Here is a 55,857-nt window from a genome sequence, read left to right as displayed (position 1 = left end):
CCGAGTTCATGGTCGCCTATCCCCGTGTGGAAATCCACCTGGAGGAGACCAACAGGCGGGTGGACGTGGTGGGGGAAAGCATCGACGTCGCCCTGCGCGTGCGTCCGCCGCCGCTGGAGGACAGCGGCCTGGTCATGCGGGTGCTGGCGAACCGTGCGCAGTACCTTGTAGCCTGCCCGGAACTGCTCAGGCACGGCATGCCCCGCGTGCCCGCCGATCTGGCCGGCCTGCCCAGCATGGCGCTGGGCGTGCCTCAGCAGGAGTATGTCTGGAATCTGTTCGGGCCCGACGGCGCGCACGCCGCCGTGCGCCACCATCCGCGGCTGATCACGCGCGGCATGCCGGCGCTGCGAGCGGCCGCCGTGGCAGGGGCGGGCGTGGTCCAGCTTCCCGCCATGATGGTGCGCGACGAGCTCGTCAGCGGCGAACTGGTCCATGTCATTCCGGGGTGGGCACCTCCGCGCGAGATCATCCATGCCGTGTTCGCATCGCGGCGCGGCCTGCTGCCCGCCGTGCGGGCGCTGGTGGACCATCTGGCCGACCGGTTCGCGTCGCTGGACGAAGACTGAGGAGCCGCCCGGCCATGGACGACGATCGCAAGGGCGCGGACGCCAGGAGTTTTCCCGACTATCGCCAGATCAGCATATTCACCGCGCTATACGAGGTCGCGAGCATCGCGCGCGTGGCCGCGCGCCTGGGGATGAATCCTTCCACGGTCAGCATGGCGCTGGCCCGGCTGCGCGAGATCTACCGGGACGATCTGTTCGTGCGCAGCGCCGTCGGCATGATTCCGACCATTAAGGCCGAAGCGATCTATCCGGGCCTCAAGCAGGCCCAGCAGCTTTTGCAGGCCAGCGCGCTGGAAGGCGATGCCTTCGATCCCGCGGTGGCGACACGCCATTTCCGGGTGGCGATGAGCGAGATCGGCGTCTATGTGCTGATGCCCGGCCTGCGTTCGTTGCTGGCGGGCGAGGCGCCCGGCGTCAGCCTGGAACAGATCGAGATCACGGCCGACACGCCCTGGCACCTGGAGTCCGGCACGCTGGATCTGGTGCTGGGGCATGTGCCCACCATGGGCAAGTCGGTCATCCGGCAGCGGCTGTACCGCGAGCACTATGTCTGCCTGGGCCGGGCGAACCATCCCGCGCTGCGGGCCGGTATGCCGGTCGAGGATTTCCTGCGGCTGCCGCACCTGTCGGTGGCCAGCCGGGGTCGCAACCGCCAGCGCTGGGAGGACCATGCGGCCGAGAGTCTGGGCGCGCGGCCCAACATCCGCCTGGAGCAGTCGAGTTTCGCCGGCATCGAGCATCTGCTTGCCGACAGCGATCTGGTGGCCGTCGTGCCGGCCCGGCTGAGCCGCGCGCTGATGCGCTTCGCGCCCCTGATGACGGTCGATCTGCCGTTCGAGTCGCCCAGCTACGTGGTCCACCAGCATTGGCACCCCCGGCACAGGAAGGATGCCGGCGCGACCTGGCTCAGGAAGGCGCTCGCCCGCATCGCGCAGGGCTGAGCGCCCGGCCGTTCATTCGACCGTGATGTGGTTGCGCTCGATCAGGGCCTTCCACATCGCGCGTTCCGCCTGCAATTGCTGGCTGAACCTGGCGGGCGTGTCCGAGACCGGGATGTAGCCTTGCTCGATCAGGCGCTGCTTGACCGAAGGTTCCTGCATGGCCTGGACCACGGTCTGGTTCATTTTCTGGACGATGGCATCGGGCGTGCCCGCGGGCGCCATGACGCTGAAGGATTGCGGCACGTCGGGCAGGCCCTTGTCGGTCCAGACCGGCAGCTTGGGAAACAGCGGCGACTTGCTGCTGATGGCGAGCGGGACGGCCTTGCCGGACTTGATGTGCGGAAGCACCGAGGCGACGTCCGATTGCAGGAAGTCCAGGCGTCCGCCCAGGAAGTCCTGCATGGTCGGGGCCATGCCCTTGTACGGGACGTGGGTGAAGGCGGCGCCGGTCTTTTCTTCCATGACCTTCACGCCCAGGAAGGTCGGCGAACCATGGCCGGCCGACCCGAACGCCAGTTTGCCGGGTTCGTTCTTGCCGGCGGCCAGCAGGTCGTCCAGCGTCTTGAAGCGCGAGCCGGGCGGCACGACGTAGACCAGGGGCGCGTCCACGCCGCGGGCCACGGGCACGAGATCCTTTTCCGCGTCGTAGGGCAGGTTCTTGTACAGGTAGGGATTGACGGCGATCGCCGGCGTGGCCGAGACCAGGAAGGTGTAGCCGTCGGCCGCGGCGCGTGCCACCGCCGCCGCGCCGATGTTGCCGCTGGCGCCGGGTTTGTTCTCGACCACGACGGTCTGCTTGAGCCCCTTGCCCACGCCTTCGGCCAGCAGCCGGGCATAGATGTCGGTGCCGCCGCCGGGCGAGGAGGGCACGACGAAGGTGATGGGCTTGGCGGGCCAGTTGTCGGCCGCGGAAGCGGCCAGGGCGAGCGACAGCGCGCCGGCGCCGCCGACCAGGGCCAGGCCGCGTGCAAGGGGGGTGGGGATCATGGGTGTTTCCTCCGGATGTTCTCTTCTTGGTCCGAGTATTTCACAGGCCGGCCCGCAAGTCGGTCATGGAATCTGATGTCAAAGATCAAATGAATTGATGATGCCTTCGGGTGCACAATACGCGCTCGACATACAAAGCGGAAAACGGGGGAGCATGCTCATGAACGCAATCGTGCTGGAGGCGCGCCGTAACCTGGCGAGGGCCAACCGCATCCTTTACCTGAAAGGCATCGTCGACGGGTTCGGGCACGTCAGTTGCCGGCATCCCGAGATCGCGGGCCACTATCTGATTTCGTGCAACCGGGCGCCCAACCTCGTCAGGGAAGCGGACATCGTCGAACTGGACGCGGACTCGGACCCGGTGGGTGGCGACACCCGGCGCCTGTACCTCGAACGCTTCATCCATGGCGAGATCTACCGCACCCGCCCCGATGTCCAGGCCGTGGTCCACAGCCATTCGGCGGCCATGATCACCATCGCCGCCACCGACGTGGCGGTCAAGCCCATGTTCCACATGGCGGGGTTCCTGACGCGGACCGCGAAGTTCGACATCCGCGAGGCCACCGGCCGCGAGACCGACATGCTGATAGGCGACCCCGACCTGGGCCGCCACCTGGCCGACACCCTGGGGCCCGCCAGCGCGGTGCTGATGGTCGGCCATGGATCGACCATGGTGGGGACCAGCCTGGAGGAGGCCATCTACCGGGCGGTCTATGCCGAGGTCAATGCGGGCATGCAGCTGGGAGCGATGCGGGTGTCGGACCGTGTGCGCTACCTGTCCGAGACCGAGTCAGACCTTGCCACCGAGACCAACCGCGGCCAGCTCAAGCGGTGCTGGGACTTGTGGTGCGAGGAAGTGGACATCGATGCCTGATCCGTGCGCGGCGCTACGCGGGCGCCGCCGTCGGTGGTATCGTGCGATCCGGGCGGCCCACGGGCCGCCACACAATAAATAAACAAGGCAAGGGGACATCGCCATGAAACGGATCGTGGGAGGACTGGCCGCGCTGGTATTGGCGCTGGCCGGAGGGGCAGGCATGGCGGCGGAATCGCCCGGCGTGCAGGTCGAGAAACTGATGGAGAGCGGCGCTTCGTGGGATGGCCGTCCCTATGTGGCCTATCCGTCGGGCGCGCCGATGCTGACCGTGCTCAGGATCTCCATACCCGCGCACAGCGCGCTGCCCTGGCATACCCATCCCATCCCGAATGCGGCCTACGTGCTGTCGGGCGAACTCACGGTCGAGAAAAAGGAAACCGGCGAGACGCGCCTGCTCAAGCAGGGCGACGTCCTGCCGGAAATGGTGGGCGAATATCACCGCGGCGTGACCGGCGACCAGGGGGTGGTGCTGATCGTGTTCTATGCCGGCAGCCGCGGCCTGCCGCTGTCGCAGCAGTAAGGGGCGTCAGCCTGCCTGCACCGGATTGCTGAGCGTGCCTATCCCCGCCACGGTGACGCTGACGGGGCCGCCGATCTTGCTGAGGTCGGCGTTCTGGACGGCCCGGCCGGGCTTGCCGCCCGAGGCCAGTGCCGTGCCCATCGACACCACGTCGCCCGGCACCAGCGTCATGTAGCTGGAGACGAAGGCCAGGACCTCGGGCAGCTTGTGGAAGAGGTTCGCCGTGTTGTCGCTGGCGTACTGTTCTTCGCGGACGTGGCACGAGATGTCCAGCGCGTGCGGATTCGGGATCTCGTCGCGGGTGACGATCCACGGGCCCAGCGGGGAGAACGTGTCCGAGCCCTTGTAGCGGCCGCTGTACGAGACGTGGCTTTCGACATAGCGGATGCCTTCGCCTTCCAGCGCCGGATGGATGGCGCGGTAGTGGAAGCTGTCCTCGTCGCGCATGGTGGGCGAGGTCAGGTCGTTGTGGATGGTGTAGCCGAAGACGTGGTCATAGGCGTCGGCCGCGTCGATGTCGCGCGCCAGCTTGCCGATCACGACCGCCAGTTCGGGCTCCGGATGCACGCGGCCGTAGTGGGGCTTCAGGCGCACCGGTTCGCCGTGGCCGACCAGCGCCGACCAGGGCTTGGTGAAGATCGCCGGATGTTTGGGGCCCTTGACGATGCGGTCGGTGTTGGCGCTGTTGTTCAGGGCCAGGCAGCACAGCTTCGAGGGCCGCGGCACGGCGGGAAGGAAACGGACCGTGTCCATGGGCAGGCGCGGCAGGTTGGACTGGCCGAGCGCGGCATGCACCTGCCGGAGCTGTTCCCAGAAATCGGGGCCGGCTTCGATCAGCCGGTGCATGTCGAGCGGGCCCGAGAAGCCGGGCGCGAATTGGCGGCAGGCGGTTTCGGCGTCGACCAGTTCGGAGTCGGAGATCACGAATCCGACGCGCGCGGTGTCGGGCCGGTCGAAAGTGGCGTAGCTGGCGAGTTTCAAGCGAGGCTCCAGTCCTGATGGAAAGTGGGAGCGAGGCGGCGCATGGGCCGCCTCGCGGCACGACAGCTTAAGTCCGCTTGGCGGCGGTGCAGAACCGCGTCGCCGTGTCTTTCCGTGTGGCGGAACGCGTCAGCCTTGCGCCAGCCGCGCGCCGACGGCGGCGCAGATTTCCTGGCGGGTCCGGTCGAGTTGCTCCACGCACTCGCGCAGGCGCTCCGGGGTCAGCAGCGCGCCGAAGGTGGTCAGCGACAGCACGCCCAGCACGCGTTCGCCGTGGGCCAGCGGCACCGCCAGCGTGGTGCTCGAACCGCGGCCCTGGCCCTTGCGCAGGCCGTAGCCGCGCCGTCGCGTGATGGCCAGTTGGTGCTGGATGTCCTGTTCCACCGCCGGCCACAGGCCCGGTTCGGGCAGCGAGGCTTGCATCCATTGCAGCAGGCGGTCGCGTTCGGCCTGGCCGCAATAGGCCAGATAGGCCTGCCCCATGCCGGAATGCACGAGGCCGTGGACATGGCCGACCGTGGTGTGCTCGGACCCGATGGGGCTGTAGGGCATGGAGCTGTAGCGCACGACGATATGGCCACGGTCCAGGGTGCCCAGGGCCAGCGGCAGGCCGGTGGCGCGCGTGCTCTTGAGCACGATGGGGGCGCCGACCTCCACCACCAGCTCGGGTTCGGAAAAACCCTCGCTCAGGCACAGGACCTTCTCGGTCAGCGTATACGTGCCCTTGACCACGTCCGCACGCACGTATCCCTCGCTCTTGAGCGTCGCCAGCAGGCGGTGGATGGTGGACTTGGGCAGCCCGGTGGCCTGGTGCAGGGACTGGAGCGAGCTCTGCGGCTGATGATTCAGCGCCCGCAGGATGTTCAGCGCCCGGACTACCGGCCCGATAGCGTTCGTTTCGGACATGCCTGCCGTTTCCTCCGTGAGCCTGGCCGCTTCGATCATAGCGCCGGGCCGGCCATTGCCGAGACCAGCCCGTTCCGTACTACGGAATGCCCGCGCGCGGAGTGGCGTCCGTGGCCGGGGGGCGCTCCTATACTGCGCCCCGGCGACCCCACAGAGGGAAGCGACCCTGAAGACTGAAGGAGACCCGATGGGGACTTGCACCTTATCCCGACGCGCCATGCTGGCGCTTGCCGCCGGCTCGATGCTGCGTCCGGTTGCCGCCGCCACCGGCGCGGCCTCCGGCTATCCGGGCCGTCCGGTGCGGCTGATCTCGTCGTTCGCTGCGGGCGGTACCACCGACATCCTCGCGCGCCTGGTGGGCAAGCAGTTGTTTCCGGCGGCGGGGCAGGCCGTCGTGGTCGAGAATCTTCCCGGGGCGGGCGGAACGATAGGCGCGGCGGCCGTCGCGCGCGCGCCGGCCGATGGCTACACGCTCGAGATGGGCGGCGTGTCCACCCACGCGATGGCCGGCGCGCTGTACAAGCAGTTGCCGTTCGATCCGGTGGGGTCTTTCGAACCGGTGTCCATGCTGGTCTACGCGACCACCGCGATCGCCGTGCCCGCCTCGTCGCCGTTCCGGGACCTGTCGTCCCTGATCGCGCATGCCCGCGCGAATCCCGGCAAGATCACCTATGGCTCGGGCGGGATCGGCAGCATCAATCATCTGGCCCTGGCCTCGCTGGCGAGCACGGTAGGCATCGACCTGCTGCACGTGCCGTACAAGGGCGGCGGGCCGGCGGTGACCTCGCTCCTGCAGGGCGAGACCCAGTTGTTCGCGGGCGGCAGTTCGCTGCTGCTGCCGCATGTGCGGGCCGGCAAGCTGCGGATATTGGCCGTGACCGAAGACAAGCGAGCCCGCGTCCTGCCCGACGTCCCCACGGTGGGCGAGACGGTGCGCGGGTTCCGCGTGGTCAATTGGTACGGCGTGCTCGCGCCCCGGGGCCTCGCTCCCGAGATCCGGGAGACGTTGTGGCGCGAACTCGACCGCGTCATGCGCCTGCCCGAAGTCGAGCGCCAGCTCGATTCGATGGGCCTGGAGTATCCGGGCATGTCGTCGGCCGCGTTCAAGACCGCCCTGGCCGAAGACAAGGACCGCTGGGGGCGCACCATCCGGGAACTGGGCATCCTGCCCGAATAGGAGATCGATATGCGGACCATTCTGCTCGCCGTCCTGGGGACGGCCATGTTGTCCACGTCGCCCGCGTTGCGGGCGCAGGAGCCGGCCTATCCGGCGCGGCCGATCCGGCTCATCGTGGCGTTCGGGCCCGGCAGCGTGAACGACGCGATGGCCAGGGAACTGGCCAAGACCCTGTACGCCGAACTGGGCCAGCCGGTGATCGTCGAGAACAAGCCCGGCGCGGGCGGCGTGGTCGGCACCGACTATGTCGCCAAGGCGGCCCCCGACGGCTATACCCTGGGCTTCGGCACCAGCTCGCAGCTTGTCATGAACGTCGGGCTGCAGAAATCGCTGCCGTTCGACGTGGAGCGAGACCTGGCGCCCATTGGCCTGGTCTCGCGCACGCCGCTGGCGCTGGCGGTGCCGACGGGCGGGGCGGGTTCGCTGGCCGATCTGGTCAAGCAGGCCAAGGGGCGTTCGCAGTCGATGACGTATTCGTCCAGCGGCGTGGGCTCGATCAATCACATCGCCGGCGCCGCGTTCGCGCGCGCCGCCGGCATCGACCTGATGCACGTGCCGTACAAGGGCGCGGCCGTGGCCGCCGCCGACCTGGCCGCGGGCCGGGTCGACATGATGCTGGTGACGCTGCCCAGCATGGCGGGACTGGTGGAGCAGGGGAAGGTCAAGGTGCTGGCCAACGGCATCGACCGGCGCGGCGCCTCGACGCCCAATGTTCCGACGTTCGCCCAGGCCGGCTTGCCGGCCTTCAAGGGCTACACGTGGAACAACGTATTCGCCCCCGCGGGCACGCCCGCCGCGATCATCGCCAGGCTCAACGCCGCGCTGAACCGTGTCCTGGCCGACCCGCAGGTCGTCCAGTTCGCCCAGCGCCAGACGGCCGAGATCATGGCGCCTTCCACGCCGGCGCAGGCCCTGGCGTTCGAGCAGGGCGAGCGCGCGACCTGGGTGCCGTTCATCCGCAGCCTGGGCATCGAGCCCTGATGACTCAGCGCGGCGGAACCCGCGAGGACAGCGGCGGCGGCTGGTAGCCGACCTGGATGCGGCAGGTCTGCTTGCCGCCGTCGCCGTAGTCCCGTTCATAGCCCTTGCACAGCTGGGCAACTTTCGCGGGCGTCGGCTTTTCCCCTTTGTCCACCCAATCCATCAACGCGGTGAACACGGCGGGATACTGGGGCTCGCTCAGGTAGCTGTGTTCGGCGTCGTCCGAGAATGTCTGTACCAGCCGGTCGCCGCTGCCCGCGCGGTCGACGATCTCGCGGTAGGCCGATTCGAGTTCGACGAAGGCGGTCGGGTCGTGGATGGCGTGCAGGGTCAGCACGGGCATCGCGAGCCTGCCCGTGGGCGTGCTGTCCACCATGAGGCGGCCGACGGCCAAAGGATCCGCGCGATAGCGGGCCACGCCGGCGTTCAGCGCGGCGTCGTCGGAGGAGCCGCCGTAGACCACCTTCTCGTTGCCGAAGGGGTTGCGGCCGTCCAGCCGTTCCTGCGTCAGATCGCGGAACAGCCAGGTGGCCCAGTTCATGTTGGACACGAAGGTGCGTTCGGGAATCTTCACGACCGACAGGATGGTCTTGAGCCTGGCCGCCTGTTCGGCGCTGCGCTGCGCCGCCGGCAGGCCGACTCCCGTGCACGTCTTGATGCGCGCCGCCAGCTCCGCGCGGGTCAGCGGAGAGTCCTTGGGCAGGCCCATCCACAGCGGATACTGGGGTTCGTCGGGACGTGGATGGTTGCGGCAGACGTACTGGTAGACCACACGCAGGTCCAGGCGGAAATCGTAGGCGGTATCGCCCCCGCCCAGTACGCCGCTGGTCAGCAGCACGGCATCGTAGGGGCCGGGGCGGCCTTCGACGATGCCATACAGATCGGCCGCCTTGGACGCCACGCCGCCGCCGTAGCTCTGGCCGTGCAGCAGGGTTCGGCGGGGCTGGCCGAATTGCCGTACGAACAGGCGGCGCAGGCGCTCGGTGTCCTCGGCCGCCATGGTGACGCCATAGCCGCCGCGGCGGTAGGACGAGCCGGCCCAGGCATAGCCCGCCTTCACGGTCACCGCCCAGCGGCTCAGGTCTTCCTGGCTGCGCTTCAGGGTCGACGGGCCCAGGTCGGGGCCGCCGTGGGCGTGCATGACCAGCACCCGGTTCCAGTCGCGGGGAATCGCGATCCAGTAGTAGGCGCCTTCGCTGTCCTGTCCGTTATAGCAGCGCGCGTCGGCGGGGACGTCCTTGGGGCAGGGGGCCGGCCGGGCACGATCGGTCGCGGCATGGGCCGTGGCGGCGGCCAGCGCCAGCGCGGCCAACAAAGAGAGTCGGGTCAGGGTTTTCAATGGCGGACTCCGGTGGCGAAGATGGCGGTCGATCCCGTGCTCGAAGCGTAGCCCAGGATACCGTGGGTGAAGAGGAAATGGTTGGCGCCCGAGGCGCCTGCCTGGGCGACGCCCGGCACCGGCGTGTCATAGGCCACGGCCACCGTGCCGCCGTCCAGGTCCAGCGTGGCGCCTGACAGGGTGGCTTCGAGACTGCGCCCGCCGGTGCCCGCGACCGCGTAGACCCCGTCGGCCGCGCCGGAGGCCAGCGATTGCTGTGGCGCATAGAGGCGCAGGCCATAGCTGGATGCCGATTCGCGTACCAGTTGCAGCGGGACCGCGTTGCCGTTGACCAGGCCGATCACCATGGAGCCGGCGGGCGTGCCGCCGGTGGTGGTGGCCGGATTGGCGGACGGGGTCGTCAGCAGGTCGAAGGCCCCGCGTCCGGCGTTGTAGACGATGTATCCCTTGGCGGTGGACGTGCACGCGGCGTCGTAGGTCATGAAACCGCCGGTGACGGGGTCGAGGCACAGCTGGAAGGTGCCGGCATTGCGCAGCCGGCCCGAGGCCTTGTAGGCCGAGGGTGTTCCGCCCGCGCCATGGTGGACGCCGATCAGGTTGTAGATGTCGGCGACCGGGTTGAAGACCGTGGGCGAACCCGTGTTCTCGAACGTGGTGGCGAAGGCCAGCAGCGGCACGAAGCCACCGCCCGAGGCCGGCAGGACGCCGCCCTGCAGGACGCCGCCGGCGGCGAATGCGTAGGCCGCGCCGCCCTCGTCGCTGGCGTAGGTGCAGGTCGATTGCGCGCGCAGGCTGCCCTCGCGCACGGTCCCGGCCGCGCGCTGCATGCTCGCGTCGATCGTGACGGTGTAGCGCATCGAACCGGGGTCCACGGTCACGGTCAGTTCCTCTCCCTGTGTGTTGCCGCCCTTGTAGCGGGTGGCCACGGCGGGCAGATTGGGGCAGGCCAGCGGGTCGCCGGTTTCCTGTACGCAGCTGTAGTTGACGGCGGCGTCCAGGCTGCCGCTGCCGCGGTACTTCGGCCAGGCGGGGTGCTGGCACAGGGGCCGGGTGCGGCCATACGTTCCCGCCACCGCGTCGGCCGCCACGGGCGTGCCGGGAGGCAGTCCCTGTTCTACCCAGCCTTCCAGCGCGGCCAGCGAATCCCAGTTGGGAATGAATACGCCGGTGCCATGGCCCATGCCGGGCACGGTGTAGAAACGCACGCCCTTGTCCACCGCTTCCCGGCCCACGGTGGCCACCACGCGTTCGTAGTAATCGATGGTGGAGTTCGGACTGATCACCTCGTCGGCCAGGCCGTGCAGCATGATGAGCTTGCCGCCGCGGGACAGGAAGGGGCGCAGGTCGGGGTCGGTGGCGTCGGTGATCGCGGACACGGCCTGCACGCGCGCGGTGTACGAACCGGGGTTCTGCGGGTCGAAGCCCAGCGTGTCGAAAGTGGCCGAGCGGGTGACGAAATATTTCACCCACTGGTCGCCCGTGACGTACATGTTGGCATCGGCCGAGGTCGCCGGATTGCCGGGCGCGCGGCGCGAGCCCAGGTCGCGCGACGTGTAGGGGCCGGCTACCAGCGCGCCTTCCAGTATGTTGTAGCCCCCCGCGCGCGCGACGTCGTTGGCCAGCCGATAGGCGGAGAACTCCAGCGGCGCCTCGAGTGTCCGGATCGTGGCCAGTTGCGCCGCGGACAGGCAGTGATCGCCCTCGTCGGTGCCCGAGGGGCAGCGCATGGCGGCGAGGTTGGCGGCGTTCAGCAGCCGGCAGCTTTCCACGTTGCTGATGATGCCGTCGACCGCGCCGTCCAGCTTGTCGCAGGCCTGCTTGACCGTGTTCTGCACCATCAGCGTCTTGGCGACGTTGAGCCAGCCGGCCCCGCCGTTGGCGTACAGGGCGCGGCCGAGCGCGACGTTGGACAGGCGTGTGCCGGAGTAATTGAGCGCGGGTTCGTTGGCGATGACGCCGTCGTAGTCCATCGGCCAGCGCTGGATGTGCGCCAGCGCGTCGCGGCCGCCGGTGGAGGTGCCCAGGAAGTAGGCATGCCTGGGCGCCATATCGTAGTAGGCTTGTACCAGTTGCGCCGCGATGTCGCGGGTCTTTTTCAGCGACTGGCCGCCGTAGTTGGCCAGGGCCTCGTCGTCGGCGGCGAATTTGCCGTCGGTGATGCTGCCGCTCTGGTGGCCGGAGTCGTCGCCGTAGGTGGCGTAGCCGAGCGCCAGCGGGGCGGGTTTGTCGGCGGGGCCGAAACGTATGGTTTCGGTACCGTCGATGAGCCGGCCGTTGAATCCGCCGCCGCCGAAGTGGATGGTCTTGCCGTTCCAGCGCAGCGGCAGGTTCAGCGCGAAATTGATGTCGGGCGAGCTGGCGTTTACCGGCTTGATGACGCCGCGGATGCGGCAGTAGGCTCCCAGGTTGTTGCCTTCGGCATCGGCGGCGACGTCCACCGCCTCCGAGACCGACGCGCCGCCCGAGGGAAGCGTCAACTGGCCTGGGGAGAAGCCGCGCGCGGCAAGCGAGGCGCAGGCCAGCGCGGGGGCATAGGGCGGACCCGAGGCGGCCGGAGGCTCACCGGGCGGGTTGCCGGCGGGCGAATCGCCATCGCCGCCGCCGCAACCGGCAAGGGCCGCGAGGGCAAGCAGCAGGGGCAATGGCCGGGCGGGAAAGGGGCGGGGTGCGGTCATCGTATCGTCTCCATGGCCGGCCCTCTCGAGGCGGGGCACGTGCACGGCGGGATGATGCGAGCGTGCCGATCGGTACGTCAAATACAATAAAAGCGGAGACTCGATACATAAAAAATATGGACTTGCGCCACCTGCGTTACTTCGTCACGGTTGCCGAGACCGGCCACATGACGCGCGCCGCCGAGCGGCTGGGCATCCAGCAGCCTCCACTGAGCCAGCAGATCAAGGCGCTGGAGCGGGAGCTGGGGGTGGACCTGCTGCGCCGCCATCCGCGGGGCGTGGCCCTGACCGACGCCGGCCGGCACTTCCTGCGCGAGGCCGAGAACCTGCTGGAAGGCTACGCGCAGATGCGGCAGCGGATGGCGCGCGTGGCCAACGGCCAGGAAGGGTTGCTGGCGGTGGGCTTTACCAGTTCGGCCGCGGCCCACGCGTTCACGCCCGAGGCCCTGCGCCTGTACCGGCGGGACTATCCGGGCGTGGAACTGGACATCCACGAGGACAATGCCGCGGGGCTGACCGCGGCCATCGCCGCCGGGCGCCTGCATTGCGGCCTGTTGCGCGTGCCGGTGTCGTGGCCCGACGGGCTGGTGTTCGAAACCCTGCTGACCGAACCCGCGGTGGCTGCCGTGCCGTGCGACCATCCGCTGGCGCGCGGCCGGCCGGGAGGCCGCCCCCGCGCGATCTCGCTGGCCGAGCTGTGCCAGGAGAAGATCATCCTCGTGCGCCAGCCGGGCGCGCCAGGACTGTATGGCAACCTGCTCGCGCTGTGCGAAAGCCAGGGGCTGCGGCCGCGCATCGCCGCCGAGGTCGACCGCATGATGACCAACCTGAACCTGGTGGCGGCGGGCGCGGGCGTGTCGGTCGTGCCCAAGTCCATCAGCGGCGCGCATGCGCATGCCGTGACCTATCTGCCGCTGGCGCGGGCCGAGAAGCTGGATGCGCCGCTGACGCTGGTGTCCCGCCGCGGCGAGGACAACCTGCCGGCGCAGCACTTCGCCGCCCTGGCGCGGCGCCTGGCGGCGGCGCGATGACGGCCGGGGACATCCCGGCGGCCCGCCGCCGTCTCCTGCGGGCCGCGGCGGTGCTGCCGCTGGCCGGGGGCGTGCCGCGCGCCGCCGCGATGGCCGGCCGGACCTGGCCGGCGCGGGGCATACGGGTGGTGGTCGTCTATCCGCCCGGCGGCGTGAGCGACACCATCGCGCGCCTCCTGGCCGAGGCGTTGTCGCGGGACCTGGGCGTGCCGGCATGGGTCGAGAACAAGGGCGGCGCCGGCGGCAGCGTGGGCATGGAAACCGTGGCGCGCGCGGCGCCCGACGGCCATACCCTGGCTTTTTCCGCGTTGACGCCGCTCACGCTCAATCCGTTGTTGAGCCGCCCGTCCGGGGAATACGATCCCCTGCGGGAGATCGCGCCCGTCGCCGCCGTCATGCGCACGCCGGTGCTGGTGGCGGGCACGCCGGCCTTCACCGGCCGCGATTTCGCCGATCTGGTGGACGAGGCGCGACGTCATCCGGGGGCGATCCGCTGGGCCAGTTCGGGGGTCGCCACGACCGGTCACATGGTGATGGCGCAGGTGGCCGCGGCCAGCGGCGCGCGCATCACCCACATTCCCTATCACGGCGGCGGTCCGCAGTTGAACGATGCGCTCGGCGGGCGCTTCGAGGTGCTGTCGACCAACGTCGCGGCCCTGCAACTGGACTATGTGCGGACCGGGCGGCTGAAGGCGCTGGCGGTGGGCGCGCCCGCCAGGCTGGGGGCGCTGCCGGACGCGCCGACGCTGGAGGAACTGGGCTATCCCCAGGCCAACCTGATGTCGCTGTTCGGCCTGTTCGCGCCCGCCGGTACGCCCCGGCCGGTGCAGGAAAGCATCAATGCCGCGGTCCACCGCGCGCTGGTGGGCGGGCAACTGGCCGAACGGCTCGAAAGCGCCTACAACCTGCCCGCCGCGGGCAGCGTGGCGGACTTCCGCGTGGCGGTGCGGGACGACTACGAGGCGAACCGCAGGCTGGTCAAGGCGGGTGCGCTGCGGAGCGACCGCACACCAGCAGCGCCATGAGCAGCCAATAGGGAAGCGCCAGGCCATGGCAGGCGGCCGCCGCGCGAGGCGCAACCGGACCGTAATCCGGTACGACCGCGCGTGCGGGCCGTGGCCGATGCCATCATCGCCGCGTCCAAGGGCGAGGACTGATGCCTACATGCCCAGCTGGAAGCGGGGTTCCATCAGCGGGTCGGGACCCGGGTGGTAGCGCGTGACCACGCCCTTGTCGGTCACGTAGACGTACATCAGGGAATTCCAGACGCCGTCCTCGCGGAATCGGTAGCCCCAGACGATCTGCTCGCCCCTCAGGCCGACGCGGGTGATCTCGGCCGGCGGCCCGAACTCGAACAGCAGCCGATCGGTATCCCAATGTCCGGAGTCCAGCATGCGGAAGCGCTCGCTGGTCAGCGCCTGGGTGGTGCCGATGACCTTGCCGTCGGGGCCGACGTCGGTGATCCAGGCATATTGCCCCATGGGCTGGCTGGAATAGATCAGGCGCTGGCCACCGCCCGGCAGGGGGCGTTCGAGCGTGGGGCGGCCCAGGCGGGCCGTGACGGCCGAGCCGGATTCGCCCGGCTGGATGCCGGCCGGGCTCGCGCAGGCCGCGAGCAGCGCCGCCATGCCCAGCAGGCTGGCGCCGCGGCGCAGGATGATGGCGATACTCATACAATTCACCTTGTTCTTGGATTGACGACCGGAGATGACCGTGTTGCTGTCACGCAGGCGTGGCTATGGTTCGCTGATTGTAGGACTTGTGCTGGGTTGCGCGGGTTCCATGCCCGCCCGGGCGCAAGGGGAGGCGGGCGCGCCGGTGCGCATCGCCGTGATCGAGGCCATGTCGGGGCCGTTCGCCAATACCGGCGAGGCCATCATGCGCAACCTGCGCTTCGCGGTCGAGCGCATCAACGCCCGGGGCGGCGTGAAGCTGGCCGATGGCGCCCACAAGCTGGAACTCGTTCCCTTCGACAGCAAGAACCAGATCGACGAAGCCCTGTTGCTGCTGCGCGGGGCCGCCGACCAGTCCATACGCGTCGTCATGCAGGGCAATAGCTCGGCCGTGGCGGCCGGGCTGATCGAAGGCGTGAATCGCCACAACCAGCGCAATCCCGCCCAGCGCATGGTGTTCCTGAATTACTCGGCGGTCGATCCCGCGCTGACCAACGAAAAGTGCAGCCCCTGGCACTTCCGCTTCGACGCCAATTCCGACATGCGGATGGCGGCCTTGACCGAGGTCATGCGGCGCGATCGCGAGGTGCGCAGGGTCTATCTCATCAACCAGGACTACAGCTTCGGCCAGGAAGTGGCGCGCAGCGCCCGGGCGATGCTGGCCGGGAAGCGGCCCGACGTCGACATCGTGGCCGACGAGTTCCACGCCATCGGCAAGGTCAAGGACTTCTCGCCCTATGCGGCCAAGATCCTGTCCAGCGGCGCCGACACGGTGATCACCGGCAACTGGGGCAACGACCTGACGCTGCTGGTGAAGGCGGCGCGGGAAGCGGGATTCAAAGGCAGCTTCTACACGTTCTACGGCAATGCGCTGGGCGCGCCGGCCGCGCTGGGGGAGGCGGGCGTGGGCAAGGTGCGCGCGGTGGCCGAATGGCACTACAACGCCGGCGAGCCCGGCATGGACCAGGCCTACGACGCGTATCGGCGCATGTTCCCGCGTCCGGCGGACGACTACCTGAACGCGCGGATGCTGCACATGACCGACATGCTGGCCGCGGCCCTGGAGCGGGCCGGCAAGGTCGACGCCGCCGCCATCGCCCGCCAGTTGTCGGGCATGCGGTGGACCACGGAAGGGGCGGACCTGTGGATGCGCCCCGACGACCATCAGGCGATCAAGCCCCTGTATGTCTTTACCATGCAGAAGCTGGGTGTCGGCACGGTCAGGCGCGACGTGGAGGGAAGCGGCTATGGCTTCGAGACCACGCTGAAGGTGTCCGCGGCCGATCTGACGCTGCCCACACGTTGCAAAATGGCAAAACTCCCCGAATAAGGCTATACTCCCCGGCTAACTTTCAGCTTTTGCCTATTTTGAGGCGCGCTGATCGTTAACCCGCCGGCCGCCGCCAGATTGAAAGCAAGCGTGTGAAAGCACAGCGTGAAACAGCGGCCGGATCGTCAACTTTCACGGCAGGGCGCCTCGGCCTTGCCGCCAGTCCGAGAGGAAAAAAATGTCCGTCGCCGACATCAACAAGGCCAATATCGTTACCGAATTCCAACGCGCCCAGGGTGATACCGGATCCCCCGAAGTGCAGGTCGCTCTCCTGACCGCCCGGATCAACGAATTGACCAGCCATTTCAAAGAGCACACCAAAGACCACCATTCCCGTCGCGGGCTGCTGCGCATGGTCAGCCGTCGCCGCAAGCTGCTCGACTACCTGAAGGGCCGCAACGCCGACGCGTACCGCGCCCTGATCGAGAAGCTCGGTCTGCGTAAGTGAATTTCCAGGGGATCGGGAACCCGGCGGACGCTGCCGTCGCAGCGCCGCTCCGCGTTCCTGGTGGTTGCCGGTTTCGTCGCTTCCTGTTCGGGCGCGACGCAGCCGGCACTCTAGCAACTCCCTGCTGAAATATGAGAGTGCCTGTGTCAGGGACCGCCTGTCACAGGCATTTTCGTTTCAGTAGGGCAATCGCAAAGGATGCCTGTCATGTTCAATAAAGTCACAAAAACCTTCCAATATGGCCAGCATACCGTCACGCTCGAAACCGGCGAGGTTGCTCGCCAGGCTTCGGGCGCGGTAATGGTGTCCATCGAGGACACCGTCGTGCTGGCAACGGTGGTCGCGGCCAAGAAGGCCAAGCCGGGCCAGGATTTCTTCCCGCTCACCGTCGACTACATCGAGAAGACCTACGCCGCCGGCCGTATCCCGGGCGGCTTCTTCAAGCGCGAGGGCAAGCCCTCCGAGAAGGAAACGCTGACCTCGCGCCTGATCGACCGGCCGCTGCGTCCGCTGTTCCCCGAAGGTTTCTACAACGACGTGCATGTGGTCATCCACACGCTGTCGGTCAATCCCGAGATCGATCCCGACATCGCCGCGATGATCGGCTCGTCGGCCGCCCTGGCCATCTCCGGCATTCCGTTCAACGGCCCGATCGGCGCCGCGCGCGTGGGCTGGATCGATGACCAGTACGTGCTGAACCCCACCGCCTCGCAGCTCAAGACGTCCAAGCTGGACCTGGTGGTGGCCGGCACCGACGCCGCCGTGCTGATGGTCGAATCCGAAGCCCAGCAACTGTCCGAAGAAGTCATGCTGGGCGGCGTGGTCTACGGCCACGAGCAGATGCAGACCGTCATCAACGTCATCAACGACCTGGTGCGCGAAGCCGGCAAGCCCGAGTGGGACTGGAAGCCCGCCGCCAAGAACGAGGCCCTGATCGCCTCGGTGCGTGCCGTGGCCGAAGACGGTCTGAAGGCCGCCTACCAGATCCGCTCCAAGCAGGATCGCACCACCAAGCTGCGCGAAGTCTATGCCGACGTGCACGCCAAGCTGGCCGCGCAGGCCGAAGCTTCGGGCAACGCCGTCGACAACGTCGAAGTGGACAATGTGCTGTTCGACTTCGAAGCGCAGATCGTGCGCGGCCAGATCCTGAACGGCGAGCCCCGCATCGACGGCCGCGACACCCGCACGGTGCGCCCGATCAGCATCCGCCTGGGCGTGCTGCCCCGCGCGCACGGCAGCGCGCTGTTCACCCGCGGCGAAACGCAGGCCCTGGTGATCGCCACGCTGGGCACCAAGCAGGACGAGCAGATCATCGACGCGCTGATGGGCGAGTACCGTGATCGCTTCATGCTCCACTACAACATGCCGCCGTTCGCCACCGGCGAAACCGGCCGCATCGGCGTGCCCAAGCGCCGCGAAGTCGGCCACGGCCGCCTGGCCAAGCGCGCCCTGGTGTCGCTCTTGCCCGCGCCGCAGGACTTCCAGTACACCATCCGCGTGGTGTCTGAAATCACCGAGTCGAACGGTTCGTCGTCGATGGCGTCTGTGTGCGGCGGTTCGCTGGCCATGATGGACGCCGGCGTGCCGGTCAAGGATCACGTGGCCGGCGTGGCCATGGGCCTGATCAAGGACGGCGGCAAGTTCGCCGTGCTGACCGACATCCTGGGCGACGAAGATCACCTGGGCGACATGGACTTCAAGGTGGCCGGTACTGTCGGCGGCGTGACCGCGCTGCAGATGGACATCAAGATCCAGGGCATCACCAAGGAAATCATGCAGGTGGCGCTGGCCCAGGCCCGCGAAGGCCGTCTGCACATCCTGGAAAAGATGCACGAAGCCCTGGAAGGTTCGCGCGGCGAGCTGTCGGCCTTCGCGCCGCGCATGCTGTCCATGAAGATCAACCCCGAGAAGATCCGCGACGTGATCGGCAAGGGCGGCGCCACCATCCGTGCGCTGACCGAGGAAACCGGCACGCAGATCGACATCTCGGACGACGGCACCATCGTCATCTCCAGCGCCGACCTGGACCGCGCCAAGGAAGCGCAGCGTCGCATCGCCGACCTGACCGCCGACGTGGAAGTGGGCCAGATCTACGAAGGCGCCGTGCTGCGCCTGCTGGATTTCGGCGCCATCGTCCAGGTGCTGCCGGGCCGCGACGGCCTGCTGCACATCTCGGAAATCGCCAACCATCGCATCGCCAACATCAACGATGTGCTGAAGGTCGGCCAGCAGGTCCGCGTCAAGGTCATCGAGGCTGATGACAAGGGCCGCCTGCGTCTGTCGATGAAGGCTATCGCTGAAGGGTAGGCCCCCCCGTACGCGCTGACGCGCGCCCCCCAGGGGCGGCACCGGCGGACCGGCAAAGCCGGATCCGCTGTGCCCTGGGTTTTGGGGGGAAGGGGTAGTGCTGACGGCGTCCTGTGGGGCGCCGTTTTTTATTTGGTGGGATGTTTCCGTTCAGTGGGGAAGCGACTGCGATTTTCTTCGCAAGCCACTGGGGTCCTGCCAGGTGATCAGGAGTTCGGCGGGGGTTTGATCAGGCTTTCGGCGGGGATGCCAAGCCCTTTGTGCAGATTCCAGATCATTTGCAGCGTCAGGCCGCGCTTGCGATTCAGGATTTCGTAGACGCGGTTGCGGCGGCCGATCATGGGCTCCAGGTCTTTGGCGGTCAGGCCGGCTTGTTCCATGCGGAATTTGATCGCTTCGACAGGGTCGGGCAGGTCGATGGGAAAGTGTCTGGCTTCGTAGGCTTGTACCAGCGTAGCCAGGATGTCCAGGCGATCGCCATCCGGCGTTCCGGGTTCAGGATCGCTTTCCATGAGGCGCGAGATGTCCTTCAGGGCCATCTTGTAGTCCGCTTCGCTACGGATGGGGCGAATCTCCATGTCTTACTCCATTTCTATGGTCTCGGCATCGATCGCGTCATATTCCCAGTGCGTCCCCACGAACTTCACATAGACGATGCGCAAGCGGTAGGCAACCGCGACGATCAATCGATAGTCATTGCCTTTGATGTTGAAAACCACGCGACGATTCTTGAGTATGCTGGCGCTGCGGTAATAAGCCTTGATATCCGAAGGTTGCGTCCACGTGGCTTGGCTTGCTTCATCCACCCAAGCCTTGAGGGGTTGCTCTGCGTCCGGATGGGTTTTCCAGAACTGGAGCAATGTGCTGACGGCAATGACCCGCATGAGTTCAGACTAGTCCCAAATTGGGACTTTCGCAAGTGGTTGTTCGAAGCACCGCCGGGAGCTTCATCTATCTCTCGTGGAGGCGGGCCGTTGCGCCGACGAATGTATCAACATCCTCGCGATACGGCCGAGTGCTCTCGGACACGAATATCGCGGCGGCACCCTACGGCAGCGGCGGCACGCCGACGTCGCCGGCCAGGTGGGTCAGCAGGTCCCGGACCGGGGCCGACAGGCTGGTCCAGTCGCGCAGGCACAGGCACAGGCGGCGGTGGGCCCAGCCGTCCGCCAGGGCGATGCGCTGGTAGGGATGGCGGCGGCGATGGCTCAGGGCGATGCTGTCGGGAATGACGGCCACGCCCACGCCGTGCGAGACCATTTCGCACAGCCCGCCGAAGGTGTTCATCCTGATGCGCAGGGCCAGTGAGTGGCCGGCGCGCCGTGCGTGTTCTTCGATGTGATCCTGAAGCGCGCTGCCGGGGGCCAGCCCCACGAAGGGCTCGCGCACGATCTCGGCGAACGGGACCACGCGCCGTTGCGCCAGGGGGTGGCCGCTGGCGGTGATCAGGACGAGGTGGTCGGTGGCCACGGGGTGGAGTTGCAGCCCGGCGGCGTCGACCTGGTCCGAGGTGATGCCGGCCTCGACCAGCCCGGCGGCGACCGCCTTGACGATTTCATTGCTGGTGCGCTCGCGGATGTCCACGTTCAGGTGCGGACGGGTGGCCATCCACGGGGCCAGCTTGCGCGGCAGGAAGGCCGTCAGGGCCGCGGTGTTGGCGTGGATGCGGATGGTGCCGCGGGCGCCCGACGCGAAGTCCATCAACTCGCCCTGCATCAGTTCCCGCTGGCGCAGGATCAGGCGGGCATGGTGGGCCAGCGCCTCGCCGGCCTCGGTGGCCACCACGCCGCGATGGCGGCGCTCCAGCAGCCGCACGCCGGCATCGTCCTCGATGTTGCGCAGGCGTTCGCTGGCCGAGGCCAGCGCCAGGCTGGCGCGCGCGGCGCCCTGGGTGATGCTGCCGGCATCGACGATGGCGAGGAACAGTCGCAGGTCCGCGAGATCGAGGCGCATGGAGGTTCTCCGTGGCGGTTTGCCTTCGGGGCAGCCGAAGGCATGAGGCATAGAACCGCATTGTGCCAAAGCGCGGCGACGGGCCCAATAGGCACGTTACAGGAGACGGCAGTGAAACGTTCGCGCATCTTTCCCCGTATTGGTTGTTCCCTCGGCCAGGCCTGTTCGCGCCTGGCGCCGTGGCTGGTTGCCGCGGCGGTCCTGGCGCCCGCCGCGTCGGCCGCGCCGCCGCTTTCGGAGATCGCCACGTCCGAGCAGTTCTATCAACTGGCGCTGGAGGCCCGGTCCGAGGGCAATTATGGCGTGATGCTGATGCGGCTGCGGCAGGCCGCGACGCGGGGCGAACTGGAGGCCCAGGAAATGCTGGCCTCGGTCCTGCTGGCTGGGCCGGCATTGTATGGAGCCGGCGTGAAGGCCGATCCCTGCGAGGCGATGCACTGGGCCCATCTGGCGTCGGAGCGCGGCAGCGCGACCGGGCGGCATCAATGGATGGTCCTGAACGGCTTGCGCGACGTGCCGCGAATCAGGAAGGACTGCCGGCCCCCGCCCATTTATCGATAGCCCCGGGGGCCGGAGCGCCGGAGGGGGCGGTCTACAATGGGCGCCTCCTGTCCACCCGCTCCGTCCCCATGGCCGTTCCTCGACTCGAACTGCGCGGGATCACCAAACGGTATCCCGGCATCCTCGCGAACGACGAGGTCTCGCTGGCCATCGCGCCGGGCGAGATCCATGCCGTGCTGGGCGAGAACGGGGCGGGCAAGTCGACCCTGATGAAGATCGCCTACGGCGCGCTGGCGCCGGACGCGGGGCGGATCCTGTGGGACGGCCGGCCCGTGGCGTTGCGCGCGCCGGACGATGCGCGCGCGCTGGGCATGGGCATGGTGTTCCAGCACTTCATGTTGTTCGACACGCTGACCGTGGCGCAGAACGTGCTGCTGGGATTGCCGGCCGCGCTCGCGCGCGAGGTCTCCCGGGGGCGGCCGGCAGGTGCCTGGCTGGCGCCGCTGATCGAGCGCTATCGCCTGGACCTGGATCCCGACGCCTATGTGGGCGATCTGTCGATGGGCGAGCACCAGCGCGTCGAATTGCTGCGCGCATTGGCCGCGCGGCCGCGTCTGCTGATCCTGGATGAACCCACGTCGGTGCTGTCGCCCGAGGCCAGGACCGCGTTGTTCTCCACCTTGCGGCACCTGGCGGCCGAGGGATGCAGCGTGGCCTATATCAGCCACAAGCTGGCGGAGATCCGCGAACTGTGCGAGCGCTGCACGGTGCTGCGGGCGGGTCGTTCGGTGGCCGTGGTCGATCCGCGTGAAATGGCGCAGGACGAACTGGCCACCCTGATGCTGGGAACCGCGGTGGATGAAGTCCGGAGCACCTCGCCGCGGCCGGCGGGTGATCCGGTATTGAGCGTGAGGAATCTGTCGATGTCCGCGCCGGCCGGCCAGCGGGTGGGCTTGCACGGGATCTCGTTCGAGCTGCGGGCCGGCGAGATACTGGGCGTGGCGGGCGTGTCGGGCAACGGCCAGTCGTTGTTGTTGTCGGCGCTGTCGGGCGAGGAGGTCCGCATGCCGCACGATGCCGTGCGCCTGATGGGCCAGCCTATCGGCCAGCTTCGGCCGGCCGCGCGGCGCGAACTGGGGCTGCGCGCGATTCCCGAGGAACGCCTGGGACGGGGATGCGTGCCCGAAATGGGGCTGGACGAGAACATGCTGCTGACCATGGCGCCCGGGCAGGCGGCATCCGGGGGCTGGATACGGCGGCGCGGACTGGCCGAGGCCGCCGCCCGCGTGATCGCGCGCCATGGCGTGCGGGCGGTGTCGCCGCGCGCCCCGGCGCGCAGTCTGTCCGGTGGCAATCTGCAGAAGTTCATGGTGGGCCGCGAACTCGACGGCGCGCCGCGTGTGCTGTTGGCGGCCCAGCCGACCTGGGGCGTGGACATCGGCGCGGCCGCGCGCATCCACCAGGCGCTGATCGACCTGCGCGAGGCCGGCGGCGCGGCCGTGATCGTGTCCGAGGACCTGGACGAACTGCTGGGCCTGTGCGACCGACTGGCCGTGATGGCGGGGGGGCGGCTGTCGCCGGCGGTGGCGCGGGCCGAGGTCACGGCCGACATGCTGGGCCGGTGGATGGAAGGACGGTGGGGCCATGATCCAGCTTGAGCCGCGCGCCTGCGCTTCGCTGCCGGCGGCCTGGCTGTCGCCGCTGGCCGCGCTGGCACTGACCATGCTGGGGGGCGCGGCGCTGTTCGCGATGCTGGGCATCGATCCCTGGCAGGGGCTGCGGCTGTTCCTGGTCGAGCCTTTCAATGGCCTCTACGCCTGGGGCGAACTCGCGGTCAAGGCAGTGCCGCTGGTCCTGTGCGCGGTGGGACTGTCGCTATGTTTCCGGGCCAATGTCTGGAACATCGGCGCCGAAGGGCAATTGATCGCCGGCGCCATCGCGGGCGGCGGCGTGGCCTTGCTGGCCGGGCCCGACACATGGCGGGGCTATGTGCTGCTGGTTATGGTCGCGGGCATGCTGGGCGGCATGCTGTGGGCCGCGCTGACGGCCTGGCTCAAGGACCGCTGCGGCGCCAATGAAATGCTGGTCAGCCTGATGCTGACCTACGTCGCGCAGCTCCTGCTCGGCTATCTGGTCTTCGGGCCCTGGCGCGACCCCTATGGCTACAACTTTCCTCAATCCCGCGCGTTCGACGAGGCGGCCGTGCTGCCTGTGCTCTGGGCGGGGACGCGCGCCCACGCCGGGCTGTGGCTGGCGCTCGTGGCCACCGGGGCGGCCTGGCTGTTCCTGGCGCGTTCCCATCCTGGCTTCCGCCTGCGCGTGACGGGCGCCGCGCCCGCCGCGGCCCGCTATGCGGGGTACTCGCCGCGCCAGGCCTTGTGGACCTCCATGCTGGCGTGCGGCGCGCTGGCGGGCCTGGCCGGCATCGGCGAGGTCGCCGGACCGATGCAGCGGCTCACGACCTCGGTGTCGCCCGGCTATGGCTTCGCGGCGGTGATCGCGGCTTTCCTCGGGCGCCTGCATCCGGCCGGCGCGATGCTGGCGGGCGTGGCCATGGCCGCTCTCTACATCGGCGGAGAATTGGCGCAATCGCGCCTGGGGCTGCCGGCTTCCATCGTCGGCGTCTTCCTGGGGCTGGCGCTGGCGCTGTTGCTGCTGGGCGATACGCTGGTGCGCTATCGCATCCGCTGGCGCCGGCCCGCGGCCCTGGCCAGGTGACCGGCATGGACAGTCTGCTGCCGCTCCTTGCCGCGACCCTGAACGCCGGCACGCCGCTGGCCCTGGCGGCGCTCGGGCTGGCCATCCACGAGCGCGCGGGCGTGATCAATCTCGGGGCCGAGGGCATGATGCTCCTGGCCGCCGCCGCCGGCTTCGCCGCGGCCTTTCACACCGGCAGCGCCGCATGGGGACTGGCGGCGGGAGCCGGGGCAGGTGCCGCGCTGGCCGCCGGGTTCGCGCTGCTGGTCGTGGTGTTCAATGCCAGCCAGTACGGCAGCGGCCTCGCGATCATGCTGCTGGGGTCGGGGCTGTCGGCCTTCGCCGGCGTGTCCTATGCGGGCCGTTCGCTCGGGCCGGGCCAGGCCGGGCTGCCCTGGCTGCGTGACATCCCAGGGCTGGGCAGCACGGTGTTCGCGCTGCATCCGCTGGTGTACGCGACGATAGCGCTGGCCTTCCTGCTGACGGGGTTCCTGTATCGCACGCGGGCCGGCATGCTGCTGCGCGCGGTGGGCGAATCGCCCGAGTCCGCGCATGCGCTCGGCTATCCGGTGGGCGGTATCCGCGCGCTGGCGATCCTGGCGGGCGGCCTGTGCTGCGGACTGGCTGGCGCGTATCTGTCGGTGGTCTACACGCAGTTGTGGAGCGAAGGCATGGTGGCCGGCCGGGGCTGGATGGCCCTGGCGCTGATCGCCTTCGGCATGTGGCATCCGCTGCGCATCCTGCTGGGCGCGTATCTTTTCGGCGGCCTGAGCATGTTGCAGTTCCAGTTGCAAGGCATGGGCGTGCAGGTACCTTCGCAGTTCCTGGCGATGCTGCCCTATGTCTGCACCATTGCCGTGCTGGCCCTGCGGGGGGGCAACTCCGGCTGGATGCGCCGGAACATGCCGCGCTCGCTGGGCCGGCCGTTCCTGCCCGAGCGGTAGCGAACCGCCCGGGGCGGGCTCGTCAGCCGCCGGACCCCGCCGGGACCAGCGTCAGCCGATGGACGTCGGGACCGGGCAGGAAGGGGGTGGCCTGGCCATCGGTCCATGCCGGATGTCCGGCCAGGAAGAAGGGCGACAGGGGATGGCCCGAGGCGCCGCCCGGCATTTCCATCAGCCCGTGTTCTTCATGTCCCGGCGACACCACGAAGCGCTCGGACGCGCCGAACGAGGTCCCCTGGATGCGGGGCATGTGGATGTCCCCCGGCATGGGGCGCGCGGGCGCCGACAGCCAGGGCCTGACGGGAGCGGGGAGTACCTGGGCCAGGGGATGGGCCATGGCGAGGCGGTTGCGGTCGCCCCAGTGGATGTCGTCCAGGGGGCGGCCGTTGGCGGCCACGGAGACGATGGCCGCGTCGATGCGTTCGAGCATGAAGGCGCGCCAGTCCGTTGCATAGGCAGGCTTCCAGGCCCGGGCGCGTACCAGGCTTTCCATGGTGGCCAGCACGCGCGACGAGGCGCGGCGCATCGACAGTGCGCCGTCGATGGCGGCCAGCCTTTCGTCCAGCGCGCCGAACCACGCGTCGTACAACGCGTCGTGATAGGCGCGCAGCAGCGCGTAGCCGGCGCTGCCGGTGCCGGCGCGTCCGTCCCAGGATTGCAGGATGCGCCGGAAGGCAGCCCGCCGTGGATGGCCGGCGATGGCCGCCTCGTCCAGTGCGTCCAGGGCCTGCGCGCGCAGGAAGGCGACCCAGGATGCCCGGTCGTCCAATTGGATGGCGAGCAGGTCCCGTTCGCTGAAGCGTTCGCTGGCGAACAGCGCATCGCGTATCTGCGTCCCGCGGGCACCGACGTCGGCGCCACCGTCCCCGATCCTGCGCTGCGCGCCTTCGTCCGCAAGCTGCGTGCTGTTGGCCGTCCAGAGCCGTCCATAGGCCGGCGCGACGATCGCGGGATAGTCCGCGGGCGCCAGACGGGCGAGTGCCGTCGCGGGATGGTCCGCCCCGACCGGAAAGCTCAGGGGATCGAGCGTGGCGGTGGGCAATGGACCGGCCAGCGTCCAGCCTATGTCGCCGCGGCGATCCGCCACCACCAGATTCTGCGTGGGAATCCCAGCCGTCTGGGCGACGTGCATCGCCTGCCGGACGTCGCGCGCCTCTTCCATGTCGGCCAGCCTCACGTTGGCGGCGTCCGGCAGGTAGGCGATCCAGCGTATCGCGTAGACCTTGCCGTTGGTCTGCCGCAGCGGACCCCACGGGGTCTCGCGCACGGGCAGCATGACGGGCTCGGCCCCTTTCACGTCGATGCGCTGCATCGTTTCCGGCGGGGTTTCCCATGTGCCCGCCGGGCCCCGGTAGCGCGACGGATCGGCCGCATCGGGCTCCAGCCGCACCAGGTCGATGAAATGGCCGTAGCTGTTGGTGAAGCCCCAGGCGACGTCGCCGTTGCTGCCCGCCACCACGATGGGGGCGCCGGGCAGGCTGACGCCGCTGATGCGCCGTGGGCCCGAGGCCGAGGGAAACTCCAGCGTCAGCCGGTACCAGACGTTGGGCAGGCGCAGGCCCAGGTGCATGTCGTTGGCCACCAGCGCGCGGCCGTCGGCGCCATGGCGCGCGTCCACGGCCCAGCCGTTGCTGCCCAGCGCCGACGAGGTGGCGCCGGCATCCACCATCAGCTCGGCGGGGATGGCGCCGCGCGTGCTCGGGGGGCGGGGAGTGTCGATCCAGTCAGGGTGGGCTTCGACCAGCGCGGCGTCGGGGGCCGACGGTTGCGCGGGGAAGGGAGGGCGGTCCAGCGGCGCTTCCCAGTGGCTTCGCTCCGGCAGCAGCGCCGCCAGCAGCGGGCCGGGCAGCAGGTCGCGCAGCGCGTCGCGCGAGCGCACCCGGACCAGTTCGCCGCCCTGCAAGTCCAGGTACATCGCATAGATCGCCAGCAGCGTGTCCACCGGCCGCCAGGGTTGCGGTGGCGCGCCCAGCAGGAGATATTCGAAGGGCCGTGCCCCCAGCGCCGCCAGACCCGCATTGACGCCATCGGCATAGCGCTCCAGCAGGGCGCGGTGGGCGGGCGGCAGCGCGGCGTAGGCCAGCTCCGCGCGTGCGCGGAATCGGTGCACCCGCACGCGCCGGTCCAGCGGCACCGCCGCCTCGCCCACCAGCGCGGCCAGTTCGCCGGCGGCCGAGCGCCGTACCAGGTCCATCTGGAAATAGCGGTCCTGCGCATGGGCGAAACCGGTGGCGTAGGCGGCGTCGGCGCGGTTGGCCGCGCGTATGGTGACGTTGCCCTGGGCGTCGCGGGCGATCGTCGCGGGCTGGGCCATGCCGGATGCGACGCGCTCGCCATCCAGCAAGGGCAGGCTGGCGCGCAGGGTGAGCCAGGCGCCCAGGCCGGCGGCCAAGCCCAGGACGAGCACGCCCGCCACCGCGAGCACGGCGAGGCGGGCGGGGCGTTGGGGTCTACGGAGTTTCATGGTGGGTCGATCGCCGTCCAGAGAGTTTGCCCGGCACATTGTGCCCGTTCTGTCCGGGATGCTCGCGGGATCTGCTTCCAGGTCGCCGGATTCCAACACCATGCGATCGGCCTCGGGCAGCGTGGCTTGCCGTGCCAGGATGCCCTCGTCCACATTCTTGCCGTCGATCACCTTCAGCTTCGCGATGCCCGCGGATCATCGTTGCGCTACGCAGCCAGCCCCAGCCCCTTCGCCACGCCTTCCCCATACCGCGGATCCGCCTTGGCGAAATGCGCGATCTGGCGTTCCTGGATCTCGCGCGGCACCGTCTTCATCGCGTTGACGATGTTCTCGATCAACAGGGCCTGCTGGTCGGCGCTCATGAGGCGGAACAGGTCGCCGGCCTGGGTGGTGTCGTCATTGCCGACTCGATGGTCGTAGTGGTCGGCATCGCCCGCCAGCGGCAACGGCGGTTCGCGGTGCGCCGCGTCCTGGCGGGGCGCGCCGGCCACGCTGTTGGGCTCGTAGTTGGCCGCGCCGCCGAAGTTGCCGTCCGAGCGCATGGCGCCGTCCCGCTGGTAGGTCCGCACCGGCGCGTGGGGGCGGTTGACCGGCAGCGCCTGGTAGTTGGTGCCGATACGGTACAGGTGCGCGTCATGGTAGGCGAACAAGCGGGCCTGCAGCATCCTGTCGGGGCTGAAACCCAATCCGGGCACGATGGAGGAGGGCGAGAACGCGGCCTGCTCGACTTCGGCGAAATAGTTCTCCGGGTTGCGGTTCAGCGTGATGACGCCGACTTCGATCAGCGGGAAGTCCGCGTGGGGCCAGACCTTGGTCAGGTCGAACGGGTCGTAGGGCGTGGCGCGCGCCTGCTCCTCGGTCATGACCTGGATGCAGAAGCGCCACCTGGGGTAGTCGCCCCGGGCGATGGCCTCGAACAGGTCGCGCTGCGCGTAGTCCGGGTCCTCGCCGGCCAGCCGGGCGGCGTCGCGCGGATGCAGGTTGCGGATGCCCTGCAGGCTGAGCACGTGGTATTTGACCCAGACGCGCCCGCCCTGGGCGTCGATCATGCTGAACGTGTGGCTGCCGAATCCATGCATGGCGCGATAGCCGTCGGGCGTGCCGCGGTCGGAGAACAGCGTGGTGACCTGGTGCAGCGATTCGGGCGACAGCGACCAGAAGTCCCACATCGCGGTGGGGTTCTTCAGGTTGGTGCGCGGGTCGCGCTTCTGGGTATGGATGAAGTCCGGGAACTTGATGCCGTCGCGGATGAAGAAGACCGGTGTGTTGTTGCCCACCAGGTCCCAATTGCCTTCGTCAGTGTAGAACTTGATGGCGAAGCCGCGCGGGTCGCGCTCGGTGTCGGCCGAGCCTTTTTCGCCACCCACGGTGGAGAAGCGGATGAAGACATCGGTCTTCCTGCCCACTTGCGCGAACAGATCGGCGCGGGTGTAGCGGGTGATGTCGCTGGTCACTTCGAAGATGCCGTAGGCGCCCGAACCCTTGGCATGCACCACGCGCTCGGGAATGCGCTCGCGGTTGAAGTGCTGCAGCTTTTCGACGAGGTGGAAATCTTCGATCAGCACGGGGCCGCGCGGGCCGGCGGTTTTCGAGTTCTGGTTGTCGGCGACAGGCGCGCCCGTGGCGGTGGTGAGAGTCGTCATTCCTGGCTCCGAATTGTCGAGGCCTCACGATAGGCCGCTTTCTTTCATTGGTAAATTGAATTGAATGAATCGCTGCAATAGTTCATTTCAATGAATGATAAAATGCCGCGTTCGTTCGTATCCGTCCCGGCGCAGCTTCCCGCCGGCCGGATCTTTTTCCCGGAAGCCGTGTTCGAGGAGAACCAGCGTGAAAAACCTCGTTTCGGTGCCGCTTGCGCACCGTGAACAACCTTGTCCCCACGAAACGGATGCCATCACCGGCGCCGGCCCCGCCAGCACGGGGCGCCGCCGCGTCCTGGGCTGGCTGGCGGCGGGCGCGCCCATCGCCGGCGCGTCGCTGGGCGCGCCGCGCATGGCCTGGGCGGCCGATCCGCTGTCCGTGGGGTTCGTCTACATGTCGCCCATCACCGACGCGGGCTGGACGCGCCAGCACGAGGACGGCCGGCTGGCCATGGTCGCCGCGCTGGGGCCGCGGGTGGCCACCCGCGTGGTCGAGAACGTGCCCGAGAATGCCGACGCCGAGCGGGTGATACGCGATCTCGCGCGCCAGGGCTGCAAGCTCATCTTCACCACGTCCTTCGGCTACATGGACGCCGTGATGCGGGTGGCGCGCGAGTTCCCGGGCGTGGTGTTCGACCAGGCCTCGGGCTACCGCCTCGCGCGCAACCTGGGCGCCTACAACATCCGCTTCTACGAAGGCCGCTACCTGGCCGGGCTGGTGGCGGGCGCGATGACGCGCAGCCATGTCCTGGGCTATGTCGCGGCCCTGCCCATCCCGGAGGTGATCCAGGGCATCAATGCCTTCACGCTGGCCGCGCGCAGCGTCAATCCCAAGGTCCAGGTGCGCGTGGTGTGGACGCAGAACTGGTTCGACCCCCCGCGCGAACGCGACGCGGCCCAGGCCGTCTTGCGCCAGGGGGCCGATGTGTTGACCAACCACTCGGGGTCGTCGGCGGTGGCGCAGGCCGCCGAGGCGGCTGGCGCGTGGATGCTGGGCTACACGTCCGACATGCGCAAATATGCGCCGACCCGCCAGCTCGGCGCCGTCGTGCACCGCTGGGGCGACCACTACATCCAGGCCGCGCGCGAAGTGCTGGATGGCAACTGGACCTCGCGCGCCATCATGGGCGGCCTGAAGGACGGCATGATCGCGCTCGAGGCCTTGTCGCCGCAGGTACCCCAGGCGGTGCGCGCGTCGGTGGACGAGGCGCGCCGGAAGATCGCGGCGGGCGAACTCCATCCCTTTGGCGGGCGGCTGGTCGACAACCAGGGCAAGGTGCGCCAGCCGTCCGGCGCGCCCAGCCAGAAGGACATCGACCACATGGACTGGTTCGTCGAGGGCGTGGTGGGCAAGGCCGTGGCCTGAAGGCGCCGCGCGCTCCGGTAAAGTAGCGGGACCGCGTGAACCGCGGGCGGTCCGGGCGGTCCTATCCGGGGCGGGTCCGGCGCGCCGCGCGTTCCGCCGGCCCGCATCGCGTGGGCGCTCGCCTTCGATCCACCTCTTTTCCCGCCGGCCATGACCACCGACATCCGTTCGCTCTCACCGCTGTCCCTCCTGGCCCAGGCCTGGCGCATGACCGTGCGCGACTGGCGCGCGGGAGAACTCAGGCTGCTGGCGATGGCGCTGGTCATCGCCGTTGCCTCGGTGTCCAGCGTGGGCTTCCTGGCCGATCGCATCCGCCAGGCGCTGGAACGGGATGCCGCCCAACTGCTGGGCGGCGACGTCGTGCTGATTTCCGACAACCGGGTCGACCCGGGACCGCTCGAAGAGGCGCGCCGGCTCGGGTTGTCGGTGACCGAGAACCTGCAGTTTCCGTCCATGGCCAGCGTCGGGACCGGCGACGCGGCGCGTTCGCAACTGGCGGCCCTGAAGGCCGTGCGGCCGGGCTATCCCCTGCGTGGCAGCCTGCGCGTGGCCGACGGCCCCACCGCGCCCGACGAGCCGACGCGCGAGATTCCCGCGCCCGGAACCGCCTGGGTGGACCCGCAGCTGCTGTCGCTGCTGGACGTGCGCGTGGGCGACGATCTGCAACTGGGGGACCGGCATTTCCGCATCGCCCGGGTGATCACGGTGGAACCCGATCGCGGCATGAATTTCATCAATGTGGCGCCGCGGGTCATGATCCGGGAGGACGACCTGGCGGCGACCGGGCTGGTGACCTTCGGCAGCCGCATCACCTATCGCCTGCTCGCGGCCGGGCAGCCGGCGGCGGCGCGCGAGTATGCCGCCTGGCTGCAGGCCCACCCGCAGCGTGGCCAACGCGTCGAAACGCTGGATTCCGGCCGGCCCGAGATGCGCCGGACCATCGACCGGGCACAGCAGTTCCTGTCGCTGGTGGCGCTGCTGGCGGCGTTGATCGCGGCGGTGGCTGTCGCGCTGGCGGCGCGGCGCTTTACGCTGCGGCATTTCGACAGCGTGGCGGTCATGCGCTGCCTGGGGGCGACGCAGACCACGCTGACCTGGCTGTTCGCCGCCGAGTTCCTGATCATCGCCCTGGGGGCGGCGGCCGTCGGCAGCGCGCTCGGCTATGCCGCGCACGAAGGCCTGATCGCCGCGCTGGGCGGCCTGATCACGACCGATCTGCCGCGTGCCGGGCCGCTGCCCGCGATACAGGGGTTTCTGGCCGGCGTCTGGCTGCTGATGGGCTTCGCGCTGCCGCCGCTGGCCCAGTTGCGCCACGTCGCGCCCGCCCGGATGCTGCGCCGCGAGACCGGCACCGCCCCGGCGCAGACCGCGCTCGGCTATGGCGTGGGTGCGGCGGGCTTCGCGCTGCTGCTGCTCTGGTTCGCGCGCGACCTGAAGCTGGGCCTGATGGTCGCCGGCGGCTTCCTGGGCGGCTTCCTGCTGTTCTCCGGGATCTCCTGGCTGGGGCTGCGCTGGCTGGAGCCGTTGCGGCAATGGCAGCGCGGGCCCGTGGCCCTGCGTTTCGCGCTGGCCGGGGTGGTCCGCCGCCGCGGCGCCACGGTGGCGCAGATATGCGCGCTGGCGGTGGGGCTGATGGCGATCCTACTGCTGTCCATCACCCGCGGCGATCTCGTCGAGGGATGGCGCGGCGCGGCGCCGCCCGATGCGCCCAACCGCTTCCTGATCAACATCCAGCCAGACCAGCGCGAGGCGGTCGCGCAACGCCTGGCGCAGGCGGGGCTGGGCCACGTGCAGTTGTACCCCATGATCCGCGGACGCCTGGTCGAGATCAACGGCCGCGAGGTCGGTCCGGCCGACTACCAGGACGATCGCGCGCAGCGGCTGGTGGACCGGGAATTCAATCTTTCCTATACGGACCGGTTGCCCGACCACAATCGCGACGTGGCCGGCCGCTGGCTGGATCCCGCCGCCGCCGAGGTCTCGATGGAGCAGGGCATCGCGAAGACCCTGGGCGTGAACCTGGGCGACACGCTCAAGTTCGACATCGCCGGCAATCCGGTCGATGTGAAGGTGACCGGGCTGCGCGCGGTGGACTGGGATTCCATGCAGGTCAACTTCTTCGCCATCCTGTCCCCGGCGGTGCTGCGAGACATGCCGCAAAGCTGGATCACCGCGCTGCACCTGCCGCCCGACAAGGCGGATCTGTCCAACGCCCTGATCCGCGAATTCCCCAACCTCACCATCTTCGACACCAGCGCCATCCTGAAGCAGGTTCAGGATGTCCTGGAGCAGGTGGTGGCGGCGGTGCAGTTCCTGTTCCTGTTCACGCTGGCCGCCGGCTGCCTGGTGCTGTATGCGGCCCTGGCCTCCACCCGCGACGAGCGGGTGCGCGAAGCCGGGCTGCTGCGCGCGCTGGGGGCCACGCGCCGGCAACTGGCGCTGGCGCAGTGGCTGGAGCTGGCCGCGATAGGCGGCGCGGCGGGTGTGCTGGCCGCGGCCGGCGCGTCGGCGATCGCATGGCTGCTGGCCCGCTACGTGTTCAATTTCGCGCTGACGCCCAACCCCTGGGTGTGGGCGACCGGGCTGCTGGTGGGCGTGGCATGCGCCTGGGTGGGGGGATGGATGGGGCTGCGCGGCGTGCTGCGCCAACCGCCGCTCGCGACCTTGCGGGAAGCGTAGTTCAAGCCGGCCTCCCGCGGGCGTCGCGCGGCGTTTTTTCCGCTTTTGACAGAAACCGAGATGAACGACAAGACGATACTGATACGCGAGCCGGAGGAACCGGCCCCGGCCGGCCAGACCGTGTTCGACCTGATAGGCGGCGAAGCGCGTGTGCGAGAACTGGTCGACCGGTTCTACGACCTGATGGACCTGGACGCGGACCTGGCGGATTTGCGCGCCGCGCACGGGCCGTCGCTGGACCAGGCCAGGGAGAAGCTGTTCTGGTTCCTGTGCGGCTGGATGGGCGGCCCCGATCACTACATCAGCCGCTTCGGCCATCCCCGCCTGCGGGCGCGCCATCTGCCGTTCTCGATCGGCAACAAGGAGCGCGACCAGTGGGTGGTCTGCATGGGGCGGGCGATGCAGCAGGTCGGCGTCGAGCCGGCGCTGGCCGACAAGCTGCTGGCCTCGTTCTACAACACGGCGGACTGGATGCGGAACCGGCCGGAATAGGGCCGGCTCAGCCGCCGCCGTCCGGCCTTTCCCAGGGCGGCGTACCTCCCAGGTGTTCGCGCAGCCAGGCCAGCAGCAGTTCCATGCGCGGCAACGTGCGCTTGCGGACCGGAATCAAGGCCTTGAGCCAGACGTCCTGCAAGGGATGCTCTTCCAGCAGCGCCACCAGGCCGCCGTCCGCGAGCGCCCGCCGCGCGACGTAGGTGGGCAGCACGGCGATGCCGTTGCCGGCGCGGGCGGAGGCGTACAGCGCGTAGTTGTCGTTGGCGCCCAGGCGCGCGGGCACATCGATGCTGACGGGGCCGCTCGCGCTGTTGAAGTGCCAACTGTGGCCCGTGGGGTTGAACACCAGGCAGTCGTGGTCGGCGAGGTCCCGCGGATGGCGCGGCGCCGCCCGGCGTTCGAGATAGGCGGGCGCGGCGCAGACGACCTGGCGCAGCGGGCACAGCGGTTCGTCCACCACGCCCTCGTAGCTGTCGGCGCGGCCGCTGACCGAGATGTCGAAGCCTTCCTCGGCGGGATTGGCCGACCGGTCCAGCAGCATGATCTCCAGGGTCAGTCGTTCATGGCGCCGCTGGAAGGCCGCCAGGATATCGGCCAGGTACAGCACCGTGAGCGAGGTCGGCGCCCGCAGGCGGATGTGGCCGTCCACGGCATCCTGGTCGCGCTTGAGTTCCGAGGCGATGTCGTCGAAATCGCCGACCAGCGTGCGCGCCCGGGGGTGGAACTTGTGGCCGGCCTCGGTCAAGGCCACGCGGCGGCTGGAACGTTCGAACAGGCGCGTGCCCAAGGTCCATTCGAGGTGGGCGATGCGCTTGGCGACGACCGATGGCACCGTATCGAGCTGGCGCGCGGCTTCGGAGAAATTGCCGCCGCGTACCGTGGCTAGGAAGGCGCGCAGATTGGCCAGGGTATCCATCGTCTATTCCAGATTGCAAAAGCTGGTGCTTCGAATTAGACCAGATAATCCATTTTGAAATAGATAACATGTCCGCTTCCCTGAATGACGAGGTGCAGCGATGACATCGGCACATCCGGCCAGCGTGACCGAACCCGCGCGGCAGACCCCCATCGTGGGTGAATTCGACGTGGTGGTGCTGGGAGGCGGGCCCGCCGGCATGATGGCCGCCGCCTCGGCGGCGCGCCATGGCTGCCGTACCTTGCTGATCGAGCGCTACGGATTCCTGGGCGGCATGGGCACGGCCGCGGGCGTGACCAATTTCTGCGGCCTGCACGCCAATGTCTTCGGCGACAACCGGCGGGTGGTGCACGGCCTGGCCGGCGAGCTGCTGGCCACGCTGGAGAAGCTGGGCGGCCTGTGCGAGCCGCACCGCATGTTCCAGGACAAGATCATGGCGCAGGCCTACGACAACGCGGCCTACAAGCTGGCGGCCGACGACCTGGTCGTTTCCAGCGGCAGCCAGGTCCTGTTCCATGCCCAGGCGGCCGGCGTGCTGATGCGTTCGCCGGGCGAGATCGCCGCGCTGCTGGTCGAGACCAAGTCCGGCCGCGGCGCCGTGGTCGGCAGGATCTACATCGATTGCTCGGGCGACGGCGACATGGCGGCCTCGGCGGGCGTGCCCTACGAGAAGGGCGACGGCCACGGCGGCATGCTGTATCCGTCGACCATGTTCCGCGTGAACAATGTCGATCCGGCCCGCGCCGGCAAGGCCTGGGAACACTTCGGCGGCCTGATGGAGGAAGCCGCCCGGCATGGCCGCCGCTTCGCGCGCAAGACGCCCATCGTCCGGCCGCAGAAGAACCCGGTCGAATGGCGCGCCAACGTGACCCAGCTCAGCAACCCGGACGGCAGCGCGATCGACGGCACCGATGCCTGGCAACTGAGCGAGGGCGAATTGCAGGGCCGGCGGCAGGCACGCGACTTCTTCGAGTTCCTGCGCGAGTACGCGCCGGGCTTCGATGCCTCGTACATCCTGGAGATCGCGCCGCAGGTCGGCATACGCGAGACGCGCCGCGTCGTCGGCGAATACCTGTTGACCGAGGAGGACGTGCTGGGCTGCGCGAGCTTCGAGGACACCATAGGCGTGAACGGCTGGCCGGTGGAGGCCCACGTCGCCGGCGACATCGTGTTCAAGTTCGTCGATGTGCCCAACGTCCGGGGTTTCAACCACCTGCCGTACCGCATGCTGCTGCCGCTGGGCGTGGACAACCTGCTGGTGGCGGGACGCTGCGCCTCGATGACCCACATGGGCCAGTCCGCCGCGCGCGTGACCGGCCCGTGCTTCGCCATGGGCCAGGCGGCCGGCACCGCGGCGGCCCTGTCGCTGCGCGCAGGCGTGGCGCCGCGCAGGCTGGACGTGCCCGCGTTGCAGCGCGTCCTGCAACAGGACGGGGCCTACCTGGGCCGCGACATGTAGCGGCGGCGCCGGGCCGGGATCAGGCGCGGCCGCCGATGAAGCCGGTGGCGTTGATCTCGACCCTCAGGGCGGGGGTGGCGAGTCCGGTCACCTCGACCAGGGTGCAGCAGGGAAAGTCGCCAGTGAAGAATTCCTTGCGCGCCCGCCAGACCTCCTGTCTTTCCTCGATCCGGGTCACGAACACGTTGAGCTGGATGATGTCGTCCATGACGGCGCCGCAGGCTTCGACCAGGTGCCGGATTTTCTGGAAGGTCCGCCGCGACTGGTCGTACATGCTGCCATCGCCTTCCACGCCGCCGGAAAGGTCGTGGGCGGTCATGCCCGAGATGAAGAACTGGCCGTTGTGGACCTTGCAATTGGTCCAGGTCTGGGGCGGCGCGGGCTTGACTTCGGGCGCATGGATGCTTTTCATGGTGGGTGAGTCTCCTGGGGTGGACGCGGGGGTTCAGGGCACCGCGTCGGCTTGCGTGGAAGGATGCGCCGCGGCGAAGGGCAGCAGCGATTCGCAGCGTTGCGCGATGGCGACGAGGCGGGGGTAGGGGCGCAGATCGCAGCCGAACCGGCGTGCGTTGTAGAGCTGGGGCACCAGGCAGACGTCGGCGATGCCCGGTTCGTCGCCGCAGCAGTAGTCGCCATCCCAGCCCCAGTGTTCCAGCGAGGCTTCGAAGGCCTGCAGTCCGGCGGCGATCCAGGTGGCGTACCAGTCGCTGCGGGCGGTCTCGTCCAGGCCGAGGCGCTGTTCCAGATGGCGCAGGACCCGGACGTTGTTCAAGGGATGGATGTCGCAGGCGACGATGTTGGCCAGCATGCGCGCGTAGGCGCGCCGGTGGATGTCCGAGGGAAGCAGCGCGGGCGAGGGATGGCGTTCCTCCAGGTATTCGAAGATCGCCATCGACTGGGCCAGCTCGAAGCCTCCGTCCTGCAAGGCGGGGACCAGGCCTTGCGGATTGGTGCGGAGGAACGGCCCGGCCCGGTGATCCATGCGCGGCAGGCTGACATACTCCGGCCGGTAGGGCAGGCCCTTCCAGTTGAGCATGATGCGCACCCGGTACGAGGTGGACGAGCGCCAGTAGGTGTAGAGCGTGAGCATGACGGGATATCCCTTCAGCGCCGGTTGCCGGGCGCCCAGGGCAGGAAGCGCCGTTCGAATTCGTCCACGATCGTGAAGAAGATCCAGCCCAGCGCGCCGATGACCACGATGCCGACGAACATCACTTCGATGTTGAAGGTCTGCCAGGAATCCCAGACCAGGAAGCCGATGCCGCTTTTCGAGCCGACGAACTCGGCGCTGACCAGCACCAGCAGCGACACGCCCAGGCTCAGCCGGATGCCGGCGATGATCATGGGCAGCGCGCCGGGAAGCGCGATGGTCAGGATGCGGCGCAATCGGCCGACCCGGAAACTGTGGCCGACGTCCCAGTAGATGCGTTCGACGTTCAGCACGCCCGCCGCCGAGTTGATCGCCATGAAGAAGAACACCGCGATCGCCACCAGGACGTACTTGCTGACCTCGCCTATGCCGAAGATCACCATGATCAGCGGGAAGATGGCGATCTTGGGAATGGGGTAGAGCGAGGCGATGACGGGGGACAGTACGGCCTTGACCAGCGGCGAGAGTCCGATGGCGATGCCGGTGAGCACGCCGGGAATGGCGCCCAGCGCGAAACCGATGCCTATGCGCACCAGCGATATGCCCACGTGGCGGGCCAGTTCGCCCGATTGGGCGAGCGCCCAGAACGTGCCGGCGATCTGGCTCGGCGACGAGAACAGCCGCGCGTCGACCAGGCCCGCGCGGACCAGGGCTTCCCAGGCCGCCAGGATGAGCAGGGGCGTGGCGACCGACAGCAGGCGCTCCAGGCGCTGGCGGCGGCGTTCCGCGTGTCCGATATCGCGCGAGGGTTCGATGGGGATCAAGTCCTCAGCCATGTCCGTCTCCTGTCTGGTCGGACTGGGTTTGCAGGAAGGATTCCTGGATGTGCGCGGCCACCCGCGACACCAGATCGATATAGGCGCGATCGGCGCGCAGGGCCGCGTAGGAACGCGGGCGGGCGAAGGGCGAGGCCAGCGTGGCGCGCACGCCGCCCGGGCGGCCGCCCAGCACGACGACCCGGTCGGCCAGCAATACCGCCTCGTCGACGGAATGGGTGATGAAGACAACCGTCTTGCGCGTTTCTTCCCAGATGCGCAGCAGCTCTTCCTGCATGACCGCGCGGTTCTGCTCGTCCAGCGCGGAGAACGGCTCGTCCATCAGCAGGATCTCGGGATCGTTGGCGAATGCGCGGGCGATGGAGACGCGCTGTTTCATGCCGCCCGAAAGCTGGTGCGGGTAGGCATGGGCGAAAGGCCGCAGTCCCACCTTGTCGAGGTAGTAGTCGATCCGCCGCTTCATTTCCGGTTTCGGCATGCCGCTCGAACGCACGCCGTAGGCCACGTTGTCGTATACGCTCAGCCAGGGAAAGATGGAGTGTTCCTGGAACACCACCGAGGTCAGCGGCCTGCCCGCCGGTGCCGGCCGCATGGCGAGCCTGCCGTCGGTGTGGGTGTCCAGCCCGGCCAGGATGCGCAGCAGCGTGGTCTTGCCGCAGCCCGAGGGCCCGACGATGCAGACGAACTCCCCGTCCAGGATGTCCAGGTCGACGCCGCGCAGGGCCGTGTATTCGCCCTTGCCGGCCAGAAAACGCTTGCCCAGGTTTTCCATGACGATCGCGCGGCGGCGTCCGGGAGGCGCCGCCACGCCAGGGGAAAGCGAGAACTCGGGCATCGCTTTCATCCGCGTCTCCTACGGCGTGAAGGTGGATTCGACGGCCTGGCGGCCGTCGTGGTCGGGATAGGGCTGTTCGCGGTACATGCCCAGCGCGCGCATGACCGGTTCGTCGGTGATGCAGAACAGGATGGCATCGCGTCCGTGCGGATTCCGGTGCTCGTGCCAGGCCCAGTTCGGAATGACGAAGACGTCGCCGCGGGCCCAGTCCAAGCGCTGGCCATTGACGATGCTGCTGCCCTCGCCCTCGATCACGTAGTGGACGGTGCTGGCCGTGGCGCGGTGCGCCCGGGTGTGCTCGCCGGGCCTCAGGAGCTGCGCGCGGCAGGACATCGTCGGCAGGGTGGGGCCGGAGGTCCGGGGGTTGACGTACTCCAGGAGGATGCCGTCGCAGGGGCTGCCGTCTTCCCGGCGCAGGCGCTCGATGGACTCGCGCATGTCTTGCCAGCGGTACCGCATGACGGGTTGGGGCGAGGGATCGCCGTCCCAGCCCGCTGGCCGGGCGTGGCCGTAGCGGGCCGTCGTATAGCCTTCGGGCCGCGGCGGGGCCGAGTCGTCGTCGCCCGGCTCGAACCAGCTGGCCTGCAGCAGGTTGACCAGCGGGTAGTCCAGCGCATCCAGCCAGACGATGTCGTGCGCCGTATCGTTCCTGTGTCCGTGCCAGGTGCCGGAGGGCGTGAGCAGCAGATCGTTTTCCTCCATGCGCAGCGGCTCGCCCTGGACACAGGTGAAGACTTCGCCTCCCTGGCTGCGGGCCGCGAACCTGACGGCGCCGGCCTGGTGGCGGTGGGCGGGCGCGCGTTCCCCGGGACGCACCAGCTGCAGGGCGGTCGCCAGGGTATGGGAGGTCGAGAACTGGGCTCGCAGGTCGGGATTCGTGTGCTCCATCGATCGCCGCTCGGCGCCGCGCTCCAGGGTCACGAGCTCCCCCGCCCGCATGAGGTGGGCAAGCACGTGGTCCCACTTCCACAGGAACGGCCGGTAGCTGACGGCAGGCTGCATGGACACGAATTGCGAGACGTACTTCCAGGTGGGCACCAGGCGCGCCCGTTCCATGTCGGCATGCAGTTGTTCGAGGCTGTCGGAGGTCATATCAGTCATCCATGCTGCCGCGAGCCACCTGTGTCGAATGAAACGGGGGCCGCATGATCCAGGACGCCGCGGATCCGGCTTTGCCGGTCCGCCGGCGTTGCCCCCTTGAGGGGGCGCGCGAAGCGCGTAGGGCGTGGGCTTTCATGTCAATTGACTCCTTGGCGGGGGCCCTTGCGGCCCAGGCGATCCAGGGCTGAGTCCAGGTAGCGGTAGTCGACCAGCTCGGACAGCCTGGGTTGTGTCTTGAGCAGCCCCAGTCCCGCGTACCACGCCATGCTGTCCTTGATGGTCTGCAGGTTCAGGTAGCCGTCGGGGTCGAATCCCGGGTAGACCACTTTCTTGAGCAGCTCCTGGTTCTTGAAGGCTGCGATGTGGCGGCTGAGCGCATGCTCGGTCACGTCGCGGGGGGCCCGGCCGTCCAGGGAATCGAGATAGGCGCGGATGCCGCGGACGTAGGCGGCCATCCATTTCCTGCCAACGTCGGAGTCGGCCTGGGTCAGGCTGGGGCCATAGATGATCCCGGCGATCTGGAAGTCGGGAGAGGTCTGGTCGAACCCCAGCAGGCGCGCGCCGATCTGCCGCTGGACGATGACCGTGACCAGGGGTTCGATCATCAGCGCGGCGTCCACCGCCTTGTTGGTGAGCGCGGCGATCATGCTGGGAAAAGCGAGTTGTTCGAGTGCGACATCGTTCAGGCCCAGTCCGGCGGTCCGCAGGGCCATGTCCAGTTGCAGCTCCATCGGGGAATGGCGGGAAGGTGTTGCCACCTTCATGCCCTTGATGTCGCCGATGCTCTTGACCCGGCCGGAATCGACGAGGTCCTTGCGCACCACGAGTGCATTGAATCCGTGCCCCGGGGAATTGCGCCCCTTGTCCGCGACCAGCTTGAAGGGCAGCCCGCGCAGCGCGCCGTTGAACAGTGCCAGTGTCGGCGCGCCGGAAGCGACATCGAGCTGGCGGGCGCTGAGCGGGGCCACCATGTCGGCGGTGTTGCTGAACGACACGAACTCCACGTCCAGTCCTTCTTCCCTGAAGTAGCCCTGTTCGTAGGCGATCAGCGCCGGTGCCTCGGACAGGCTGTCGAGCATGCCGACACGCACTTTGCGCAGGGGTTTGCCCGGCTGCGCGGCAAGCAGGCGAGTCCACGGCGACAGCGCGGCGAGAGCCAGGGGCAGGGTTGCCAGCCGGCGCCGGGTGGGCGAGGGAACGGTGGCGGGAGGAGGGCGTCTGCTGTTCATGGAGGTTCCTTGGCGAGGGAAGGGTCAATCGACCGCGTACGCGGCGCCGTCCGCGCGAGGATCGGCGGCGGCAACGAAACCCCCGGATGGCATGGTTCCCAGCACCTGCGCCGCTCCCAGCATGCCCAGCGACTTGTCGCTGATGATATGGCCTAGCGCGCGGAGCCGGTCGAGCAGCGCTCCATCGAGGCGGCGGTCGACGCGGATCTCGTAGGGGTGGGCGAGATGGCCGGGGTCGCTGCCGGGAAAGAGTTCCCAACGGGGCTGGTCCACCGCCTGCCGCAGCGACAGGCCGCGGTTGAGGACAGCGTCGATGATCTGCAGGTTCCATTGGGGTTGCCCGTCGCCGCCGGCGGTGCCTCCCGCGAGGACCGGCCGCCGCCGGGGGTCCAGGGCCATATAGACGTGCAGCGTGGACATGGTGCGCTTGCCGGGGGCGAGGTGGTTCGGCGAGCGGATGTCGGGCGAGAATCCACGGCCCGCGCGATTGTTCAGCAGCACCCCCGTGCCGGGCACGACGACGCCCGCGCCGAATGGCGTCGAGATGCTGGTGATGTAGCTGACCACGTTGCCCTGGGCGTCGGCCGCCACGAAGCAAGTGGTGTCGCCGCTGCCGAGTGACCAGCGGGCGCGCGGCAGCGCCGTGGCGGCCCGTGACCGGTCGATGGCGGCGGCGATCCGGTCCAGGCGCGGGCCCGCGAGCAGTTGGGGCAGCGGATTGGCCGTGAAGCGGGGGTCTCCCAGGAAGTCGTTGCGGTCGGCGAAAGCATGCTTGAGCGCCTCGATCATGCAATGCGCGCGCAGCCCGTCGTCCTCGGCCGGAAGGTCCAGCCTGTCCAGGATGCCCAGGGACTCCAGCAGGACGACGCCCTGGGCGACGGGCGGGTTGCTGACGACCCATCCGTCGCCATAGGGGATCAGGATGGGGGGAGCAGCCTCGGCGAAGATGCCGTCGAAATCCGATTCGCGGAAGGGGCCGCCGTTCTGGCGGCTCAACTCGGCCAGGCGGGCGCCCAGGCCCGCGCCGTAGAAATCGTCCCGGCCGCGGGTGGCCAGGCGCTCGAGCGTGCGCGCCAGGTCGGGTTGCCGGAGCGATTCGCCCTCGCGAGGCGCGCGCCCGTCTATCAACAGCGCCTGCCGCGCACCGGGGTCGGCGGCCAGGAGTGCTTCGTTCAAGGCGAAGAATCTGGCGCAGAAGTGCGGTGTCTCGCATCCCCGTTCCGCCAGTTCGATCGCCGGCGCCAGCAACTCGCCGAAGGACAGCCGGCCACTCGCGTACCGGTCATAGGCCAGGCACATCGCATCCACCGCGCCGGGAACCGAGGCCGAGCCCAAGCCGCGCATCGGCAGGGTGCCTTCGGCGCCTTCCGCGAGCGCCGAGGGCGCCGGGCCCGCGCCGTTGATCGATGTGGTCTGGCCGGTCGCCGCGTCGTGCCAGAGGATGAAGCTGTCGCCCCCCAGGCCGCTCATCATCGGCTGCGCCACGCCCAGCGCCGCCGCCATCGCGATGGCGGCATCCATGGCGTTGCCGCCGCGTTCGAGCATGGTCCGGCCAGCGGCGCTGGCCGCCGCATGGGCGCTGGCCACGACGCCGCGTCCGGCGGCCGACAGTGGCCGGGGCGGCGATACGGGCGGAAGAGGATCAGGCGGTTGCATGAGCGCCTCGCGTCGCGGCGGCCGCCTCGATGAACTCCGGGGCGATCCATGCTTGCAGGTCAAAGTCTTGTTCCAGCAGCCCCATGCCGAGCAGAAAATCCTTCTGGGCGGCGACAGCCTGGACATGGACGGGATCGAGCGTCGGCGAGAGCCGGGCCGCCACGTCGTCGCCATGGGCCGCGTACAGCCATTCCTTCGTGGTGCCGACGTCCTCGGCCAGAATGGCGGCCGCGTCCGAAGGCTGGGCGCGCGCCCAGTCGGCGGCGTCGAACAAGGCCGCCAGGTAGCGGACGACCAGGTCGGGCCGGGTACGCGCAAGGGTTCCGTCCACGGTCAGGATCGCGGGCACCTGGTTGTTGCTGCGCAGCGCGGGAGAGGGCGCGGCGCCGATGTCGACGACGACCCGGGCGCCCAGGAAGGCCGTCAGCTGCGCGCCGGCCGGGCTGGCGGTGTAGATCGCGTCGACCTCGCCGCGCACCAGGGCCAGGGCTTCCCGGCTCTGTCGGCGCGCGCGGGGCGCGCCGTGCCAGAGCGAGCCGCGCTGCGAGGCGCCGCCCGTGGGAATCTGGCCCTCGTCGATGGGCAGCGCGACGAATTCCACGGCGGCGGGCGCCAGGCCGGCAAGCTGGAGCGCGCTGTGATAGCCGCGCAGGCACATCGCCTGCCAGTAATCGATCTGTTCGCCCGGCCGGCAGGGAACGCCCACGCGCCTGCCGCGCAGGTCGCCGCCGTCGCGGATGCCGCTGTCGGGCAAGGCGATCACCGCCTGGTACTCATCGATCCAGCCGGTCGCGATGACGAGGGTATCGGCGCCCCGCGCCCGGCTCCAGATCGGCGGGATCATGCCGCCCTGGCGGAACAGCCCGGGCTGGCCGTGGTCGAAATGGGCTTCGCGCACCTGGCGGTCCAGCGAGGCGTTGAGCGATTGCACGGCGATGCCCAGCGGCGCGAAGGCGGCGTCGAGTAGCCCGCGTTCGATGGCCACTCCCGATGCGGTCGGCAGCGGGCAGCGCGTGTACCACAGCGTCCGGGCGGCCTGCATGTCAGCGTGCTCCGCTCGCCGTCGCCGCGGAGAAGTCGAACAGGCGCGCGGCGTTCTGGTGGAACATTTTTTCCAGCAGCGCAGGGCTCAGATCGTCCCGCTCCTCGTATTCCTCGGCGATGCTGTCGTGCGCGGCCTCGTCGAAATGCGGCATGTCGCTCGACACCAGCAACGACTGTTCACCCAGTACCGAGGCCGCGTAGTTGATGTCGTCGTCGGGTTCGCTGCCGACGTGGATGCGGCCACTGGCGAAGTAGTCGGCGGCGTTGGTCTTGCCGCCCCGTTCGATGGTGCGCAGCGCGGCGGCCATCCAGGTGCATCCGCCGCCTTCGAGGAAGGCCCATTTCAGGCGTGGGAAATCGTCGAGCAGCGTTCCCTCCATCAGGTTGTAGAAGGCGTACTGGACGGTCAGGGTGCTGAGCAGCCGGCGGGAGTAAGGGGGGTAGAAGGTCTTGCGCTCGGCCGCGGGATGGGTCAGGCCGTCGAACATCGCATACATGGATGGCGCGCCCAGGCCCAGGTGCACGACGATGGGCAGTCCCTGGCGCTCGGCCTCGGCGAAGATGGGGTAATGCCGGGGATCGTCCATGGGGCGGTCCCACTCCAGGCCGCGGGCCAGGACGCTGACCGCGCCGCCCAGCTTGCGCACGCGGCGGATCTCCTCGACCGCGACGTCCGGCTGGCGGTATGGCACGACGGCATTGAAAAAGATGCGTCCGCCGGATTCCGCGCAGGCGCGGGCCATGAAGGTGTTGTAGCTGCGGATCAGCGCGGCTTCGAGATCGGGATCCTCGCACAGGGTCGAGAGCACGAAGGACGGATGGACGATCTGCTTACCGACATTCATCCTGTCCATGGCGGCTACACGGGCGGGGACATCGGTGATCTGCTGGACGCCCGGCGAGAAGGTCTTGCGGGCGGCCATCGCGTTGCCGGCGATGGGAGTGGCGCCGAAGTGGCGGAGCTTCCGGTCGATGACCCAGAAGGTGTTCCAGTCCTGGAAGCCCGTGTCCGTTGGCGCGGCGAAGGGCAGCGGGCGGCGGGCGTGGTAGGCGGGATCCAGATGCGCCCAGGTCGCTTCGGATTCGATGACGTGGGAATCGGTATCGATGATCATGGGAGGCCTGCTCCGGGTGAGGGAAATATGACGTTGATCAATATTGCTTGAGCATGATTCAAATCAATATATGATGTCCCCAGGCCGATCGATGCTTCTTGATCGGGTGCCCGAAAGGAACATGATTGGGCCAAGCATAGACCAGGCTGTTCCACGGGTAGAAGTTGATTTATTGATCAATGTCCCGGATCGGAATGCATGGGAACAGGAGCCTGTACATGCCTGGAATCGACGAGGTCCACTACATGACGGCCGAGGACGCCGCCAAGGTGTTGCGCGTCAAGAAACAGACGCTCTATGCCTACGTCAGCCGGGGGTGGATACGGCGCCAGCGCCAGGGCGACGACGGTCCGGTCATGTATCTGCGCGAAGACGTGGAGCGGATGGGGTCGCGCAGCCGTGCACGGGCCGAAGGCGGGCCATCGAAGGGGGGGAGCCATCAGCCTCATTGGTCGGAGCCGATCATCCAGACCGCCATCACCGAAATCACGCCACGGGGGCCGATCTACCGGGGTTTTGCCGCGGTCGACCTGGCGGCAGGCGGCGAGCGCTTCGAGAACCTGGCCGAGATGCTCTGGACGGGCGTGCGTTCGGAGGAGCCGGAAAGCTGGCCGCCGGAGCCTTTGCCGGTTCTGGCGGCACATCTGTTCCGCGAACTGGGCGGATCGATGGAGCCGATTCAGTACTTCGGCGTGGCGGTTTCGCTGCTCGCCGCCGCAGGCGACCTGCGCCACGACACGCGTCATGGAACGACCATCGCCGACGCGCGCGCCGCGCTGTCGCTGTTCGCCGGCTGCCTGGGCTACCTGGGCCCGGAGGCCGGGTTCGTCATGGGACGCGAAGGGGAAACGCTCGCGGCCCATCTCCTGCGAGCCGTCGGCGCGCAGGCGAATCCGGTCCGTGAGCGCGCCCTCAACGCCGCGTTGGTGCTGCTGGCGGATCATCACCTGACGCCCCAGGCCGTCGCCGTCCGGCTTGCCGCCTCCAGCGGCGCCAGCCTGCCGCACTGCCTGAATGCCGCGCTGAGCGTGCACAGCAATTCGCGCAGCCGGCGGGTGTACCGGCGCATCGAGGATCTGTTGCTGGAAGCTCCCGACGAAGCGGGCTTCCTGGCGCGGATCGAGGAGTCGCTGCGTTCCAGCGGCCGGGCGCCGGGATTTTTCCATCGCATGTATCCCCAGGGCGACCCGCGGGTCGCCCCGCTCTTGTCCCTGGCGGCGGGCGCGCAGCCCACCCGCGGTCGCCGTCCGGACTGGATCGGGTATCTGGCCGCCGTCCGGGCGCGTACGGGCATGGCGCCCACCGCCGAGGCGGCCCTGACCGTGTTATGCCACGGCCTGGGCCTGCCGCGCCGTTCGCCGGGTGCCATCTACGCGCTGGCGCGCACGGCCGGGTGGATCGCCCATGCCATCGAACAGCGGATGGCGGGGGTGATGCTCAGGCCGCGGGCCCGTTATCTCGGATAGGAATGCCGCCGGGCATCGCGTCTTCCCTCTAAAATCCCACGTTTTGGGGGCCGAGTCTTGACTGAATACCTGTTGTGGGGCAGCGCCGTCGCTGCCGTGCTCGCGGCATTGTTCGCGCTGTTGGCGCTGCTGCGCAAGCCGGGGGCGGATCCGCGCCTGGATCAGATCCTGGCCGAACAGGAGCGCATGGACCGAACGCTGCGGGCCGACATCACCGAGAGCCAGCGCGGTCTGCGGACGGAGCTGGCCGAGTCCACGCGCGGACTGCGCACCGAGCTGGGCCAGACGTTGGCCCAGGGCCTGCAGGCCCTGGGCGGCCAGCAGGCGCAGCAGGCCCAGGTGCTGAACCAGCAGCTCGACGCCTTCGCCCAGAACCTGACCACGCTGACGGCGCAATTGCAGGAACGCTTCGAGGCGCTGCGCGTGTCGCTGACCCGCGACGCCGCGGCCAACCGCGACGAAAGCGCGCAAGCCTTGCAGCGTTTCGCCGACCGCTTCTCCGAACAGTTGCGTGTGCTGACCGAGGCGAACGAACGCCGCATGGTCGAGGTCCGCACGACCGTGGAGCAGCGGCTCAAGGACATGCAGGCCGACAACTCCGTGAAACTCGAAGAAATGCGCCGCACCGTGGACGAGAAGCTGCACGCCACGCTCGAGCAGCGGCTGGGCGAATCCTTCAAACTGGTCTCCGACCGGCTGGAGGCCGTGCACAAGGGGCTGGGCGAGATGCAGACGCTGGCGGCCGGGGTCGGTGATCTCAAACGCGTGCTGACCAACGTGAAGACGCGCGGGACCTGGGGCGAAGTGCAACTCGGCATGCTGATCGAGCAGACCATGACGCCGGCGCAATACGGCCGCAACGTCAAGCCGGTGCCCGGCAGCGACGAACTCGTGGAATTCGCCATCCGCCTGCCGGGCCGTGCCGACGATGCCGTGCCGGTATGGCTGCCGATCGACGCCAAGTTCCCCAAGGAGGAATACGAGCGGCTGGTGGATGCGCAGGAGCGTGCCGACCTGGAGGCGGTGCGCGCCGCCGGGCAGGCCTTCGAGCGCGGGGTGGAACTGGAGGGCCGCCGCATCGGTTCCAAGTACATCGCGCCGCCGCACACGACCGACTTCGCCATCATGTTCCTGCCCACCGAGGGGCTGTACGCCGAGGTGTTGCGGCGGGCCGGGTTGATGGACAAGTTGCAGGCGCTGCGGATCAACGTGGCCGGCCCCAGCAATCTTGCCGCGCTGCTGAACAGCCTGCAGATGGGGTTCCGGACGCTGGCGATCGAGCAGCGTTCGTCCGAGGTCTGGAAGGTGCTGGGGGCGGTCAAGTCGGAGTTCGGCAAGTTCGGCGATGCGCTGGCCAGCGTCAAGAAAACGCTGGAAACCGCCAGCAACAAGATCGGGCAGACCGAGGTGCGCACCCGCGCCATGCTGCGCAACCTCAAGACCGTCGAGGCCCTGCCGGAAGGCGAGACGCGGCAACTGCTGGGGGCGGACGACGACGATCTCGGGGCGGACGAGGCCGAGGTCGAGCCGGGCGGCTAGTCCGCCGTCCGGGATGCAAAAAGAAAGAACGCAGGAGTAACAAAGGAGACAATTGCCCTGCATTGTCCATCGTCTACCGACGCGGCGAGTGCCAATATGGCGGCACTTGTTCACAAACACGTGGGATAGAGATGACAATGAAGAACGGGCATTTCAACGTTGGGCGCTACCTGGTCGGCGGCAAGGTCGTCATCGGCTGCCCCCAGGGCGACAACGTCGATGTCGTGTGCGAAAGCGACGAGCTTCCCCGCATCCTGGAAGCCGGCGCCGGCAGCGCGATCCGCCGGGTGGCGAGCGCCGAGGCGCGGCTCCTGCCGCCGCTCGACCGGGCCTCCCGGGTTTTCGCCGTTGCCGTCAACTATCGGGAACATGGCGCCGAGGCCAAGACGCTGCCCCCGGTCCGGCCCATCATTTTCTACAAGGCTCCTTCGAATTTCGTCGCCCATGGCGAGGTGTTGAATCCGAACAAGAAGATGACCGCCAAGTTCGACTACGAGGGCGAGATCGCTGTCGTCATCGGTCGTGAATGCAAGGATGCATCGCTGGAAACGGCGCTGGATCACGTCGCCGGGATCTGTGCCCTGGACGATGGTTCGGCCCGTGATCTGACCCGGGTATCGCTCGGCCCTCCGGGACCGGAAGCGAAGACCTGGCCCGACTGGACCGCGGCCAAGGGGCTGGACGGCGCGTCCGCGTTGGGCCCCACCATCTCCTGCGGGCCGGACATCGTCGCCGCGCTGCGCGCGCGCACCCTGAGGATCTCGACCCGCCTCAACGGCGAGGTCGTGCAAGACGAGAGCATGGCCGAGATGGTCTTCTCCACCGAGGAGTTGATCGTTGCGCTGTCTTCCTACATGACGCTGTTGCCTGGCGACGTCATCGCGACCGGTACACCGGCGGGTGTCGGCTCCGCCCGCAATCGCTTTCTTGCCTCGGGCGATGAACTGCAAGTCCAGGTCAGTGGATTGGATCCACTCTGTGTAAAGGTGGGATGAAAATGGAAAAAGTCGACAACCAGGGCCCGCAGAAACAAGCCGAGCGGATGAGGCGCCTGACGGAAACCGCGAAAGATACGACGATGGGCAAAGTGCTGCGGCAGTTCTGGCACCCCATTGCATTGTCGAAAAGCGTGGCGCCGGGGACTGCCAAACGGGTCCGCCTGCTCAGCGAAGACTTGACGCTTTACCGGGGCGAGAGCGGCACCGTCCATCTGGTGGGCGCGCGCTGCGCGCATCGGGGAACGCTGCTGCATACCGGCTGGATCGAAGGCGATCAAGTGCGCTGCATGTATCACGGCTGGAAATACGACGGCAACGGCCAATGTACCGAGCGCCCGGCCGAGCGGGCCGGCACCGAGGGCCATGTGCGGATTCCCGCCTATCCGGTCCGGGAATACTGCGGCGTGATTTTCACCTACATGGGGGAGGGGGCGGCACCCGATTTCGACCTTCCCCGCCGGATGTTCTGCGAGCAAGAAGGCGTTTTCCTGCTGCAGCGCAAAGAAATATGGCCGTGCAACTGGCTCCAGGTCGCGGAAAACTCCCTGGATGCGGTGCACGTGAGCTTTGCGCATCAGATGGGAAAGGTCGGCGCCTTTGGCCAGGCGATTCCGGCGGAAGTCCCGGAAGTCAGCTACGAGGAAACCTCGGCGGGTATTTGCCAGACGGCCGTGCGCAAGCTTGGCGACAAGAACCAGGTGCGCGTGAGCGATTGGACGTTTCCCTATGGAAACACCGTGATCATTCCCAACGTCAATCCCAATGATCCCTGGATGGAAGTGACGAACTGGATGGTGCCCATCGATGATGAGCACACCATCCGGATTTCCTTGCGCGCGGTCCCGTCGACGTCGCAGGAGGCGGATGACGCGTTGAAGCGTTACTTCGACGAATGCGATGACTACAACTCGACCGATTATCACGACGAATTGTTCGCCGGGCACTATCCCGACGACCCGCTCGTGCGCCTGACCAGCGCCCAGGATTACGTGGCGCTGATCGGCCAGGGCACCATCGCCGACCGGGCGAGCGAATGCCTGGGCGCTTCGGATCGCGGCATTTCGATGTTCCGGAAAATTCTCTGGCGGGAAATGGAAGCGGTCGAGACGGGCAAGCCTCCCAAGCAATGGAAGCGGCTCGAAAAACCGCCGCAGTTCATGGACTATACGAAGAAAACCGCTTGATCGGCGCGAAGGAAGGAAGGCAGATGAGACAGAAAATCGCGAAGTATGCGGGAATCGCCTGGCTGGGATGGTCCTGTGTCGCCACCGCGGTGGCGGCGAAGCCAGAAGGCGAGTTCCCGACCCGGCCCATTACCATGGTCGTGCCATTTGCCGCGGGCAACATCGCCGATGGCCTTGCCCGCATCGTCGCGAATGGCCTGGGCGAGGACCTGGGCCAGCAGGTCATCGTGGAGAACCGTCCGGGCGCGGGCGGGATCGGCGCGATCAGGCAGGTGGCCGGCACGGCGCCGGATGGTTATACGATGATCTATATCGGCGTCGGGATGGCGATCAGCCAATCGTTGTTCCGCACGGCTCCCTACGATATGGAAAAAAGCTTCACGCCGGTTTCGATCCTGACGAGCAACGACGTACTGTTGCTGACCAGCAAGAAATCCAAGCTGAAGAATATCCAGGACGTGGTGCGCGAAGCGAAGGCCAAGGGCGATCGTTTCACGGTGGGTATTTCCCTTTTTGGAACGCTGCAGCACCTGTCGGCCGAACTGTTCAAATCGACCGGCAACTTCGACTACACCATCGTTCCGTTCAAGTCGGCCGCGAACCTGAACACCGCCCTGCAGAGCGGTGACGTGGACATCGCATTCGAGTACCTGCAGCCGATGTACGGTCTGATCGCCGACGGCAGCTTGAATGCGTTGGCCATCGGGAACGGCACGCACCGGAGTCCCCGGCTGCCTGACGTGCCGACCTTCACCGAGCTCGGCTATCCCAAGGTCCAGGTGGCATCCTGGGGGATGCTGCTGGTCCCGGCCAAAACCCCCGCGGCGGTGGTGGAGCGCTTGAACAAAGGGGTGCAGACCGTGCTGAACAACCCGGAAACCCGGGCACGCCTCGAGAACACCGGGTCACGTGTGTTGGGAGGAACGACGGCCCAGGCGCGCGAGTTGCTTTCGACCGAGATCGTCCGGTGGCACAAGGTGATCCAGGACGCCAAGATCGAATTGCAGTAGCAGGCGACAGCGGGCAGGCAGGGCGGGGGGGCCGACCGGCGCCCCCGCCGTGTTGCCTGTGGCGCCGGTGTCTATCGGTTCAAAAGATGTCGGGTTCGGGCACCGGCCTGCCGAAGGTGGTTTCCAGGAAATCGAAGTCGCAGCCTTCGTTGGCCTGCTTGATGTGGCGGCCGAACATCCAGCCGTAGCCGCGTTCGTAGCGGGCGGGGGGCGGTGTCCATGCCGCGCGGCGTGCGGTGAACTCTTCGTCGGAAATCTCCAGGTGGATGGTTCGCGCCGGTACATCCACCGTGATGCGGTCGCCGGTCTTCACCAGTGCCAGCGGGCCGCCGATGGCCGCTTCGGGCGAGCAGTGCAGCAGGCAGCCGCCGTAGCTGGTGCCGCTCATGCGCGCGTCCGACAGGCGCAACATGTCTTTCACGCCTTGCTTGAGCAGCTTGGTCGGAATGGGCAGCATGCCCCACTCGGGCATGCCGGCGCCCAGCGGGCCGGCGTTGCGCAGCACCAGGATGTCGTCGCCGGTGACGTCCAGGTCGGGGTCGTTCTCGGCCTTCTTGAGACTGGGATAGTCGTCGAATACCAGCGCGCGGCCGGTATGGCGCAACAGGTGCGGCGCCACCGCGCTGGGCTTGATGACCACGCCGTCCGGCGCCAGGTTGCCGCGCAGCACCGCCAGCGCGCCTTCGGCGTAGATGGGGTTGTCCAGCGGGCGGATCACATCGTCGTCATAGACCTCGCCGCCGGCGATGTTTTCGCCGAGGGTCTTGCCGTTGACCGTGAGGGCGTCGGTGCGCAGATGGCCCCGGATGCGCTCGAGCATGGCGCGCAGGCCGCCGGCGTAGAAGAAGTCCTCCATCAGGTAGGTGTCGCCGCTGGGCCGGATATTGGCGATCACCGGCACGCTGCGGCTGAAAGCGTCGAAGTCCGCCAGATTCACCGGGTGGCCGGCGCGGCGCGACATCGCGATCAGATGGATGATGGCATTGGTCGAACAGCCCATGGCCATGGCGCAGGCGATGCCGTTCTCGAAGTTGGCGCGCGCGAGCATCCGCGCGGGCGTCCAGTCTTCCCAGACCATGTCCACGATACGCCGGCCGCAGTCGGCGCTCATGCGGATGTGGTTGGCGTCGGCCGCCGGGATGCTGCTGGCGCCCGGCAGCGTCAGGCCCACGGATTCGGCGATGCCCGTCATGGTGGCGGCCGTGCCCATGGTCATGCAGGTGCCGTGGCTGCGCGCGATGCCGACTTCCATCTCGTGCCAGGCCTGTTCGGAGAGGCCGCCGGCGCGGCGCTCGTCCCAGTATTTGAATGCGTCGGAACCGGAGCCCAGCACCTTGCCTTTCCAGTTGCCGCGCAGCATGGGGCCCGCCGGCAGGTAGATGAAGGGAAGGCCCATGCTCAGGGCGCCCATGGTCAGGCCGGGCGTGGTCTTGTCACAGCCGCCCATCAGCACGGCGCCGTCCACCGGGTGGCTGCGCAGCAGTTCCTCGGTCTCCATGGCGAGGAAATTGCGGTACAGCATGGTGGTGGGCTTGACCAGGACCTCGGACAGCGAGATGGCCGGCAGTTCCAGCGGAAAACCGCCGGCCTGCAGGACGCCGCGCTTGACGTCCTCCACCCGCTGCTTGAAATGCGCGTGGCACTGGCTGGCATCGCTCCAGGTGTTGATGATGGCGATGACGGGTTTGCCCTGCCAGTCTTCATAGCCGTAGCCCATCTGCAGCACGCGGGAGCGGTGGCCGAAGGAGCGGAAATCGTCGGGCGCGAACCAGCGGGCGCTGCGCAGAGTCTCGTAGGTACGTTTCATGGGCACGGGGTCTCCTGAGTTGGGGGTAATCCCCAGTTCCAGCTCGCATGCGCCTGGATGATGCGGGCATGCATCCGGGCCCGGATACAAGAGAAAGAACGCAGGAGTCACAAAGGAGACAATTGCCTCGAATTGTCCATCGTTTCCCGACGTGGCGAATGCCAGGATGGCGGTGTTTGTTCCTGGCCATGCAGGACATGGACTATCCGAAGAAAACCGCTTGATCGGCACGAAGGAAGGAAGGCAGATGAGACAGAAAATCGCGAAATGCGCGGGAATCGCCTGGCTGGGATGGTCCTGTGTCGCCACGGCGATGGCGGCGAAGCCCGGCGTCGATTTCCCCACCCGGCCCATTACCCTGGTCGTGCCGTTTGCCGCGGGCAATATCGCCGATGGCATTTCCCGCATCCTCGCGAATGGGCTGAGCGAGGAACTGGGCCAGCAGGTCGTCGTGGAGAACCGCCCGGGCACGGGCGGGATCGGCGCGATCAGGCAGGTGGCCGCGGCGGCGCCGGATGGCTACACGATGATCTATGTCGGTGTCGGGGCGGCGATCAGCCAATCGTTGTTCCGCACGGCTCCCTACGACATAGAAAAAAGCTTCACGCCGATCTCGATCACGACGAGCAACGATGTGCTGCTGCTCGCGGGCAAGAAATCCAAGCTGAAGGATGTCCAGGACGTGGTGCGCGAAGCGAAGGCCAAGGGCGATCGTTTCACGGTGGGTATTTCCTTTTTGGGTACGCTGCAACACCTGTCGGCCGAACTGTTCAAGTCGAACGCGAACCTCAGCTACACCATCGTGCCGTTCAGGACGGCGGCCAATCTGAATACCGCCCTGCAGAGCGGCGACATCGATGTCGCATTCGAGTATTTGCCGCCGATGTACGGCCTGGTGGCCGAGGGTAGCTTGAATGCGTTGGCCATCGGGAACGGCACGCACCGGAGTCCCCGGCTGCCTGACGTGCCGACCTTCACCGAGCTTGGCTATCCCAAGGTTCAGGTGGCGTCCTGGGGGATGCTCCTGGCCCCCGCGAAAACCCCTGCCGCGGTGGTGGAGCGCTTGAACAAGGCGGTGCAGACCGTGCTGAACAATCCGGAAACCCGGGCACGCCTCGAGAACACGGGATCGCGCGTGCTGGGAGGGACGACGGCCCAGGCGCGCGAGTTGCTCTCGACCGACATGGGCCGGTGGCAAAAGGTGATCCAGGACGCCAGGATCGAGCTGCAGTAACAGGCGGCGGCGCGCTGGCATGGCAGGGGCGCCGGCCGGCTCCCCTGCCTGCCGTCTTCACACGTTCATCACGGACACCACGCGGGTATTGAGGTGGGCCTCCAGGGCCTCCGGTCCGCCGTCCGAGCCGTAACCCGAGTCTTTCACGCCGCCGAAGGGCAGTTCGGGCCAGGCGGCGGCAGGCTGGTTGATCCACAGCATGCCGACCTCGACGCGTTGCGACAACATGTACGCATTCTTCAGCGAGCGCGTGAAAGCAAAGCCCGCGAGCCCGTAAGGCAGCCGGTTCGCCTCGGCGATCGCCTCATCCAGCGTCGTGAAGCCGCGTACCACGGCGATCGGGCCGAAGGGTTCGTCGTTGAGCAGCTTCGCGTCCAGCGGCACGCCGGTCAGGACGGTCGGTGCCCAGAAATTTCCAGCCTTGCCCAGGCGTTCGCCTCCGGCCTCGATCGTGGCGCCGCGCCGGACCGCGTCGTCGGTGAGTTCGCCCATCGCCGCGAGCCGGCGTGGGTTGGCGAGCGGCCCCATCTGCGTGCCCGCGGCGAGTCCGTCGCCAACCTTCAGTTTCCGCGCGTGGGCGGCCAGGGCGGCGGCGAAGTCCGTGCACAGACTCTCGTGCACGAGGAACCGGGTGGGCGAGATGCAGACCTGGCCGGCATTGCGGAACTTGGCGCCGCCAGCGGATCGGATCGCAAGTTCGATATCGGCATCGTCGGCCACGATGACCGGGGCATGGCCACCGAGTTCCATCGTGACCCGTTTCATGTGCTGGCCGGCGAGCGCGGCGAGTTGCTTGCCAACCGGTGTCGACCCCGTGAACGAGACCAGGCGGATGGCCGGATGGGCGATCAGATGGGCGGAAATCTCGGCCGGATTGCCGTAGACGAGGCCGATCACGCCCGGCGGCAAACCCGCGTCGGCGAAAGCCCGCACCAGGGCCGCCGCCGCCGCGGGTGTTTCTTCGGCGGCCTTGAGGATGATCGAGCAACCCGTGGCCAGCGAGGCCGCCACCTTGCGTGTCGCCTGATTGATCGGAAAGTTCCAGGGCGTGAACGCCGCCACCGGCCCCACCGGATCTTTCAGCACCATCTGCTGCGCACCCGGCAGGCGCGAGGGCACGATACGGCCATAGACTCGCAGGCCTTCGTCCGCGAACCAATCGATCATTTCGGCCGCCATCGAGGCCTCGCCCCTGGCTTCGGCCAGGGGTTTTCCCTGTTCCTGCGTGATGATGGCCGCGATGTCGTCGACGCGCTCGCGCAGCAGCATGGCGGCGCGCCGCATGAGCCGGGCGCGCTCGGCCGCCGGCGTGTTGCGCCAGGTGTCGAATCCTTGTCGCGCCGCCGCCAGCGCGCGGTCGAGATCGGCGATCCCGGCATGGCTGACGCGGCCGATTTCCGCGCCCGTCGCCGGGTTGACCACCGGGAGCGAACGGCCATCGGCCGCATCCTGGAACCGGTTGGCAATGAACAACTGCGTATCGGGATAGGTCATTTTTTCGGTTCCTTCAACGCGGCGGTCCGTTCTTGCGCGCCGCTTGCTCCAGGCGTTCGAGCGCCTGCGTGCGCAATTGGGTCAGGGTCGAAGAAGGCGTGATGGCCTCGGGGTCGATCACGCAGTGCAGCAGGCTGGGCAGACCCGACGCCAATGCCCTGCGCAGCGCGGGGCCGCAGTCGTCCGCGGTGGTGAGCCGCTCGCCATATCCGCCGAATGCGCGGGCATAGGCGACGAAGTCCGGGTTGCGCAAGGTCGTCGCGGACACCCTGCCCGGGTATCCGCGCTCCTGGTGCGCCCGGATCGTGCCGTACATCCCGTTGTCGATCAGCAGCACGATCAGCGGCAGCTCGTACTGGA

General features: G+C 68.3%; 49 protein-coding genes (2 of these 49 running past the window's edge). 25 read left to right on the top strand and 24 right to left on the bottom strand.

Annotated elements, in window-relative coordinates; translation table 11 throughout:
• Both AC1Q6E_RS13575 and AC1Q6E_RS13570 read left to right on the top strand, forming a co-directional pair.
• Window positions 1-569, top strand: partial view of a LysR family transcriptional regulator gene (locus tag AC1Q6E_RS13575; RefSeq protein WP_152799694.1) — the 3' portion only. The gene continues 334 nt to the left of window position 1, outside the view; 569 of the gene's 903 nt are visible here — the last part of the coding sequence; the start codon falls outside the window, past its left edge; its stop codon occupies window positions 567-569.
• A gap of 14 nt (window positions 570-583) precedes the next feature.
• A complete protein-coding gene (locus tag AC1Q6E_RS13570; protein WP_152799692.1) occupies window positions 584-1,510 on the top strand; it encodes a LysR family transcriptional regulator in 927 nt (308 codons plus the stop codon).
• A gap of 12 nt (window positions 1,511-1,522) precedes the next feature.
• On the opposite strand, the gene AC1Q6E_RS13565 is transcribed toward AC1Q6E_RS13570, so the two are convergent.
• Window positions 1,523-2,497, bottom strand: a complete 975-nt coding sequence (locus tag AC1Q6E_RS13565) for a tripartite tricarboxylate transporter substrate binding protein (protein WP_152799690.1) — start codon at window positions 2,495-2,497, stop codon at window positions 1,523-1,525.
• 154 nt (window positions 2,498-2,651) lie between these two features.
• Here AC1Q6E_RS13565 and AC1Q6E_RS13560 point away from each other — a divergent pair, with 154 nt between their 5' ends.
• Together AC1Q6E_RS13560 and AC1Q6E_RS13555 are read left to right on the top strand one after the other, a co-directional pair.
• Window positions 2,652-3,371 (top strand): class II aldolase/adducin family protein, encoded by a 720-nt coding sequence (locus tag AC1Q6E_RS13560; RefSeq protein ID WP_152799689.1) that lies wholly within the window; start codon window positions 2,652-2,654, stop codon window positions 3,369-3,371.
• 103 nt (window positions 3,372-3,474) lie between these two features.
• Window positions 3,475-3,894: a cupin domain-containing protein gene (locus AC1Q6E_RS13555; RefSeq protein WP_152799687.1), complete on the top strand. Its 420-nt coding sequence runs from the start codon at window positions 3,475-3,477 to the stop codon at window positions 3,892-3,894.
• A gap of 6 nt (window positions 3,895-3,900) precedes the next feature.
• Here the strand turns inward: AC1Q6E_RS13555 and AC1Q6E_RS13550 are convergent, their stop codons facing one another.
• Window positions 3,901-4,875: a fumarylacetoacetate hydrolase family protein gene (locus AC1Q6E_RS13550; protein ID WP_296556865.1), complete on the bottom strand. Its 975-nt coding sequence runs from the start codon at window positions 4,873-4,875 to the stop codon at window positions 3,901-3,903.
• 129 nt (window positions 4,876-5,004) lie between these two features.
• Window positions 5,005-5,781 (bottom strand): helix-turn-helix domain-containing protein, encoded by a 777-nt coding sequence (locus tag AC1Q6E_RS13545; RefSeq protein ID WP_296556866.1) that lies wholly within the window; start codon window positions 5,779-5,781, stop codon window positions 5,005-5,007.
• A 187-nt stretch (window positions 5,782-5,968) separates the two neighbouring features.
• Between AC1Q6E_RS13545 and AC1Q6E_RS13540 the strand changes: the two genes are divergently transcribed.
• Both AC1Q6E_RS13540 and AC1Q6E_RS13535 read left to right on the top strand, forming a co-directional pair.
• Window positions 5,969-6,958, top strand: a complete 990-nt coding sequence (locus AC1Q6E_RS13540) for a Bug family tripartite tricarboxylate transporter substrate binding protein (RefSeq protein WP_492572926.1) — start codon at window positions 5,969-5,971, stop codon at window positions 6,956-6,958.
• Window positions 6,959-6,967: 9 nt separating this feature from the next.
• Window positions 6,968-7,939, top strand: coding sequence for a Bug family tripartite tricarboxylate transporter substrate binding protein (locus AC1Q6E_RS13535; RefSeq protein WP_152799681.1), 972 nt, complete (start codon window positions 6,968-6,970; stop codon window positions 7,937-7,939).
• A 4-nt stretch (window positions 7,940-7,943) separates the two neighbouring features.
• On the opposite strand, the gene AC1Q6E_RS13530 is transcribed toward AC1Q6E_RS13535, so the two are convergent.
• Window positions 7,944-9,278: an alpha/beta hydrolase gene (locus tag AC1Q6E_RS13530; RefSeq protein ID WP_152799678.1), complete on the bottom strand. Its 1,335-nt coding sequence runs from the start codon at window positions 9,276-9,278 to the stop codon at window positions 7,944-7,946.
• Complete coding sequence (locus tag AC1Q6E_RS13525) at window positions 9,275-11,953, bottom strand: tannase/feruloyl esterase family alpha/beta hydrolase (RefSeq protein WP_492572925.1); 2,679 nt, start codon at window positions 11,951-11,953, stop codon at window positions 9,275-9,277. Before AC1Q6E_RS13525 ends, AC1Q6E_RS13530 begins: the two co-directional genes overlap by 4 nt.
• 116 nt (window positions 11,954-12,069) lie before the next feature.
• Between AC1Q6E_RS13525 and AC1Q6E_RS13520 the strand changes: the two genes are divergently transcribed.
• Together AC1Q6E_RS13520 and AC1Q6E_RS13515 are read left to right on the top strand one after the other, a co-directional pair.
• A complete protein-coding gene (locus tag AC1Q6E_RS13520; protein WP_152800218.1) occupies window positions 12,070-12,984 on the top strand; it encodes a LysR family transcriptional regulator in 915 nt (304 codons plus the stop codon).
• On the top strand, window positions 12,981-14,009 hold the full coding sequence (locus AC1Q6E_RS13515; RefSeq protein ID WP_296556867.1) for a Bug family tripartite tricarboxylate transporter substrate binding protein: 1,029 nt from the start codon (window positions 12,981-12,983) through the stop codon (window positions 14,007-14,009). The genes AC1Q6E_RS13520 and AC1Q6E_RS13515 overlap by 4 nt, the downstream gene beginning before the upstream one ends.
• Before the next feature lie 135 nt (window positions 14,010-14,144).
• On the opposite strand, the gene AC1Q6E_RS13510 is transcribed toward AC1Q6E_RS13515, so the two are convergent.
• Complete coding sequence (locus tag AC1Q6E_RS13510) at window positions 14,145-14,657, bottom strand: hypothetical protein (RefSeq protein WP_152800220.1); 513 nt, start codon at window positions 14,655-14,657, stop codon at window positions 14,145-14,147.
• Between the two features lie 109 nt (window positions 14,658-14,766).
• Here AC1Q6E_RS13510 and AC1Q6E_RS13505 point away from each other — a divergent pair, with 109 nt between their 5' ends.
• From AC1Q6E_RS13505 to pnp, 3 genes are all read left to right on the top strand, one after another.
• On the top strand, window positions 14,767-15,987 hold the full coding sequence (locus AC1Q6E_RS13505; RefSeq protein ID WP_492572971.1) for a branched-chain amino acid ABC transporter substrate-binding protein: 1,221 nt from the start codon (window positions 14,767-14,769) through the stop codon (window positions 15,985-15,987).
• 178 nt (window positions 15,988-16,165) lie between these two features.
• Entirely contained in the window at window positions 16,166-16,435 is a 270-nt protein-coding gene (rpsO, locus tag AC1Q6E_RS13500) for a 30S ribosomal protein S15 (RefSeq protein ID WP_124690079.1), read from the top strand.
• Window positions 16,436-16,642: 207 nt separating this feature from the next.
• Window positions 16,643-18,742 (top strand): polyribonucleotide nucleotidyltransferase, encoded by a 2,100-nt coding sequence (pnp, locus tag AC1Q6E_RS13495; protein ID WP_152800222.1) that lies wholly within the window; start codon window positions 16,643-16,645, stop codon window positions 18,740-18,742.
• Between the two features lie 206 nt (window positions 18,743-18,948).
• Here pnp and AC1Q6E_RS13490 read toward each other — a convergent pair whose 3' ends face one another.
• From AC1Q6E_RS13490 to AC1Q6E_RS13480, 3 genes are all read right to left on the bottom strand, one after another.
• Window positions 18,949-19,320 (bottom strand): helix-turn-helix domain-containing protein, encoded by a 372-nt coding sequence (locus AC1Q6E_RS13490; protein WP_152800223.1) that lies wholly within the window; start codon window positions 19,318-19,320, stop codon window positions 18,949-18,951.
• A gap of 3 nt (window positions 19,321-19,323) precedes the next feature.
• Window positions 19,324-19,626 carry a type II toxin-antitoxin system HigB family toxin gene (locus AC1Q6E_RS13485; protein WP_492572924.1) on the bottom strand — a complete coding sequence of 101 codons (303 nt, stop codon included), beginning with the start codon at window positions 19,624-19,626 and terminating at the stop codon, window positions 19,324-19,326.
• Between the two features lie 163 nt (window positions 19,627-19,789).
• The gene (locus AC1Q6E_RS13480; RefSeq protein WP_492572923.1) at window positions 19,790-20,695 is read right to left on the bottom strand and encodes a LysR family transcriptional regulator; all 906 of its coding nucleotides are present in this window, start codon (window positions 20,693-20,695) and stop codon (window positions 19,790-19,792) included.
• Window positions 20,696-20,806: 111 nt separating this feature from the next.
• Here AC1Q6E_RS13480 and AC1Q6E_RS13475 point away from each other — a divergent pair, with 111 nt between their 5' ends.
• From AC1Q6E_RS13475 to AC1Q6E_RS13460, 4 genes are all read left to right on the top strand, one after another.
• Complete coding sequence (locus AC1Q6E_RS13475; RefSeq protein WP_296555123.1) at window positions 20,807-21,256, top strand: SEL1-like repeat protein; 450 nt, start codon at window positions 20,807-20,809, stop codon at window positions 21,254-21,256.
• 68 nt (window positions 21,257-21,324) lie between these two features.
• Complete coding sequence (locus tag AC1Q6E_RS13470) at window positions 21,325-22,854, top strand: ABC transporter ATP-binding protein (RefSeq protein WP_492572922.1); 1,530 nt, start codon at window positions 21,325-21,327, stop codon at window positions 22,852-22,854.
• Entirely contained in the window at window positions 22,841-23,914 is a 1,074-nt protein-coding gene (locus AC1Q6E_RS13465) for an ABC transporter permease (RefSeq protein ID WP_492572921.1), read from the top strand. The genes AC1Q6E_RS13470 and AC1Q6E_RS13465 overlap by 14 nt, the downstream gene beginning before the upstream one ends.
• A 5-nt stretch (window positions 23,915-23,919) precedes the next feature.
• A complete protein-coding gene (locus tag AC1Q6E_RS13460; protein WP_492572920.1) occupies window positions 23,920-24,837 on the top strand; it encodes an ABC transporter permease in 918 nt (305 codons plus the stop codon).
• Window positions 24,838-24,859: 22 nt separating this feature from the next.
• Here AC1Q6E_RS13460 and AC1Q6E_RS13455 read toward each other — a convergent pair whose 3' ends face one another.
• Entirely contained in the window at window positions 24,860-27,301 is a 2,442-nt protein-coding gene (locus AC1Q6E_RS13455; protein ID WP_492572918.1) for a penicillin acylase family protein, read from the bottom strand.
• 206 nt (window positions 27,302-27,507) lie between these two features.
• The gene (locus AC1Q6E_RS13450; protein WP_492572917.1) at window positions 27,508-28,944 is read right to left on the bottom strand and encodes a catalase; all 1,437 of its coding nucleotides are present in this window, start codon (window positions 28,942-28,944) and stop codon (window positions 27,508-27,510) included.
• Window positions 28,945-29,131: 187 nt separating this feature from the next.
• Here AC1Q6E_RS13450 and AC1Q6E_RS13445 point away from each other — a divergent pair, with 187 nt between their 5' ends.
• The 3 genes from AC1Q6E_RS13445 to AC1Q6E_RS13435 all read left to right on the top strand — a co-directional run bounded on the left by AC1Q6E_RS13445 (window position 29,132) and on the right by AC1Q6E_RS13435 (window position 33,481).
• Window positions 29,132-30,310 carry a BMP family ABC transporter substrate-binding protein gene (locus tag AC1Q6E_RS13445; RefSeq protein ID WP_296555131.1) on the top strand — a complete coding sequence of 393 codons (1,179 nt, stop codon included), beginning with the start codon at window positions 29,132-29,134 and terminating at the stop codon, window positions 30,308-30,310.
• A gap of 150 nt (window positions 30,311-30,460) precedes the next feature.
• Window positions 30,461-32,989, top strand: a complete 2,529-nt coding sequence (locus AC1Q6E_RS13440; protein ID WP_492572916.1) for an ABC transporter permease — start codon at window positions 30,461-30,463, stop codon at window positions 32,987-32,989.
• 60 nt (window positions 32,990-33,049) lie between these two features.
• Window positions 33,050-33,481 carry a group II truncated hemoglobin gene (locus tag AC1Q6E_RS13435; protein ID WP_152792974.1) on the top strand — a complete coding sequence of 144 codons (432 nt, stop codon included), beginning with the start codon at window positions 33,050-33,052 and terminating at the stop codon, window positions 33,479-33,481.
• A gap of 7 nt (window positions 33,482-33,488) precedes the next feature.
• On the opposite strand, the gene AC1Q6E_RS13430 is transcribed toward AC1Q6E_RS13435, so the two are convergent.
• Window positions 33,489-34,400 carry a LysR family transcriptional regulator gene (locus AC1Q6E_RS13430; protein ID WP_296555136.1) on the bottom strand — a complete coding sequence of 304 codons (912 nt, stop codon included), beginning with the start codon at window positions 34,398-34,400 and terminating at the stop codon, window positions 33,489-33,491.
• A 100-nt stretch (window positions 34,401-34,500) separates the two neighbouring features.
• On the opposite strand from AC1Q6E_RS13430, the gene AC1Q6E_RS13425 reads away from it, so the two are divergent.
• Window positions 34,501-35,859: an FAD-dependent oxidoreductase gene (locus AC1Q6E_RS13425; RefSeq protein WP_296555138.1), complete on the top strand. Its 1,359-nt coding sequence runs from the start codon at window positions 34,501-34,503 to the stop codon at window positions 35,857-35,859.
• Between the two features lie 19 nt (window positions 35,860-35,878).
• On the opposite strand, the gene AC1Q6E_RS13420 is transcribed toward AC1Q6E_RS13425, so the two are convergent.
• From AC1Q6E_RS13420 to AC1Q6E_RS13380, 9 genes are all read right to left on the bottom strand, one after another.
• Window positions 35,879-36,271: a RidA family protein gene (locus AC1Q6E_RS13420; protein WP_296555140.1), complete on the bottom strand. Its 393-nt coding sequence runs from the start codon at window positions 36,269-36,271 to the stop codon at window positions 35,879-35,881.
• 33 nt (window positions 36,272-36,304) lie between these two features.
• Window positions 36,305-36,949 (bottom strand): maleylacetoacetate isomerase, encoded by a 645-nt coding sequence (gene maiA / locus AC1Q6E_RS13415; RefSeq protein ID WP_152792978.1) that lies wholly within the window; start codon window positions 36,947-36,949, stop codon window positions 36,305-36,307.
• Window positions 36,950-36,963: 14 nt separating this feature from the next.
• Window positions 36,964-37,785, bottom strand: a complete 822-nt coding sequence (locus AC1Q6E_RS13410; protein WP_152792979.1) for an ABC transporter permease — start codon at window positions 37,783-37,785, stop codon at window positions 36,964-36,966.
• Entirely contained in the window at window positions 37,778-38,629 is an 852-nt protein-coding gene (locus AC1Q6E_RS13405) for an ABC transporter ATP-binding protein (RefSeq protein ID WP_492572915.1), read from the bottom strand. Before AC1Q6E_RS13405 ends, AC1Q6E_RS13410 begins: the two co-directional genes overlap by 8 nt.
• A gap of 9 nt (window positions 38,630-38,638) precedes the next feature.
• Window positions 38,639-39,712 (bottom strand): 5-aminosalicylate 1,2-dioxygenase, encoded by a 1,074-nt coding sequence (mabB, locus tag AC1Q6E_RS13400; protein WP_296555142.1) that lies wholly within the window; start codon window positions 39,710-39,712, stop codon window positions 38,639-38,641.
• A 146-nt stretch (window positions 39,713-39,858) separates the two neighbouring features.
• On the bottom strand, window positions 39,859-40,950 hold the full coding sequence (locus tag AC1Q6E_RS13395; RefSeq protein WP_296555143.1) for an ABC transporter substrate-binding protein: 1,092 nt from the start codon (window positions 40,948-40,950) through the stop codon (window positions 39,859-39,861).
• A gap of 24 nt (window positions 40,951-40,974) precedes the next feature.
• Complete coding sequence (locus AC1Q6E_RS13390) at window positions 40,975-42,606, bottom strand: gamma-glutamyltransferase family protein (RefSeq protein WP_492572914.1); 1,632 nt, start codon at window positions 42,604-42,606, stop codon at window positions 40,975-40,977.
• Window positions 42,593-43,648 (bottom strand): ABC transporter substrate-binding protein, encoded by a 1,056-nt coding sequence (locus AC1Q6E_RS13385; protein WP_492572913.1) that lies wholly within the window; start codon window positions 43,646-43,648, stop codon window positions 42,593-42,595. Before AC1Q6E_RS13385 ends, AC1Q6E_RS13390 begins: the two co-directional genes overlap by 14 nt.
• Window position 43,649: 1 nt before the next feature.
• The gene (locus AC1Q6E_RS13380; RefSeq protein WP_152792983.1) at window positions 43,650-44,765 is read right to left on the bottom strand and encodes an amidohydrolase family protein; all 1,116 of its coding nucleotides are present in this window, start codon (window positions 44,763-44,765) and stop codon (window positions 43,650-43,652) included.
• 218 nt (window positions 44,766-44,983) lie between these two features.
• On the opposite strand from AC1Q6E_RS13380, the gene AC1Q6E_RS13375 reads away from it, so the two are divergent.
• The 5 genes from AC1Q6E_RS13375 to AC1Q6E_RS13355 all read left to right on the top strand — a co-directional run bounded on the left by AC1Q6E_RS13375 (window position 44,984) and on the right by AC1Q6E_RS13355 (window position 50,962).
• Window positions 44,984-46,231 (top strand): citrate synthase, encoded by a 1,248-nt coding sequence (locus AC1Q6E_RS13375; RefSeq protein ID WP_296555151.1) that lies wholly within the window; start codon window positions 44,984-44,986, stop codon window positions 46,229-46,231.
• Window positions 46,232-46,288: 57 nt separating this feature from the next.
• Window positions 46,289-47,770, top strand: a complete 1,482-nt coding sequence (locus AC1Q6E_RS13370) for a DNA recombination protein RmuC (RefSeq protein ID WP_152792985.1) — start codon at window positions 46,289-46,291, stop codon at window positions 47,768-47,770.
• A gap of 131 nt (window positions 47,771-47,901) precedes the next feature.
• Entirely contained in the window at window positions 47,902-48,765 is an 864-nt protein-coding gene (locus AC1Q6E_RS13365; protein WP_152792986.1) for a fumarylacetoacetate hydrolase family protein, read from the top strand.
• Between the two features lie 2 nt (window positions 48,766-48,767).
• Window positions 48,768-49,952, top strand: coding sequence for a Rieske 2Fe-2S domain-containing protein (locus AC1Q6E_RS13360; protein WP_296555157.1), 1,185 nt, complete (start codon window positions 48,768-48,770; stop codon window positions 49,950-49,952).
• Window positions 49,953-49,975: 23 nt separating this feature from the next.
• The gene (locus AC1Q6E_RS13355; protein ID WP_492572912.1) at window positions 49,976-50,962 is read left to right on the top strand and encodes a Bug family tripartite tricarboxylate transporter substrate binding protein; all 987 of its coding nucleotides are present in this window, start codon (window positions 49,976-49,978) and stop codon (window positions 50,960-50,962) included.
• Window positions 50,963-51,041: 79 nt separating this feature from the next.
• Here the strand turns inward: AC1Q6E_RS13355 and araD are convergent, their stop codons facing one another.
• A complete protein-coding gene (araD, locus tag AC1Q6E_RS13350) occupies window positions 51,042-52,769 on the bottom strand; it encodes an L-arabinonate dehydratase (protein ID WP_152792988.1) in 1,728 nt (575 codons plus the stop codon).
• Window positions 52,770-53,016: 247 nt separating this feature from the next.
• Between araD and AC1Q6E_RS13345 the strand changes: the two genes are divergently transcribed.
• Window positions 53,017-54,003: a Bug family tripartite tricarboxylate transporter substrate binding protein gene (locus AC1Q6E_RS13345; RefSeq protein ID WP_296555159.1), complete on the top strand. Its 987-nt coding sequence runs from the start codon at window positions 53,017-53,019 to the stop codon at window positions 54,001-54,003.
• A 57-nt stretch (window positions 54,004-54,060) separates the two neighbouring features.
• Here AC1Q6E_RS13345 and AC1Q6E_RS13340 read toward each other — a convergent pair whose 3' ends face one another.
• The gene (locus tag AC1Q6E_RS13340) at window positions 54,061-55,497 is read right to left on the bottom strand and encodes an NAD-dependent succinate-semialdehyde dehydrogenase (protein WP_296555160.1); all 1,437 of its coding nucleotides are present in this window, start codon (window positions 55,495-55,497) and stop codon (window positions 54,061-54,063) included.
• A gap of 13 nt (window positions 55,498-55,510) precedes the next feature.
• Window positions 55,511-55,857, bottom strand: the 3' end of a protein-coding gene (locus tag AC1Q6E_RS13335; RefSeq protein ID WP_492572911.1) for a thiamine pyrophosphate-binding protein. 1,390 nt of this gene lie beyond the right edge of the window; only the last 347 of its 1,737 coding nucleotides appear in the window; its start codon lies beyond the right edge, outside the window; its stop codon occupies window positions 55,511-55,513.

Source organism: Pigmentiphaga sp. MLSB6-MA01 (assembly GCF_058793475.1).
The sequence above is the reverse complement of the archived record's forward strand: the minus strand, read 5'-3'. Positions and strand labels throughout refer to the sequence as shown.

Excerpts from the sequence above, each read along its gene's own strand:
- AC1Q6E_RS13570 (WP_152799692.1), top strand. The coding sequence starts at position 584 with ATGGACGACGATCGCAAGGGCGCGGACGCCAGGAGTTTTCCCGACTAT.
- AC1Q6E_RS13565 (WP_152799690.1), bottom strand. The coding sequence starts at position 2,497 with ATGATCCCCACCCCCCTTGCACGCGGCCTGGCCCTGGTCGGCGGCGCC.
- AC1Q6E_RS13560 (WP_152799689.1), top strand. The coding sequence starts at position 2,652 with ATGCTCATGAACGCAATCGTGCTGGAGGCGCGCCGTAACCTGGCGAGG.
- AC1Q6E_RS13555 (WP_152799687.1), top strand. The coding sequence starts at position 3,475 with ATGAAACGGATCGTGGGAGGACTGGCCGCGCTGGTATTGGCGCTGGCC.
- AC1Q6E_RS13545 (WP_296556866.1), bottom strand. The coding sequence starts at position 5,781 with ATGTCCGAAACGAACGCTATCGGGCCGGTAGTCCGGGCGCTGAACATC.
- AC1Q6E_RS13540 (WP_492572926.1), top strand. The coding sequence starts at position 5,969 with ATGGGGACTTGCACCTTATCCCGACGCGCCATGCTGGCGCTTGCCGCC.
- AC1Q6E_RS13535 (WP_152799681.1), top strand. The coding sequence starts at position 6,968 with ATGCGGACCATTCTGCTCGCCGTCCTGGGGACGGCCATGTTGTCCACG.
- AC1Q6E_RS13525 (WP_492572925.1), bottom strand. The coding sequence starts at position 11,953 with ATGACCGCACCCCGCCCCTTTCCCGCCCGGCCATTGCCCCTGCTGCTT.
- AC1Q6E_RS13520 (WP_152800218.1), top strand. The coding sequence starts at position 12,070 with ATGGACTTGCGCCACCTGCGTTACTTCGTCACGGTTGCCGAGACCGGC.
- AC1Q6E_RS13515 (WP_296556867.1), top strand. The coding sequence starts at position 12,981 with ATGACGGCCGGGGACATCCCGGCGGCCCGCCGCCGTCTCCTGCGGGCC.
- AC1Q6E_RS13510 (WP_152800220.1), bottom strand. The coding sequence starts at position 14,657 with ATGAGTATCGCCATCATCCTGCGCCGCGGCGCCAGCCTGCTGGGCATG.
- AC1Q6E_RS13505 (WP_492572971.1), top strand. The coding sequence starts at position 14,767 with ATGCCCGCCCGGGCGCAAGGGGAGGCGGGCGCGCCGGTGCGCATCGCC.
- rpsO (WP_124690079.1), top strand. The coding sequence starts at position 16,166 with ATGTCCGTCGCCGACATCAACAAGGCCAATATCGTTACCGAATTCCAA.
- pnp (WP_152800222.1), top strand. The coding sequence starts at position 16,643 with ATGTTCAATAAAGTCACAAAAACCTTCCAATATGGCCAGCATACCGTC.
- AC1Q6E_RS13490 (WP_152800223.1), bottom strand. The coding sequence starts at position 19,320 with ATGGAGATTCGCCCCATCCGTAGCGAAGCGGACTACAAGATGGCCCTG.
- AC1Q6E_RS13485 (WP_492572924.1), bottom strand. The coding sequence starts at position 19,626 with ATGCGGGTCATTGCCGTCAGCACATTGCTCCAGTTCTGGAAAACCCAT.
- AC1Q6E_RS13480 (WP_492572923.1), bottom strand. The coding sequence starts at position 20,695 with ATGCGCCTCGATCTCGCGGACCTGCGACTGTTCCTCGCCATCGTCGAT.
- AC1Q6E_RS13470 (WP_492572922.1), top strand. The coding sequence starts at position 21,325 with ATGGCCGTTCCTCGACTCGAACTGCGCGGGATCACCAAACGGTATCCC.
- AC1Q6E_RS13465 (WP_492572921.1), top strand. The coding sequence starts at position 22,841 with ATGATCCAGCTTGAGCCGCGCGCCTGCGCTTCGCTGCCGGCGGCCTGG.
- AC1Q6E_RS13460 (WP_492572920.1), top strand. The coding sequence starts at position 23,920 with ATGGACAGTCTGCTGCCGCTCCTTGCCGCGACCCTGAACGCCGGCACG.
- AC1Q6E_RS13455 (WP_492572918.1), bottom strand. The coding sequence starts at position 27,301 with ATGAAACTCCGTAGACCCCAACGCCCCGCCCGCCTCGCCGTGCTCGCG.
- AC1Q6E_RS13450 (WP_492572917.1), bottom strand. The coding sequence starts at position 28,944 with ATGACGACTCTCACCACCGCCACGGGCGCGCCTGTCGCCGACAACCAG.
- AC1Q6E_RS13440 (WP_492572916.1), top strand. The coding sequence starts at position 30,461 with ATGACCACCGACATCCGTTCGCTCTCACCGCTGTCCCTCCTGGCCCAG.
- AC1Q6E_RS13435 (WP_152792974.1), top strand. The coding sequence starts at position 33,050 with ATGAACGACAAGACGATACTGATACGCGAGCCGGAGGAACCGGCCCCG.
- AC1Q6E_RS13430 (WP_296555136.1), bottom strand. The coding sequence starts at position 34,400 with ATGGATACCCTGGCCAATCTGCGCGCCTTCCTAGCCACGGTACGCGGC.
- AC1Q6E_RS13425 (WP_296555138.1), top strand. The coding sequence starts at position 34,501 with ATGACATCGGCACATCCGGCCAGCGTGACCGAACCCGCGCGGCAGACC.
- AC1Q6E_RS13420 (WP_296555140.1), bottom strand. The coding sequence starts at position 36,271 with ATGAAAAGCATCCATGCGCCCGAAGTCAAGCCCGCGCCGCCCCAGACC.
- maiA (WP_152792978.1), bottom strand. The coding sequence starts at position 36,949 with ATGCTCACGCTCTACACCTACTGGCGCTCGTCCACCTCGTACCGGGTG.
- AC1Q6E_RS13410 (WP_152792979.1), bottom strand. The coding sequence starts at position 37,785 with ATGGCTGAGGACTTGATCCCCATCGAACCCTCGCGCGATATCGGACAC.
- AC1Q6E_RS13405 (WP_492572915.1), bottom strand. The coding sequence starts at position 38,629 with ATGAAAGCGATGCCCGAGTTCTCGCTTTCCCCTGGCGTGGCGGCGCCT.
- mabB (WP_296555142.1), bottom strand. The coding sequence starts at position 39,712 with ATGACCTCCGACAGCCTCGAACAACTGCATGCCGACATGGAACGGGCG.
- AC1Q6E_RS13395 (WP_296555143.1), bottom strand. The coding sequence starts at position 40,950 with ATGAACAGCAGACGCCCTCCTCCCGCCACCGTTCCCTCGCCCACCCGG.
- AC1Q6E_RS13390 (WP_492572914.1), bottom strand. The coding sequence starts at position 42,606 with ATGCAACCGCCTGATCCTCTTCCGCCCGTATCGCCGCCCCGGCCACTG.
- AC1Q6E_RS13385 (WP_492572913.1), bottom strand. The coding sequence starts at position 43,648 with ATGCAGGCCGCCCGGACGCTGTGGTACACGCGCTGCCCGCTGCCGACC.
- AC1Q6E_RS13380 (WP_152792983.1), bottom strand. The coding sequence starts at position 44,765 with ATGATCATCGATACCGATTCCCACGTCATCGAATCCGAAGCGACCTGG.
- AC1Q6E_RS13375 (WP_296555151.1), top strand. The coding sequence starts at position 44,984 with ATGCCTGGAATCGACGAGGTCCACTACATGACGGCCGAGGACGCCGCC.
- AC1Q6E_RS13365 (WP_152792986.1), top strand. The coding sequence starts at position 47,902 with ATGACAATGAAGAACGGGCATTTCAACGTTGGGCGCTACCTGGTCGGC.
- AC1Q6E_RS13360 (WP_296555157.1), top strand. The coding sequence starts at position 48,768 with ATGGAAAAAGTCGACAACCAGGGCCCGCAGAAACAAGCCGAGCGGATG.
- AC1Q6E_RS13355 (WP_492572912.1), top strand. The coding sequence starts at position 49,976 with ATGAGACAGAAAATCGCGAAGTATGCGGGAATCGCCTGGCTGGGATGG.
- araD (WP_152792988.1), bottom strand. The coding sequence starts at position 52,769 with ATGAAACGTACCTACGAGACTCTGCGCAGCGCCCGCTGGTTCGCGCCC.
- AC1Q6E_RS13345 (WP_296555159.1), top strand. The coding sequence starts at position 53,017 with ATGAGACAGAAAATCGCGAAATGCGCGGGAATCGCCTGGCTGGGATGG.
- AC1Q6E_RS13340 (WP_296555160.1), bottom strand. The coding sequence starts at position 55,497 with ATGACCTATCCCGATACGCAGTTGTTCATTGCCAACCGGTTCCAGGAT.